A 57,377-nucleotide genomic window follows, 5' to 3' on the forward strand; every position below is an offset into this window, starting at 1 on the left:
GATCTTTGGGAACAAGCTGATCGAGCGTCACAATCTCGAGCGCTGTCTGGGCGGGGCCGGGCTTCTTCAACATAAAGACACTGAATCAAAAACCACAAGCAAATGCTACGGGTTTGTCAGCAGTCTGAGGCGCCGCACATGTGCGGCGCCTTTTGCATTTTTGCCGGACACCCTTTAACTAGACCGGATAACTCCATAATTTCTCTCGCCCGGAGATCTCACAACCTTGTCACGCCTGCGCCACATGACATCTGCTGAACGCTTCTGGCAGATTGCAGCTCTGGCCGTGGCGTTTCTGGTGGTCTTTCCATTGGTGTCCATCGGCTGGATCTCTTTTGGCGGTGCTGGTGAAGTTTGGGGCCACCTGATCAGTACCGTCCTGCCAAGAGCAGTGTCCACGACAGTCATACTGATGATCGGTGTGGGGGTGGTAACGGCGGTGCTTGGCATCGGCACAGCCTGGCTCACCACCATGTGCCGGTTTCCGGGGCAGCGGATGCTCGACTGGCTGTTGCTGGTTCCGCTTGCCGTACCGACCTACATCATCGCCTTCGCTTATGTGGAGGTGATGGACTACACAGGGCCAGTGCAAAGCACGATCCGCCAGATCTTCGGCTTTCACACATCGCGGGATTACTGGTTTCCTGAGATCCGGTCCCTTGGCGGCGCAATCTTTGTGATGAGCGTGGTCCTCTATCCTTACGTCTACCTGACGACACGGGCGAGCTTCCTGATCCAGTCGGCCTCCATTCTGGACGTATCGCGGACGCTGGGAGCTTCGCCCTATCGCGTGTTCTTCCGCGTTGCGCTGCCGCTGGCTAGGCCCGCGGTCGTTGTCGGCGTGTCACTGGCCTTGATGGAATGCCTGAATGACATCGGTGCGGTGACGTTTTTTGGTGTGAAGACCCTTACTTTCTCGGTCTATGAGACTTGGCTTAACCGGTCGAGTCTGACGGGCGCCGCCCAGCTTGCGATCGCCATGCTGATCATGGTGTTCGCACTGCTTTGGCTGGAGCGGTTCGGACGGCGGAAGCAGCGTTTCGACGCGGGACATGCCAAGCAGCGCCAGCCTGCCCGGTTCGACTTGACCGGCTGGCAAGCCGGCGGGGCGCTCGTGATTTGCCTGGTACCTATCTTCCTGGGCTTTGGAATTCCGGCCTTGCTTCTGGCCGACAGGGCAAGCCGCCGCCTTGGCGATATCCTGCAGGAACCGTTTCTTCTCTCAGTCTGGCATAGCCTCTCTCTGGCGACGGTCGCCAGCATCCTTACCGTAGTGATCAGTATCGCGCTGGCCTATGCCTTGCGGATCCGGAAGACCAAGCCTCTGGTGATGGGCGTACGCTTTGCGGCCGTCGGTTATGCCATTCCCGGCACCGTTCTCGCCGTCGGCATACTTGTGCCGCTCGCGGCGCTCGACAATCTGGTGGATGCGCAGATGAAGGCCTGGTTCGGCATCAGTACCGGGTTACTGCTGGTCGGCTCGGGTGTCGGGCTCGTCTATGCCTATATGGTCCGCTTTCTGGCTGTGGCCTACGGACAGGTGGAAGGCGGATTTGGCAAGATTTCCCCTCATCTCGACATGGCGGCCCGGACCCTTGGCCGCAACGCCTCCCAGACCCTTGGGCAGATCCATTTGCCTTTGCTGAGGCCTGTTCTTCTTTCTGCGCTGCTGCTGACGTTTGTAGACTGCATGAAGGAACTACCGGCAACGATCCTGCTCCGGCCCTTCAATTTCAATACGCTCGCCACAACCGTTTTCGAGGCGGCGTCCCGCGAGGCCTTTGAGGATGCGGCTCTGCCTGCGCTGACAATTCTGATCGTCGGCCTGCTGCCAGTCATCTATCTCGCCCGAACAAGTGCCAGTTCCTTCCGCAATGTTACCAGCACACGCGGCCGCAAGGCTTTGGTCTGAACCAGTCGATCTTCAAACGAAAACGGCCTCCCGTTGGGAGGCCGTCGTGTAAATATTGAAAAGGCGGTTAGACCAGCGTTGCTTCCGTGGAGGCCTTGACCTCCTCTTCGGTCACGCCCGGTGCCAGTTCCACCAGCTTCAGGCCGCCTTCGGCCACATCGAAAACACCCAGATTGGTGATGATGCGGTCAACGCATTTGACGCCGGTGAGCGGCAGGGAGCATTCCTTAAGGAGCTTCGAGTCGCCCGCCTTGGAGGTGTGGTCCATCAGAACGACCACACGCTTGACGCCAGCCACCAGATCCATGGCGCCGCCCATGCCCTTGACCATCTTGCCCGGGATCATCCAGTTGGCAAGATCGCCGTTTTCGGACACTTCCATCGCGCCCAGGATCGACAGGTCAATGTGGCCGCCGCGGATCATGCCGAAGCTGTCGGCAGAGGAGAAGTAGCTGGTGCGAGGCAGTTCTGTGATGGTCTGCTTGCCGGCGTTGATGAGATCGGCGTCGATTTCGTTTTCAGTTGGGAACGGTCCCATGCCGAGCATACCGTTTTCCGACTGAAGTGCCACGTCGACACCTTCCGGAATGTAGTTGGAAACCAGCGTCGGGATGCCGATGCCGAGGTTCACGTAGAAACCGTCTTCGAGTTCCTGAGCGGCCCGCTGGGCCATTTCGTCACGAGTCCAAGCCATGTGTCTGTCTCCGTTCTCAGGCCGCGCGGGTGGTGCGCTTTTCAATGCGCTTCTCGAAGGTGCCCAAAATGATGCGGTCCACGAAGATGCCGGGCGTGTGGATGTGGTCGGGATCCAGCTCACCGGTTTCAACGATCTCTTCCACTTCAACCAGGGTCGTCTTGCCCGCTGTGGCCATCATCGGATTGAAGTTGCGCGCAGTCTTCCGGTAGATCAGGTTGCCTTCTTTATCGGCCTTCCAGGCTTTCACCAGGGACACATCGGCCACAAGACCGGTTTCCATGATGTAGGTCTCGCCATTGAAATCCTTGTGCTCCTTGCCTTCCGCGATCAGCGTGCCAACGCCGGTCTTGGTGTAGAAGCCCGGAATGCCTGCACCGCCTGCCCGGATACGCTCTGCGAGCGTGCCCTGAGGGTTGAATTCCAGCTCGAGTTCGCCGTTGAGGTACTGGCGTTCGAAAGTGGCATTTTCGCCCACATAGGAAGAGACCATCTTCTTGATCTGGCGGGTCTGCAGCAGGAGGCCTAGTCCGAAATCATCAACGCCTGCGTTGTTGGAAATAGCGGTGATGTTGCCGGTGCCTGTGTCGCGCAGGGCCTTGATCAGGTTCTCCGGAATACCGCACAGGCCGAACCCGCCAGCCATTATGGTCATTCCGTCGAAAACCAGTCCGTCCAGCGCAGCGGCGGCGTCCGGATAAATCTTGTTCATGTTTTACTCCCAGAAGTCTCCCTGATGGCAGGCACTTGAGCGCGGTTTGTGCGCTGCGTCAAGAGCGTAGGGAGGTGAACGGACGTCTCTCAGTCCTCAGGTATCGTCCGCCACAGATTCCAGATGGCTTGCCGGAGCTGGCGGAGCTTCAGGAGGCTGCTGCCAATTTGTGTAAGGGGCAGATAGATGCGCTTCAAAGGCACTTCCTGCGGTCCGAACCGTTGTTTGTATCCCTGCATTCCAGTGCCAAAACTGAACTGCTTCAGACCATTTTCCTTCGCCCATTCTATCGCTTGGGCGAAGAGGACGACACCGGGCGACATTCTATGCCACTTTTCGCCGCCCATGCCGATGAGAACCCCGTTGATCATGTCCGGTGTGACAAAAGCCATGATCGCTGCAACGATTTCGGTCTCGGTTCTCAGGGACAGAAACACGGCATTCCGGTTTTCGTACTCAAGGTCGGCAATGTCCTGGTAGAAGCCGATGCGTCCTGGGAATTCCAGGGAGTTCGTCCTGCCCATGGCTTGAAAGCGCAGGCGCCTTTGTTCCCTGATGAAGGCAAGGACTTCAGCGCGTTCGTCCGCGGTTCGGGCCTCAGTGAAAGTTACCCCTTCCGCGGTGAGCTTTTTGCCCTTCTGGCGGACTTCCTTGAAAACAGGGCGCCGCCGCCAGACCTCTTGCTCGCCGTCTTCCGCCATGACGAGCATCAGCATGGTCTGATCATCTTCTGCGCAGTCCAGCCGGTAAAGCGGGTTGAGCTGAGGGCCCAGAACCGGAACGATGTTCTTGAAGGTGATAAGGTCGACGTTTGTCAGGCTGCCCTTGAAGCTGTGCCATAGCGCGTCCATCTCGGTGTCCGTGAGATCGGTTGCCCGGGCAATCACCGGCCCGCCCTGATCGGCAAGGCCGAGGTCCGGGAAAGACGCAACTTTGAGCGGGCCACGCCGCTGGATATGAATTGGAAGAAGCATGACCGTTTCACCGGTTCCAGCACGGCAGAACTCATGAACTTCTAAACGCTCGCCGCCTGATGTCAGCATGCGCCGCTGAAAAGCGTCCAGGAAACCTATCGTCTGAAACGGCGTAGCGGACGCCCCCCCGGAAAGAGAGCTCCAGAGAACTTCGAGCTGGGCTTTGTCCGGGAAAGGGTGGACACGGCACTCAAAGCCTGATGCGCCAGCGGTTTGACGAAGGGGAGCCCCGGTCTGATCTTGATGGGCTTCCTGAAGCTGCGAAATGGCCATAGAGGTCCTGGATCTGGTTGCGGTACAATCCAAAGATGCAGGTTACTTAGGCACGTCTCCACCTAATTTTCGCTTAAACTGCTCCAGCGTTCTCGTTATTTCTGACGTGGTTTCTTGCAGAAATACCGCTTCCGGTTAACCAGCAGCGCCAAAGGCGGCACGTTCGTCCCGCTCACGTTGCACTTGCTGACGTTTTGTCAAAATGGACGCGGCAATCACGCCCATCGTCACCAGAACGACCAGAATCGTGCAGACGGCATTGATTTCCGGTGTCACACCCAGACGCACCTGAGAGTAGATCTTCATGGGCAGTGTCGTCGCGCCGGGACCGGTGGTGAAGCTGGCGATGACAAGATCGTCCAGCGACAAGGTGAAGGCGAGCATCCACCCGGCGATGACCCCCGGCAGGATGATCGGCAGCGTGATCAGGAAGAAGGTGCGCGCAGGCGGGCAACCGAGATCTTCCGCCGCTTCCTCAATGCTCTTGTCAAAGCCAACTAGACGGGACTGCACCACTACAGCCACATAGCACATGGTGAACGTCGTATGGGCCAGGATGATGGTCCAGAAGCCTCGAGATTGATCCATGGCAACGAACAGCAGCAGCAGGGAAAGGCCCAGGATGACTTCCGGCATGACAAGCGGCGCGAAGATCATACCGGAGAAGAGCGAACGTCCCCAGAACCGGCCCGAACGGACCAGGACGAGCGCTGCCATCGTGCCCAGCACCGTGGCGATGGAGGCGGACAGGAAGGCAACCTTCAGCGTGATGATGGCAGCGTCGATGAGCTGCTGGTTTTTCATCAGCTCCACATACCACTTCGTGGAGAAGCCGCCCCAGACCGTCACAAGCCGGGATTCATTGAAGGAAAACACCACCAGAAGCAGGATCGGCAGATAGAGGAACGAAAAGCCGAGCACCAAAGAGGTGACATTGAACCAGGATGGACCGGACCTCATGCTTGTTTCTCCGCGGCTTTCTGTTGCTGGTTCTGGAACAGGACAATCGGGATCACAAGGATCATCAGCAGGATGACAGCGACCGCAGACGAGACCGGCCAGTCGCGGTTGGCAAAGAACTCCACCCAAAGGGTCTTGCCGATCATCAGTGTGTTCGATCCGCCCAAAAGGTCGGGAATGACGAACTCACCAACTGCCGGAATGAAGACGAGGAACGATCCTGCGATGACGCCCGGAATGGAGAGCGGCAGGGTGATATTCCAGAAGGCTTTCCAGGGCGGACAGCCGAGATCGGATGCAGCTTCGAGCAGGCTGACGTCCAGCTTTTCCAGGCTCGCATAAAGCGGAAGCACCAGGAACGGCAGATAGGAATAGACGATGCCGATATAGACCGCGAGATTGGTGTTCAGGATGATCAGAGGCTGGTCGATGATGCCGGTCCAGAGAAGGAACTGGTTCAGAAGACCTTCATTCTTCAGGATGCCGATCCAGGCGTAGACGCGGATCAGAAAGCTGGTCCAGAAGGGCAGGATGATCAGCATGAGCAGGGTCGGCCGCCAGGCCTTTGGTGCCCGTGCCATGCCGTAGGCGACCGGATAGCCCACCAGCAGCGTGATCAATGTGGAAATCGCGGCGATTTCGACGCTGGAAAGGTATGACTTCCAGTAGAGGTCATCTTGCGCCAGCCATTTATAATTGTCGAAGGAGAAGGTTGAAAACGCCTCCCTTATCCCGGCGAAGCCTTCCGAAAGGTCGAAGGTTGGCAGATAGGGAGGAATGGCGACGGCCACTTCCGAGAAGGAAATCTTGAAGACCATGAAGAACGGCGCAAGGAAGAAGACCGTCAGCCACAGAAAGGGCAGGGCGATCAGAAGCCAGCCTCCGGCTGACCTGCGCGGTTTGTCTTGTGTCCCGGTGCTCATGTTCTGCCCCGCTGCCTTTGCGCTTATGCCGTAAGGATGACGCCTGCGTCCCGCTCCCAGCTCAGAACGACCATGTCGTCCCAGGCGATGGGGCGTTCAACCAGCCGGGTGATATTCGCGACGGTTGCCCGGAGCGTGTCTTTTTCACCAACCCGGGAATGGAAAATCGAGATGTCGCCAAGATAGGCTATATCCCAGACCTCGGCCCCGACCCTGTTAACGGCATTGGTTCCCGGCGCCTCGCCATGTGCGATCCGGATCTTCTCCGGCCGCATCGCGTACCACACGGTATCGCCGACTGCCGCCGTCGTTTCCTGGATGGTGTCGATCCGGAAGTCTCCAGTCACGGCTTGCAGGAAAGTCCCGTGCGCGGACTTCTCTTCCACCTTTGCCTCAATCAGATTCACGTCGCCGATAAAGTCGGCAACGAACTTCGAATTCGGCGTCTCGTAGATTTCCGCAGGGGGTGCCATCTGAATGATCTTGCCCGCATCCATGACCGCGATACGGTCTGCCACCGTCATGGCTTCTTCCTGATCGTGGGTCACGATGAGGAAGGTCATTTTCAGTTCTTCCTGAAGGGTCATCAGCTCGAACTGGGTTTCTTCGCGCAACTTGCGGTCCAGCGCGCCAAGCGGCTCGTCGAGCAGCAAGACCTTCGGGCGTTTGGCAAGCGAGCGGGCCAGGGCAACGCGCTGACGCTGGCCGCCAGACAGCTGATGGGGCTTACGCTTTGCGAAAGGCTCCAGCTTCGTCAGCCTGAGCATTTCAGCGACGCGCTCGGCGATTTGCGTCTTGGCCATGCCGTCCTGTTTCAGGCCGAAGGCGATATTGGCTTCCACACTCATATGCGGAAACAGCGCATAGGACTGGAACATCATGTTGGTCGGGCGTTTGTAGGGAGGAACCCCAGCAAGATCCTGCCCGTCCAGGAAAATCTGGCCCTCGGTTGGCGTTTCGAAGCCGGCCAGCATGCGCATCATCGTGGTCTTGCCGCAGCCGGAACCGCCAAGAAGGGCGAAGAATTCCCGCTCGTAGATCTTCAGGCTGAGATTGTCGACTGCGGTGAAATCCCCGAACCGCTTGGTCACATTGCGAAATTCGATGAACGGCTTGGCTGCCGGATCATCCCAGGGTGAAAAAGCGCGCCTTACCGGGCCGATTGGTTTTTTCGCCAAGGTCCTGTCCCCATTTGTCCCCGTAACCAGAAAGGGCGGGTCCTTGAGGGGCCCGCCCGGTACCGGTTAGTTGCCGCTCTTGACTTCAGTCCAGACCCGGTTTTGAACCCGGGAGACCTTGGCGGGCTTTGTGCTCACCGTGTAGAGCTTCTTGACAGTTTCCTCGTCCGGGTAGATTGCCGGATCGTCAAGGACTTCCTTGTCGATGAACTCCTGGCTGGCCTTATTGCCGTTGGCGTAGAAGATGTAGTTGGAGGCCTTTGCGGCCACTTCCGGGCGCATGATGTAGTTCAGGAACTCATGCGCTTCTGCGACATGCGGCGCATCCGCCGGGATGGCCATGTTGTCGAACCACATCAGGGCGCCTTCCTTCGGGATCGTGTACTCCACGGTCACGCCATTGTTGGCTTCCGCAGCCCGGTCGCGGGCCTGCAGGATGTCGCCGGACCAGCCCACCGCCAGGCAGATGTCGCCATTCGCCAGAGCATTGATGTACTCAGACGAATGGAACTTGCGGACATAGGGGCGGATGGTCTTGAGCAGTGCGCCTGCCTTCTCGATGTCTTCTGCGCTGTTGGAATCCGGGTCGAGGCCAAGGTAGTTCAGGGCGGCAGGCACCATTTCTTCCGGAGTGTCGAGCATGAAGATGCCGCAGTCGGCAAGCTTGGCCGCATTTTCCGGCTTGAACACGAGATCCCAGCTGTTGAGCGGGGCATCGGCAATTGCCGCCTTCACCTTCTCGACGTTGTAGCCGATCCCGGTGGTACCCCACATATAGTTGATGGCGTATTCGTTACCCGGGTCATACTTCTGAAGGCGGGCTTCGATATCCTTCCACATGTTCGGGAGATTGGTTAGCTTCGACTTGTCCAGCTTCTGGAACACGCCAGCCTGGATCTGGCGGCCGAGAAATGTTCCGGTCGGGACAACGACGTCATAGCCGGTGCCGCCGGCCAGCAGCTTGGTTTCCAGCACTTCGTTGCTATCGAACACGTCATAGACGACCTTGATGCCCGTCTCCTTGGTAAAGTCGGTCAGGATCGAATCGTCGATGTAATCGGACCAGTTGTAGACGTTGACGACGCGGTCCTGCGCCAATGCCGAACCGGCCATCAGGCCAAGCACGGCAACCCCACTCAAAATGCGCTTGATCATCTTTTAACTCCACTCCAGAAGGAAGGACCAGTCAGTCTTCCATGGGACATTTTTACAGTGTTCTTCCAGCATCCGACAATGGTGCTGGTTTGGTTTTCCCGCCAGTCGGAAAACATGGCTTCCCAACATGTTCCGTCAAGCGGCGGCATTTTCTGCCTCAAAGGTAGGTCTGCCGCTCCAGGCTTGAAATTTCCCGGCCGAACTCGTTCAGTTCCTCTCGCTTGATCTCGGTGAGGACCTTATGCATCTCGCTGCCAACAGCCTCTTTCATCCGTTCGGATGCGGCAAAGGCATCGATAGCTTCGTCCATCCAGGGTGTCAGCTTCTTGTGACGGGCCTCATAGGCATTGCCAAGCACAGGCGGCGGCGGCGCCTTCTTGGCAAGCAGCCCTTCCAGCATGCCGGCCAGAACCCCGACCAGAACAAAATAAGGATTGGCATCCGCACCGGCGATGCGGTGCTCGATCCGGGCGGCTTCCGGCGAGCTGGCTGGAATCCGCAGGGCGACCGAGCGGTTGTCATATCCCCAGCAAATGGAAGTCGGGGCGTAGGACCCCGGTTGCATCCGGCGGAAGCCGTTGAAGGTGGAAGTGAAAAGCAGAAGGGCTTCCGGCATTGTGTCCAGCAGGCCCGCGATGGCATGACCGATGCGTTCTGATCCGCTGTCCGGATCAGCAAAGATGTTGCCGTTTTTGTCTTCCATCGACACATGTACATGCATGCCGTTGCCAGGCCACTCGACGAAGGGCTTGGCCATGAACGAAGCCTTGAGCTGATGCTTGCGCGCAACGCCCTGCACAAGACGGCGCAGCAGCACAGCGTCGTCCGCTGCCAGCAGTGGATCACGCCGATGGTGCAGGTTCAGTTCGAACTGGCCGGGAGCGGCTTCCGAAACGGCGGCATCCGCTGGAATACCTTGCAGGTCAGATGCCCGGCGCAAATCATCAACAACGGGCTGAAGCGCTTCCAGATCCGACAAAGCGTACATGTTCTGCCGGGCCGGTCCCAGATGCGTTGAGAACAACGGCTTGGGTTGACCGCCCCAATCGCCATCGGATTCTTCCAGCAAGTAGAATTCGAGCTCGAAGGCGCAGGTGGCGGTCAACCCATGCTCGGCCAGCTTATCGACCATGCGTTTGAGTACATGGCGCGGGTCGGCAAGGAAAGGATCGCCCTCCCTGTCATACATCGAAAGAAGCACCTGAGCGGTTTTCCGGTCTGTCCAGGGAACCAGCTTCAGGGTTTCCGGAATCGGCCAGCACACGCCGTCCTTGTCACCGGTCTCGATGTGCATCCCGGTGCTTTCGACTTCCCGGCCCCAGACATCAAGTCCGAAGAGCGAGAAGGGCAGGGCGACGCCCTGGCTGAAGACTTTGGGCGCGGCAGACCCTGGAAGCCATTTGCCGCGCAGAACACCATTCGTGTCAGGCAGCACGACCTCAACCGTATCCAGATCCGGGTGCTCCGCGAGGAACGCCTCGACGTCCTTCTTCCATCCTGGCTCGGCAGGATGCTCAAGGGTCATGTAAGGCAGTTCCACCATATTTCACCATGTTTTCAATGGAAGCAAACCGGTCTGACGGTCTGACTAGGAAGTTCTTGACAAAATGTGATCACGTTCCAAAAACTGTGTCAAGACGCAGATGTGGGCAAGAGCTCCTTGATTTGCTGGAAGAGGCGGCAGTTTGACAGCCCGGTCAGCAGGCGTGGAACCTGCTGTAATTTATAGGATGGAACGCGCGTGGAGCATGGAAAACCTGCCGGTATCGCTTCGCTGGTGTCCCCGCCCTCCCTTCTGTCACAGCGTGGCGGGATGCGGGAGCATGTCGATCAGGCCGTCCGCTCGGCGCTGCTGGCGGGTCGGTTCATTCCAGGCAAGGCGGTGACGCTGAGGGGGCTGGCCCAGGAGCTCGGCGTCAGTCCCATGCCTGTCCGTGAGGTCATTCAAAGGCTCGCGGCCGAGCATGCGCTTGTGGTTCTGTCCAATGGGCGTGTTCAGGTGCCGAAAATGACGGCAGCCCGTTTCGATGAGGTTCTCAAGGCGAGACTTCTTCTCGAACCTGAGCTTGCGGCGATGGCTCTTGAAAACAAGGCCGAGATCGACACCAAGGCCCTTGAAAAAATTGATCTTGAGATTGATGCCAGCCTGGGGACCGGGGATGCCGAGGGCTACATGATGCTGAATTATGCGTTTCATTTCCGGATCTACGAGGCATCCCGGTCAACTATCCTGCTGCCGCTCGTGGAAAGCCTCTGGCTGCAATTCGCTCCCTTCATGCGAACCGTCTACGGACGTGTGGGCACAGCTCATCTGGTCGATTGGCACAAAGAAGCAATCAAGGCGATCCGTGCGGGAAATGTAGAGAGCCTACGAGAGTCAATGGCCTCGGATATCCGCGAAGGGATGTGGCTGCTTGGCCGGTCCAGTTTCCCTCCCGAAGAGGATAAGCAGGACGCCTTTTAACAAAGGGTGGTTGACTTGGCGAAAATGTGATCACAAATTAGGGGCAAGGTGCAGGGCTGAGAAATCGGGGCATTGGTGCCGTGTGGTCAAAGTTCGGTATGTGGCTGCTGGAAACCTCGATTATGATGCTGCCGGTCCGGGATCAACGGACCTTGCACCAACCACCGGAGCCCACCTGTGAGCAACGACACATCCGAGACCGACACCAATTACAGCGAAGGACTTCGCGGCGTTGCCGACGTTGATGAAGCCCGTATCTGGCTGAACGAGCGCAACATTCAGGACATCGAATGCATTGTCCCTGACATTGCGGGCGTTGCGCGCGGCAAGATGATGCCAACGGGCAAATTCTTTTCCGGTCCTGTCATGACCATGCCCGCGTCGATCTTCGCCCAGACCATATCCGGCGACTATCCCGAAGATGACGACCGGTTCCAGCACAATCCGATCGATGGCGATCTGTATTTCCGTCCGGATTATAACACCTTGACCTCAGTTCCTTGGGAAACGGACCCTACCGCGCAGCTGATCCACGACGCTTACACCCGGGAGGGTGATCCGGTGGAAACGGCGCCGCGCAATGTGCTGAAGCGCATTCTGGGCCTGTACGAGGCAAAGGGTTGGGAACCTGTTGTCGCGCCCGAAATCGAGTTTTACCTGGTCAAACCCAACACGGACCCGGACTATCCTCTCGAGCCGCCGACGGGCCGCTCGGGCCGTCCGGAAGTCGGACGCCAGTCCTATTCCATCTCCGCGCTCAACGAGTTCGATGATCTGATCGACGATATCTATGACCTGTCCGAAAAGCAGGGTTTGGAAATCGACACGATGATCCACGAAGAGGGCGCGGCGCAGATGGAAATCAACCTGCGCCACGGCAACCCGCTTGCCCTGGCGGATCAGGTGTTCCTGTTCAAGCGCACGATCCGTGAGGCCGCTCTGCGTCACGATATGTATGCGACCTTCATGTCGAAGCCCATGTCGAACCAGCCGGGCTCAGCCATGCACATTCACCAGTCGGTGGTGGACAAGGAAACGGGCGCCAACATCTTTTCCGGCAAGGATGGGGAAGAAACCCCGGCATTCCTGTCTTTCATCGCGGGCCACCAGCAGTTCCTGCCATATGTGACCTGCATCATGGCGCCTTTCGTGAACTCCTACCGCCGGTTTGCCCCCAGTTCCGCTGCTCCGGTAAATGTCTACTGGGGCTACGACAACCGCACGGTCGGTCTGCGCGTTCCTTATTCAAGCCCGCAGGCACGGCGGCTCGAGAACCGGGTTCCGGGCTCGGATGCAAACCCTTATCTCGCCCTCGCAGCCTCTCTTGCCTGCGGCTATCTCGGCATGATCAAGGGGCTTCAGCCGGATGAGCCCCAGACAGGCGACTGCAGTGAAATGCAGAAGTCGCTGCCGCGCGGCTTGCAGGAGGCCGTTGCCTTGTTCGAGGAAAACGAAGACATCCGCGAAGTCTTCGGAAACAAGTTCGTCCAGACCTATCGGGCCATCAAGCAGGAAGAGTTCGAGACCTTCATGTCCGTGATCAGCCCCTGGGAACGGGAGTATCTGCTGCTTAACGTCTGACGCCGGACACCGGCGTCTTTCCATGCCATCGGAGAGTGTTTTCCAAAATGACCGCCGTATCCAATATCTATCCCACCGCTGCCTTGCAGGCTGTGGATGCTGCCCACCACATTCATCCCTTCACGGATACGAAGGAGCTGAATGCGGAAGGGACACGCATTATCACAAAGGCGGAGGGGGTCTGGCTTACGGATTCGGAAGGCCACCGCATTCTCGATGGCATGGCCGGGCTCTGGTGCGTGCAAGTCGGGCATGGCCGCTCGGAGATCGCCGATGCGGTGCACAAGCAGATGCTGGAGCTGTCCTACTACAACACCTTTTTCAAGACGTCGCATCCGCCGGTGATCGCATTGGCAGAGAAGATTGCCGAGATCGCGCCGGATCACATGAAGCGGGTGTTCTTCTGCTCATCCGGCTCGGAGGCAAACGATACGGTGTTCCGTATGGTGCGCCACTATTGGGACCAGATGGGCAAGCCGGACAAGAAGGTCATCATCGGCCGCTGGAACGGCTATCACGGCTCCACCCTGGCCGGGACCAGCCTCGGCGGCATGAAGGCCATGCATGAACAGGGCGATCTGCCGGTGCCGGGTGTTGACCACATCGACCAGCCCTACTGGTTCGGTGAGGGCGGGGACATGAGCCCGGATGAGTTTGGCATCCATATCGCCCGCCAGCTTGAACGCAAGATCGATGAGATCGGCGAAGACAAGGTTGCCGCTTTCATCGCCGAGCCGGTCCAGGGGGCTGGCGGCGTCATCATTCCGCCGGAGACCTATTGGCCGGAGATCAAACGGATCCTGTCGGAGCGCAACATTCTGTTCGTCGCCGATGAAGTGATCTGCGGGTTCGGCCGGCTGGGCAGCTGGTTCGGGTCAGACTATTACGGCCTGAAGCCCGACCTGATGCCGATCGCCAAGGGTCTGACCTCCGGCTACCTGCCAATGGGCGGTGTGCTGGTTTCCGACCGTGTGGTGGAAGGCCTGATCGACAAGGGCGGAGAATTCTATCACGGCTACACCTATTCCGGTCACCCTGCCTGTGCGGCGGCAGCCCTCGCCAACCTGGAAATCATCCAGCGGGAGAAGCTGGTCGAGCGGGTAAGGGATGACATCGGCCCCTATCTCCAGAGCCGCTGGACGGTGCTGGGCGAGCATCCGCTCGTCGGTGAGGCCCGCATGGTGGGGCTGGTGGGGGCGCTGGAACTGGTGCCTGAGAAAGGCAACCGGAAGAAGGCCTTTGCGGATACCGGAACCGTCGGCACCATCTGCCGGGACATCTCGTTTCAGAACGGCCTGATCATGCGCGCGGTGCGCGACAGCATGATTATCTCTCCGCCTCTGGTGCTTTCCCATGAGGAAGCCGATCTGCTCGTCGCCACGGCCCGCAAGACGCTGGACGACACCTACGCCGAGCTGAAGCGCCAGGGCAAAGTCTGAGGCTTCATCCCAAAACAGAAAACCCGGAAGAGCGATCTTCCGGGTTTTTTGTGACCTCTTTCGACTGACTTACTCCGCCAGCACCCGCTGGGATGGGAAACGGATTTCGACGAGGGTGCCTTGATCCGGTGTCGAGTCGATCCGGAAGGACGCCCGGTTCGCCTCAACTAGCGCCTTGGTCAGGGGCAGGCCCAGTCCGGTGCCGCCGCCGTAACGGGCAGTATGCACCTGGCGGAAGGGTTCAAGAGCTGCGGACAGGTCTTGCGGGCTCATGCCGGTTCCCGTGTCGCGCACGCGCAGGATCACTTCGCCCGTGTCTTCCAGCGCGCTGGAAATGATCACCTGACCGCCGGACTTGTTGAACTTGATCGCGTTGGACAGGAGATTGAGCATGATCTGGCGCAGGGAGCGCTGATCGACCACGATGCTCGGCACACTGTCCGGCAGGCTGGCGCGGATGATCACCCGCTCCCGGTTCGCTTGCGGCTGCATCAGGGCCACGCATTCGCTCATCACCTCATTGGGAGAGACGGCGGAAAAGCGCAGGTCCATCTTGCCGGCTTCGATCTTCGACAGGTCGAGCAGGTCATTGACCAGGCTCATGATATGCGAGCCTGAGGTGCGGATATCCTTCAGATATTCCTTGTAGCGGTCGTTGCCGATGGTGCCGAACCGCTCCTCGATCATGACTTCGGAAAAACCGATGATCGCATTCAAAGGCGTGCGGATTTCATGGCTGATCTTTGCCAGGAAGTCGGACTTCTGCGAGCTGGCGTTCTCCGCCTGCCGCTTTGCATGGGTCAGCTCTTCTTCGGCGGTCTTCCACTGGGTGATGTCACGCAACACCGCGCAGAACTTCGGATCTCCGCCATTGCCGGAGATCCGGCCGACGGTCATGAACAGCGGGATCAGTCCGCCGGAAGAAACTCGTCCAAGCACTTCGCGGCCATCGTTCAAAATGCTGGCAACTCCGTTGCGCATCAATCCGTCGAGATAGTCAGCCGCGGAGCGGTGGCTTTCAGGGGCGAGGAACTCGGTCAGGGGCGCCCCCTCCATATCCACCCGGTTGGCGGAAAACAGCGCTTCTGCTGATCTATTGACCTTGGTGATCGTACCGTGGCGGTCCAGCACAAGGACCCCATCGGTTGCCGTTTCCAGGATCGTGTCCAGTTCCGCAACCTGATCCTGCGCCTTCTTCAGAGCAGTGGCATCTACCGGAGCCGCCGCTGGAGCAGCTGGAACAGGACGCTCAGTGATGGAGATCATGAGGCCGCTGCCGCCGTTCCACGGAACGGAATGCATGCGCGCGTCAACGGCTCTCAGACCGCCACCGGCAAGCCGGACCTTCAGCGTGTCGTCAACGGTGCCTTCCATGCCCTCCGCGTCCGGGAAGCTGTCGTCATCTTCGACAAACACGGCTTCTAGCCCGCCAGCATCCGCAAGCGCTCCAAGCGATTTGTAGCCAAGCATCGCGAGCAGGGTGTCATTGGCATAGAGAACGTCCCGGTCACGGGCAATGGCGATGCCGATCGGCAGCCGGTCCAGCAGCCGCGGATCAATCGGGCCGGCCTGAGGCGGCGCATTGAAGCGGGCGAGTTCCTGTTCCAGCGCCAGATCCTGCTCCTCATCGTCATTCCGGCCTTCCTCCATGTCGCCTTCGAGACGGGCCCCAAGGGCTTCGGCAATCTTGCGGAAGGCGGCGCGTTCCGGGCGGGACAGGCGGGACGTGTCGACAGGCACCACCTGCGGGCGCCGTCCAATCAGATGGATGACCTTGGATGTGCCGTCTTCGGCATCAGGTGTTTCGGTGGCTGAATCCGGCTGAGCGTCAGCCTGCAAAGGCGTTGCTTCCGGCTCGTCTGGGCCGTCCTTCAACGTTTCAGAGTTCTCTTCCGGTGCGTCCGCCTTCCGCGCATCATTGTCATGGCGAAGGTTGTCGTTGCCGGTTTGAGTCTCTGCTTTTGCCAGGGACGGCATTGCCTGATCGGTCTCCGTGCCTGCATCCCTTGCGTCTGCCGGAGACGGGTCCTGTTCGGCAGAAACCTTCTCCACGGGCTGGGCAGGAGGCGTTAGCGGCAGGCTTTCCTGCGGTTTGCGGCCATAGTTCTTGGCCAGCGTGCGGACAGCTGTTTCGATCTCTGCAGGATGGAGGGGGGCAGAGCCGCTGATACCAGCAGGTTCCTGGTCCCTCTCCGGAACAGGGGGAGCGCTGGTGGCCGCCTTTTCCGGAGTGGCGTTGGCGGGTTGCGCCGGGTCCTTAGGCTGCATTCCGGCGGATGGCGCAGCCTCGTCGCGCGGGAAGAGGTCCTGTTCGCGGCCCGGTTCGGCAGGCGTGGCTGGCCGGGAGCTCTTCAGAGACAGGCCGTTCAAAAGGGCCGCTGCGCTGGCACCAATCAACGTGCCGCCCGCAAGCGGCTGTTTGGGCTGGGGTGTCAGGTCAGGCTGCACGAAAGGCTTGGGTTCCGGCTCAGCCTCAACAATTGCTTCCGCTTCAGGTTCGGCCGTCTCCGCTGCCTGCTCGTCCTGCGCACTTTCGTCCTCACCGGTTTCAAAAGCAGCGTCCTGCTCGGCTTCTGTCAGCTCGACAGCCTGTTCCGGTTCTTCGGCGACGGTTTCAATAGGCTCGGGCTGGTCTTCCAACTCCTCTTCTTCCGGTAACGCAGTCGTCAACTCGGAAGAGTGCACCTCTGGCTCAAAGGTGCCTTCAGCTTCGGCAGGAGGCGCAGTCTCTTCGACATCATCTGCAACAGCCTCAGAAACCTCCGGCTCCGGCATGGTTTCGATCAGCAGCTCGGCAACGTCCTCGATAGTGGGAAGGGGCTCCTGAAATGCGGATGTTCCCGTTTGCTTTTCCGGCTCTTGGGGCTCGACAACTGTCTCTGGCTCGGCTGTTGCCTCAGGAGCGGGTGCTGAAACGGCATGCAGATCCTCGTCCACCTCTCCCGGCACGGTGTCTCTGTCAGCGGTTCCTTCGCTCACGGTTGGAACGTCCGCTTCCGGGGTCGCTGCCGGTTCAACGAGGTTGGCGCTCCCGGTTTCTGCCGGGGCTTCCTCAAACGGGGTCTCCGGGGTCTTAAGCAAGGGCAGGGCAGCTGCCGCGGCTACCTCAGCAGTGGGGGCATCTGTCTCCGCAAGAGCTTCCGGTTGAAGGGCGGCAGCCGTCTCATCCACGTGCAGGTTGCTGCTTTTAGCCGCCTCAGCGATCAGAGGGGGCAGCGGTGCGAGCGGGTCTTCGACCGCATCAGCGGTGCGGCACACGCCAAAGCCGCGATAGCCTTCAAATTGCCGCTCCCGGTCGAAGGCGGGCAGGGCGGCCATGTCGACGGGAACGCGCAGGGTTCTGCCGGTTACCGGCCAGTCGACGGTCTTGCCGCTCCAGGTGTCCCGGCGGTCGAGTGACCGGGCGATCGATCCGGTTACATCCAGGTCGAATGTCTTGGAAACTTCTGCCCAGGTCTTGCCGACGATATCCGAGGCATCGGGGCCGAGCGTGTCGATGAATTCGTCAGATATAAAGGTGAAGCGCTGATCGATGTCCATCTTCCAGGCAAAGCGGACCGGCCGCCTGCGGGCAACGAACCGGAAACCGTCCGCAGCCTCTTCCGGCTGTTCCTGCTGCGGCTGGTCATCGGCGTCATTTGTTTCAAAGCCCGTCTGCTCTTTCTGAGGGGCTAACGCCTGGGCCGCGTCTTCCTCAATAGCCTCAGTCTCAGACGTTGGATCAGAGACGGCCTCTGCAGAGGGGCCGGGAGCGGAATCTACATCTGCTTCGTCCAGATCTTCCGCCCGCGCCCATTTTCTCCCGGTGTCTTCTTTGCTCAATGAGGCAGAGAGAGGGGCAATCGCCTCTTCAGGAGCAAGCTCCGCAAGCGCGGCGGTTCCAACCTCGTCTACTGTCAGGATCTGGGGTCTGGTTTCCAGAGCGCTTGGATCTTCAACGTCCGTACCGGTCTCGGGCTCGTCCAATTGCAGTGCGTCATCGGTCAGAAGAACGAGACGGGAAGCATCTCCGATCAGGACGACCGTGCTTTCGTGAAGGGTGCCATCCACCTCAAGCGGTCCGGATAGGATGCGCTGGCCGTCCGGAAGGTCCAGAAATTCGGGTGTTCCCGCCAGATCCCCGCGCCGCTCAGTAACGGCTCCGGCCGCGTCCTGAAGAACGGCTGTCCGGCCATGCCCAGCCAGAAGGGCGGCAAAGGCCGGAAGCGCGGCTTCGGTCAAGGCAAGGCCTTTGTCCGTGCAGATAACCAGCGCGGCATCATGCCCGTTGTCCAGCTGAAGCCGCTGGCACTGGCAGGTGAGCAGAAGCACACGGAGACCCCGGTAAAAGCGCAGACGGTCGATGCTGGGCTTGTCGGTAGAGCCGGAGGTCGCGATGCGCGCGATGTGCGGACGGGCAGGGGAGCGGGCCAAGCCATCCAGCCGCGCCAGGCTGGCCACCTCGCGAACGGAAAAAAAGGCTGCGCCCGCGGCGTTGGTCCAGAGAATGCGAGACCCGTCAGCGGACCAGACCCAGGCTGCACGCCGGTCCCCCGCGAGCTCCGCCAGAACCGGAAGAGCACTGAGTTCCATGAAGGTTTGCAACTGGTTGTCCAAGTTTCAACTCCACAGGGTCTTGCGGCATGAGATCAGGTGCCGGACTGGCGTACCGGTTGGGCGCCGGGGTGTCCGGTTGGCCGTCATGGTAAACCCAATGTTAATACCGCCAATCCCATTGAGCGTCCATTCAAAGAGCCTTTCCTAGGCCTCCGGCATGAAGGCGTGGTTAATTGTGCCAGTTGGATTTGCTGTCATCCGCAAGTTCGTGATACGAAATTTTGGCATGGCCGCGGTGCGAAGACGCCGGGGTCAAACCTTGGCGCGAGCTTGGAGGAGCAGAATCCATGGCAGCCGACAAGAATGGTTTTGAAATTCCTGATCAAATGCGCGATTTCGCGGAGAAAAGCGTGGATCAGGCCCGCAAGGCATTCGATGACTTCATGAACATGACCCAGAAAGCGGTTGCCAATGTCGAAGACACGGCATCCGTGGTTCAGACCGGCACGTCCGGAGTGAACAAGAAGGCCCTGAACTTTGCCGAGGAGCATGTCGACGCAGCTTTCAAGTTCGCCCAGCAGGTGGTCCGGGCCAAGGACGTGGAAGAAATGATGAAGCTGCAGCAGGACTACATGCGTCGCCAGATGGAAGCCTTGGGTGAGCAAGCCCGGGATCTGGGGAACACAGCAAGCAAGGCTGCTCAGGATGCAGCAAAGTCCGTCAAGAGCTGAGGCCGGTTCTTTCGTGACACAGGTTTGCGGCGGGCTGGAAATCCGCCGCACCTCAATTTGCAACATATCCGTTGTGTCTGAGCTGTTTTATTTCCAGCTTTAGAACGCATCCGGGCGCTTCCGTTTCCCAAGCATAATTGCCAATCGTCTCTGGCAAAAGGTGCTGGGTCTCAGGTCTTCCCTTGCGTGAATTTTATTGTGCAGTGCAAAATAATATTGCAATGCAGCACGTATTGCCTTATATAGACAGTGCGGATGACGAAATGGCCTGCCCAGACACATTGATGGCGGACCAGTTGGAACATGATGATCGCATCCGAACCAGTTTAGGAGCAAAGATCATGACTGACGCAACGACCACTGCAAAGCCGGCCCCGAAGGCCCGTACGACCAAAGCCAAGACCGGCGCCGCTGGTTTCCCGGACTTCGAAGCATTTGCGATGCCGAAGATGGAAGTCCCGGCTGCTTTCCGCGAAGTCGCGGAAAAGAGCATCGAGCAGGCTCGTGACGCCTATGCAAAGGTGAAGACCGCTGCTGAAGACGCGACCGACCTGATCGAAGACACTTTCGAAACCTCCCGTCAGGGCGCCGTCGAGTTCAACCACAAGGCCGTTGACGCTGCCAAGGCGAACACCGACGCCACCTTCTCCTTCATCAAGGACATGATGACCGTGAAGTCCCTGGCTGAAGCCATTGAACTGCAGTCCACCTTTGCCCGCCAGCAGTTCGACGCTCTGTCGACCCAGGCAAAGGACATGCAGGAATTCGCGACCAAGCTGAGCACGGAAGTTTCCGCGCCGGTTAAGGAAGCAATGGAACGTTCCTTCAAGGACCTGAAGGCTGCCTAAGCCCTTATTCCAGTGAAGAATTTAGAAGGCGAGCCGGTCCCACCGGCTCGCCTTCTTGCTTTTTAGTTTGTATTTTTGTGATAATGACTTAGAGTTGTAGATGTTAATATTTTCTTACGGTTTTTACTGCGCGGCTGGTTCTGAAGTTCCATTTGTTTCGCGCGGGGTGATTATTACTTTGGGAGGTCGGAATGTTTGCTCGGATCTGGTGCAAATTTTTATTAATATGCTTGGGGCTGGTGTTCGTGTGCGCGGCAGCCAAGGCCGATGGGAATTTTGGAGGGACATTCACAATTCTCATCCGTCACGGTGCTGTCGAGAAGACGCGAACGGTGAAGCCTGTCGGGAATGGGCTTGAGTTCTCCAACTATCCGATAACGCACGCAGCAGAAACCGCTGTCCGTAACGCGATGGTTAAGTTGGCCCATTGTGTTAAGGAGATTGATGTCTTTTATCTTGAGGCGACGAGTGCAGAGTACTCTCCGCGCTTTAAGCAGACGGCGGAAAAAATCCGTGATGGATTGATTAACCCGCAGGGGCTGAAGAGAAGGTGTGGTTCTGCGCCGGTGGTAAGGCTATACAAATACAAAGTAAAAAGTCCCAGAAATATTGACGAGTCTGAGATTTCGGCTCTTCTGAAAAATATCTCAGAGGCTGAAGTGAAGAATACAATATGGGTTCTATCTGGAGACGCTTTGAACAAGCTCTACGGCCAGATACCGAGCTTCGGGCCTGAAGTGAACGCGTCTTTGGCGCCAAACAAAACAGATCCTTCTTATAGATGTCCATTGTACAGAAAATATTGGATGCGGACCCGCAACTTATCGGGCGATTGGTCGGGCGAAGTCAAACCGGTCACATATAATTGTGATGCAAAGAATGCATCTTGCCCTTTGAGCTGTACTCCGCCGCGCAAACGAAGTTTGGGGTGTTTTCCGGCAGAGCCCTGCACGGAGTATGACACACCTAACGTCGCTGTTGCCAACGCGGGTACGCTGACCGGCAGGGGGTGTCAAGTAAACGCCGACTGCAGGAACGGCACCTGCGCTCGCCTGACAGGAGAAGCTGGAGCTTCACTCGTTTGCTGCCCATCGGGAAACCGTGCTCTTTTTGCTGGGCGTTGGTACTGCACAAGCATGCCTAAGGGGGCGACATGCCACTCCGACGCCCAATGTAGTAGTGGAAACTGCGTTGGAAACGCCGGAGGGTTTAGGCGTGGAAAGTGCGATTGATTTTCGCGCTTGTGGACAGTTGGAAAGAGCGCTAAAAGCCCTCTTGCAAGCGGCGGCGGTCACGATTATGGTTCGCGCCACGTTGACCCGGAAGGTTGTTCCGGATCGAAAGATACGCAGACGTAGCTCAGTTGGTTAGAGCGTCGGATTGTGGCTCCGAAGGTCGGTGGTTCGAATCCACTCGTCTGTACCATCTCCCCACACAAGATTGAATTTCTCACGAACCCGGAACTTCACCGGTGGACACTAGCTTGCGTTGGGCCAGTTCCTTGACCTTGGCGCTGTCCAATTTGGACGGCGTGCCGTCTGGCCGATAGAGCTGCTTGAAGGTGAAAGCCTTCGGTGAGGGGCCGTGGTCGCCCAGATGCTCGTGCCGCTCGACGGCTTCCCGCCAATCCGGGCGGTGATCTGCTTCCACCCACCACAGTGCATAGCCCGGCCATTCGACGGCCGGGAGGTTCCATTCGCGTCCACGCTTATATGCCGCGCCATGCCGCCCGTGATAGGTCACGGCTGCCAGAGCTTCCGGGCTTGTCCAGAGCGACAGGGTCGAGGGAGCCCAGCCGTCGCCATTATCCCGCCAGAACTTTGGAAACACCTGTGCTCCCCAACTGCCGGGCCCTTCGTCGCTGTCATAGCCTGATCTGGCAATGAACCCTTCCGCAGCTTCCAGTTCCGCAAGCACGCTGGGTTCGATATCGAAGAAGTCTTTCAGCGCGGGAGAGTCCGCCCGGTCAACGAACTGGCCGAATGTGTAGACTGCGAGACGATACGCGGTCAAAAGACCGTCTTCCAGATTGTCGACATATATGTTCCTTGCCTTTAAAATTGTATGCAATTAGACCTCTGGGGAAGCCTTTGCAGACGTAAGGTAGTCTCTCCAATCTGCACCTGTAAATTTTCGAGGCGCATGCTGCGGAAATTAGAGAAATCCTGTTGCGCGTCTGCGACAGAGAGCCTTCCAGGCAAAAGGCGGGTAACCGGGGTAAAGATATGGAAGACATCAGCATCGCATCCTTCGTCCTTCTGGCTGTCGCATTGCTTGCGACCGGCGTGATCGCGGGGGTTACAGCGGGCCTTCTCGGCGTAGGCGGCGGCATCGTCATCGTGCCCGTGCTCTATTACATTTTTCCGCTCGTCGGCATTCAGGACAGTGTGCTGATGCATCTGGCCGTTGGCACATCGCTGGCGACCATCATTGCCACCGGAGCCTCTTCAGCCCGGGCGCATTACAAGCGTGGCAGCATCGACATGGATCTGCTCAAGCGCTGGCTTGTGCCGATTGCCGTGGGTGTGATCGGAGGGTCTGCTTTGGCAGGGAACCTTAGCGGCGGCATGCTGACGCTGATCTTCGGCGTCGTGGCGCTGCTGGTCGCGGCCAACATGGTTCTGCGCAAGGAAGGGTCCGGCATTGCCGATCAGCTGCCCGGTTCGCCTTTACGTGAGGCTCTGGGCTTTATCATCGGTGGTGTGTCGGTGATGATGGGCATTGGCGGCGGCACGCTGGGCGTGCCGATCCTGACGCTGTTCTCCTTTCCGATCCGCAAGGCCGTCGGCACGGCGGCGGCCATCGGTCTCATCATCGCGATTCCCGGTACCCTGATGTCGATCTGGTACGGTTACGGCAATCCAGATCTGCCGCCGTTCTCTCTAGGCTATGTGAACCTGGTCGGCTTCTTCCTGATCATTCCGGCAAGTGTCTACTCGGCCCCGCTGGGAGCAAAGCTTGCCCATACCATTCCTCCGGAGAAGCTCCGCCTGGTCTTTGCCGTCTTCCTGGCTTTCACCGGCGCGCGGATGATCTACAAGGTTCTGATGTGAACCTGACCTTCGCCTGCCTGTCCTATCAGACGGGCGAATGAACTCATCAGCAGTTTTGATTGGTTGCGGGTCGCCCTTTGGGTCAATGTTGCTGACTATTCTATAGCGCTGTCTTCGAGCGGCTGGTCCTGCCAGCCCTTTCGCTCGAGGGGTTGCGACCTGCTGAAAGTCGGACATGCAACGTTCCCAACCCGTCACCTTGACCATGGCTGGCTGCCTGCGCGGGGCTTCCCTTTGTCTGCCGGGGCTGCCGGGAGTGATTGTGTTCGGCATGGTTTTCGGCACCGTGGCCGCCCAAAAGGGGCTGACGCTGCTGGAAACAGCACTGATCAACTCGGTTGTTTTCGCCGGGGCCTCACAGTTCGTCGCCATGGAGGTTTATTCCGATCCGGTGACCTGGGGCATTTTGATCGCGATGGCCGGTGTCACGACCGCTGTCAACATGCGCATGCTTCTGATCGGCGCCAGCCTGCGCCCCTGGCTCGGACAGGTTCCCGCCGGGCTCACCTATCCATCCCTGTTTTTCCTGACCGACCTCAACTGGCTTCTAGCCCTGCGGGAATACGACAAGGGCGAGCGGGACTGGGGTCTTTATCTCGGCAGCGGCGTGTTCTTATGGATCGTCTGGTCCCTTGCGATGCTGCCGGGATATTTCTTCGGCAGTCTCGTCAGTGACCCGAAGGTCTGGGGTCTGGACGTTGTCATGCCGGCCTTCTTCATCGCCTTGATCATGCCGCTATGGAAAGGGCGCCGCCAGACTGTCAGTTGGGGCGTCGCCGGGCTTGTTGCTCTGGCTACGTGGTATCTGTTCGGCGGCTACTGGAGTATTCTGACCGGCGGCCTCGCCGGGGCGCTGGCAGGGGCCTATCTCGATGACTGATGGTCTTTTCAGTGCGGATCCGATGTTCGTGACTGCGGTGCTGATCATGGCAGCGGTCACCTATGCCATGCGTGCGGGCGGCTATTGGGTCATGGGGCGCGTGCCGCTGACCCCGCGTGTGCGCCGGGCACTTGAGTCCCTGCCGGGCGCCATCATCATTTCCACGATCCTGCCCATGGCCCTGCAGGGCGGGCTTGCCATGAGCGCCGGGATTGTGATGTCCGGCGCGATGATGGCCCTTTTCAAGAAGGATACGCTGGCGGTCGCCGCGGCGGTGCTGGCAGTGGCGGCTCTTCGTCACTTCGGCGTCTGAGAGGAGAGAGCCTGCTCCGCAAGGGCCCTGGTTTGTTCCGGAGTGCCCGAAGCGTCGATGCGGATCCATCCGCCAAGATCGCCGATGTCATAGGTCTTTTGCTTGTCGATGACCTCAGGCGTTGCGTCAGAGGCATCGCCTTTGCGCTGGGAAACCCTGTCCTTCAGGATGTGGTCCCCGGCTTCCAGCCACAGACCGGTGAATTTGGCTTCGCAGGCTGCGGCGATGGATTGCAGCTTTTCCCGTTCTGCCGGCTTGGAGAGGACCGCGTCGAAGATGACCGAATGACCGCTGGCAAGAAGGGTGCGGGCACGGTGATCCAGGGCGCTGTAAACCGCGTCGGAAGCCTCTTGCGTGTAGGCCTCTGCTGGAGCCTTTTCGGTCTCTTCAAGGCCGAAGCGGGCCTTGCGCTCCACATCGGTTCTCAGGATCCGTGCTCCCGGCGCCCTGCCGAGTTCTGGCGCAAGGCCATAGGCAAGGCGGCTCTTCCCGGTTCCTGAAAGACCGCCGATCCCGAGGAGCTCGGGCATGTCCGGATCCAGAAATGCCAGAGCATGGGCGAAATAGCTCCGGGCATCTGCCTGCTGACTTTCCCGCAAGGCGTCATCTTGCTGGTTCGCTGCCGCGCTTGCGGCAATCTTCGCCCGGATGGCCGCCCGCATGGAGAGATAAAAGGGCAGGGCAGCGAGACCTTCAGGCAGGTTAGGGCCGTCCAGGTCAGCACTGCGCGCCTGATCGAGGTAGCGGTTGAAGATCCGGTTGGCCGCCGCCTTCTGGTTCCGGGTACATAGATCCATCAGCAGGAAGGCGAGATCATAAAGAACATCTGTTGTCGCGATGGCATCTGAAAACTCGATGGCATCAAACAGAACCGGCTTCTTGCCAATCAGGGCAATGTTGCGGGCGTGGGCATCTCCGTGGCAAAGCCGTACCAGTCCGGCGGCTCCACGCTTGAGGATCAGATCTCCGGCCCGCTCCAGCCAGTTTCGGGATATTGCCGTGAGCCGGCTGGCCTGCGCTGGGGGAAACAGCTCCGGATGTTCAGCCCAGGCAGCTTCATTCTGTTCTGTGTAGCTTTGAAGCTCAGCCAGGAAGCTGGATGCCTTTTCGCTGAGAACGGGGGCGCTCTTGTGTGCCTCCACCATCATCCGGGCCAACTTATCGCAAAGGTCCTGGCTTAGCGGAGCTGCGGACGCCAAAAGGTCAAGCTGCTGGCTGTCATCAAAACGGTTCATGACCACCGTCCACTCCTCCGGTGCGCCTGTTCCGTTCAGAGCCAGCCTTCCGGAGGTCTCCCGGGTTATGGGCATGGCCTCAAGATAGATATCCGGGGCATAGCGGCTGTTGTAGGAAATCTCCCGCTTGCAGGCCTCTTCTCTCAGCGCCAGTGTTGAATAGTCCAGAAAGGGAAACTTGACCGCGCGCTTGACCTTGTAGGCCCGGGTTCCACCCAGAAAGACGGCATTGGCGTGCGTGTCGATCCGCAGGGGGGCGCCGGCAGCTTCAGTAAGCGAGCCGAGGAAGGCAAAGACTTCATCTTGTCCTGAGGGTCCAGTCATCTGCCTTGCTCCGCGATTGAGGACTGCGCTGCTGCTTCATTGTGATGGCGCATCTTGGCAGATCCTTGATCCTGCTCAAGGATGGGCCATGTGGATATGACAATCTAAGATCATAGACCCCTAGGAGGAACGCATATGAGTGACCATCCGGCATTGAAGAAGATCAGGTTGAACCTGGCGCGCACAAAGGAGTTCCCGAACGGCTCTGCCCAGCATGGATATGAGTTTACCGCTCCGCTGGACGATACGGGTCACATTGACGCCACGGCCTGGAAGAAGGAGCGGGATCATTGCCGGGTCCGCAGGTTCTGGGCAGGGGAAGAGGAAGATATCGGCCATCTGGTTCATCGTCCGGGCGGTTCCTGGGCCTTCCGCTATGACATCGATGGCGACGAGGACGACGAGGCGGGCTACCGTTTCGGAGCTCATCCCTTTGAGCCCGGCGAATATGTCTCCATCAAGGACGAAGACGGTGAGATGCACACCTTTCAGGTCGTTACAGTTCAGCCTGTCTGAGCCCTGACAGCAACACACTTCTTTCCAGTGAGGAATGATGTCATTGCCAAAAGCCTTGCCCGCGTTGTGCCTTGGCTGATGCGTGCGAGGCGGGAACTGCGCTATAGATCTCATGGGCGTCTTAAATGCGCCGCAGGCTTCATGAATGCAGGGAATGGACATGGCGCAGAAATCAGGTGGCCAGCTTTTGGTCGATGCACTGGAAACCCATGGTGCGGACCGTGTCTTCTGTGTGCCCGGCGAAAGCTATCTCGCCGTTCTGGACGCGCTTTATGATGCCTCCATCGCTGTGACCGTCTGCCGTCAGGAAGGTGGAGCGGCGATGATGGCCGATGCCTATGGCAAGCTGACCGGCAAGCCGGGCATCTGCATGGTGACCCGCGGTCCGGGTGCGACCAATGCCGCCGCAGGCGTTCACGTCGCCATGCAGGACTCCACGCCGATGATCCTGTTCATCGGCCAGATCGAACGCGGCATGCGTGAGCGCGAGGCTTTCCAGGAAGTTGACTATCGTCAGATGTTCGGCGGCATGACGAAATGGGTCGCCGAGATCGACCATGCTCATCGTGTGCCGGAGTTCATCTCCCGTGCCTATCACGTGGCAACCTCCGGTCGTCCGGGTCCTGTCGTTCTGGCGCTACCGGAAGACATGCTGGTCGAGATGGCGGATGTGGCTCAACCCGATCCCTGGCGGCAGGTGGAAACCCATCCGGGCCTGACCGTGATGGCGGATCTGCAGAAGCGCCTCTGGGCCGCAGAACGTCCGATTGCCATTCTGGGCGGCAGCCGCTGGACGGCGGATGCGGTCGCCGGCTTCACCCGCTTTGCCGAGCGGTTCGACCTGCCAGTCGCCTGTTCTTTCCGCCGCCAGATGCTGTTCGACAATCTGCACCCCAATTACGCTGGGGATGTCGGCATCGGCATCAACCCGAAGCTTTCCGAGCGGATCAAGGCGTCAGACCTGATCCTGCTGGTCGGCGGCCGCCTGTCGGAGATGCCGAGCCAGTCCTATACACTGCTTGATATTCCTCAGCCGTCGCAGCCCTTCGTGCATGTGCATCCGGATGCGGAAGAGCTGGGCCGGGTCTACCGACCTTCTCTTGCGATCCATGCAAGCCCCGCTGCCTTCTGCAAGGCTGCGGAAGGTTTGCAGCCGCCGGTGGAGCTGAAGAACGCTGGTGACGCCAAGGCCGCCCATGACGATTATCTGGCCTGGTCTGGTGCCCGTCCGCAGACGGCAGGCAGTCTCCAGATGTCGGGCGTGATGGAATGGATTGAAACCCACTGCGCGGATGACACCATCTTCACCAATGGCGCCGGCAACTATGCGACCTGGCTGCACCGCTTCCACCGGTTCCGCAAGTTCGGCACCCAGGCTGCACCTACCTCCGGGTCCATGGGCTATGGCCTGCCGGGTGCTGTTGCGGCCAAACTGACCTTTCCGGACCGGGATGTGGTCTGCTTTGCTGGCGATGGCTGTCTGCAGATGACCATGCAGGAATTCGGTACGGCCTGCCAGGAGGGCGCATCGATCATCGTGCTGGCCATCGACAACGGCATGTACGGCACGATCCGCATGCACCAGGAGCGCGAGTATCCAGGCCGTCCCTCCGCGACCAAGCTGGTCAATCCGGACTTTGCGGCCTTGGCACGGGCCTATGGTGCTTTCGCCGAGACGGTCACGGCGACGGAAGAGTTCGGTCCTGCCTTCGAGCGGGCCAAAGCCTCAGGCCTGCCTGCGCTGCTGCATCTGAAGCTGGATCCCGAAGCCATCACTCCGGCCCGGTCCCTGACCCAGATCCGCACGGAAGCAGAAGCCAAGCGCTGAGTAATATCAGACGCGAGCTAAAGACTTGAACCCCGGCAGGTATGCGACTCGCCGGGGTTCTTCTTTCAAGTCTGTGTCAGTTCGCAGGCAGTTCGGTTGAGACCGGCAAGGTGACGTGGGCGATGCCAGGGTCATCCGGAGAGGTCGTAACATGGAACCCGAGGGCCTGGCAGACCGACAGCATGCTGGTGTTCTCCTTCAGCACCTCGCCGTGAATGGTTTCGATCCCATCGGCTTTGGCATAACGGATGATGTGTTTCATCAACGCCCAGCCCAGGCCGATGCCTTTTAGATCGGAGCGGACGATCACCGCATATTCCCCTGACTTGTGGTCCGGATCTGAATGCAGCCGGACAACACCCAGAAGCTTGCCGGTGTCCGGATCGATCGCTGCAAAGGCCATGGAGCGGGCGTAATCGAGCTGGGTCAACTGAGCCAGGAAGCGGTGGTTGAAATCCTTGACCGGCGCGAAGAAGCGCAGCCTAAGGTCTTCCGGTGTCACGGACTGGAAGAAGGCGCGGAACAGACCTTCGTCCTCCGGCCGCACGGGCCGGACCGGAATGCTTTGACCGTCCTTGATGGTCAAGGTGCCCTCCCATTCCTTGGGATAGGGGCTGATCGCAAGCCGTGAGGTTCCGCTGCGGCCGGGATGGTGGGCTGGCACACCCAAAGTCATCCTCGTGTCGAGGGCGATCATACCGTCCTCCCGCAGGACCAGCGGATTGATGTCGAGTTCGCGGATTTCCGGCAGGTCGCTTGCGATCTGGGAAAGCTTCACCAGCGCGAGCGCCAGGGCTGCCCGGTCGAGAGCAGGGCGGCTGCTGGTGCCGTCGATCAGCCGGGCGATCCGCGTCCGTCCGATCAGGGCGTCGGCCAGATGCAGGTTCAACGGCGGCAGCTCGACGGCAATATCGACCAGCTCTTCAACCGCCGTCCCGCCTTGCCCGAAGACAAGCGCCGGACCGAAGACGGGGGTCTCCGCAAGACCGGCATAAAGTTCAAGCCCATGCCTGTCTTCCAGCATGGGCTGTACGGCAACACCGGTGATCCGGGCTTGCGGATAGGTCTTGGCGGTCTGATCCAGAAGCTCCTGGGCTGCTGCCTTCACCGCTTCCGGTGTTTCCAGCCCGAACCGCAAGCCGCCGACACGGGACTTGAAAGGAAGGTCTGGCGAAATGAGCTTCACGACGCAGCGCGTGGACCTGGTGAAAAAGCTGCGGGAGGCAAGTCCGGCCTCAGCCGCCGTTGGGCAGAGGCGCGTTTCCAGAACCGGCACCTGATAGGCGGTCAGAATGTCGGTTGCCTCTTCCGGTGTCAGGCTGGTGCGGCCTTCAGCCATGGCTGTTTCGATGATGCTCCTGGCCGTGCCTGCGTCTGGCGTGAACTCCTCTGGCAGGCTTGGCGGCAAGGCCATCAGGAAGTCGCGTGCTTCTGCATCTTGTGCCAGATAAGAAACAGCCCTGGCTGCCTGTGCGGGGCTGGCAAAGCAGGGGACCTTGGCGGCATCCAGCGTGGCTTGCGCGTCAAGATCCGCACCGGCGAGACAGGCAACAATGGCTTTGCGCCGTCCTGTCCGCCGCTTGTCCTCCTTTGCCGCCGTGGCAATGGCTTGCGCCAATGCAGAAAGGGGAGTGAAGGCCGTTGGGGCCTGCACGGCAAGCACCCCATTGGTTGCCGTGTCTTTCAGCAAGATGCCTATGGCGTGTTGAAGGGTTTCTGGCGGCAGGCTCTCCCGCAGAATGACCGGACCGGTATAGGCCGGGTCGTCATGATAGCGCTGCGGGATCTGCTGGTGCAGCATCGGCGCCAACTGGTCCATGGTTTCAGGTGAAAGGCGGGCGTTGGCCACACCGCTCTCCCGCAAGCGTTCTGTCGCTAGGCTGGCAAGGCTTCGGCTGTTGGAAAGAAGCGCGATCGACTTGAGGTCCTGCGCACGCACCCGTGACAGGGTTTCGACGGCCTCGAACATGGCATCGAGATCTGCGACCCGCAGCATGCCGGACCGGCGGAAGGCTGCATCATAGACGAGATCCGTCGTTGCAAGGCGGCCAGCGTGGGTCTGGTAGGAGATGCCGCTTGGTGCTGCCCTGTGTCCGGAACGGATGACCACGACAGGTTTGCTGCGGGCGGCAGCTCTGGCGGCGGACAGGAATTTCCTGGGGCTGGAAATGGCCTCCAGGTGGATGACAATGGCCCGCGTCCGGTAGTCCCGCGCGAAATAGTCGATGAGGTCGCCCACATCCACGTCCATGCGCGCGCCAAGAGAGACGACGCCGGAAAACCCGGTCTGGTGCGCTGCTGCCCAGGACAAGGTCGCATTCATCACCGCGCCGGAGCGGGCGAAAAAGGCGATATCGCCCGCAGCCGGAAGATCGGCGCTGAGGAGCGGGGAAAGGCCGAGATGAGGGAGAGCAAAGCCGAGACTGCCAGGGCCGATTAGGCGGATGCACTTCTCCCGGCTGGCGGTCAGGCATCGGTCAAGCAGGTCCTGAGGCCAGTTTTCAAAGCCCGAAGACAGGATGAGGATGGCCCGTGTGCCTTTTCCGGCAAGTTTGGAAATGACGTCAGGCGTGTCTTCCGCTGCGCCGAGCCAGATCGCGAGATCTGCTGCGCCTTCGGCGGTCTGCTCCAGACCTTGGACATGTCCGCCATCCGGAGCCGGAAACCCATCCAGATTCACAAGCGTTAGGGGAAGTTTCTGCTTTTGACCCTTCAGCCGCTCAGCGAGGCTGTCAAGCAGGTTCTGGGGATGCCGGCTCGGCCCTATCAGCGCCAGAGAGGAGGGAGCAAAGAAGCCATCAAGATTGCGGATCGTCATGGGGTCACCTTGGGCGAAAATGCGGTCTTGCCTGGCCTTGGTTCCTCCCGTGGCATCTGGCTAGCGTTCTATATTTTCCGGCCAGACGGTATTCGTCTGGCCGGGATACTTCATACTGCAGGTGCTGGTGGCACCTAGTGTGCCATCAGCACCGGAACAGTCATGCTGGCGAGAATTTCACGAGTTGCGCCACCGAACAGGAATTCGCGCATACGGCTGTGCCCGTAACCGCCCATGACGACCAGATCAATGCCATGATCAGAGACATAGTTCAGCAGCGTGTCGGCAACGCCGGCCTGCGGATTGGTGACCACGTCGATGGTCACGTCCAGACCATGCCGTGCCAGATAGGTGGCGATCTCGGCACCTGGCTGGCCGCCACCGCGCGCTTTCTTTTCTATCAGAAGGACTGTGATCTTCTCGGCACTGGAGAGCATCGGCAGGGCGGCATGGACCGCGCGGGTTGCCGTGGAGCTGCCATCCCAGCCGATCAGCACATGCTTCGGGGCGCCGGCCGGAGCACCGATATAGGGCACGAGCAGAACCGGCACGCCGCTTTCAAACAGGATTGTCTCGATCAGGAGATCGCGCATGGGTTCCGGGGAGTCCGGATTCGCCTGGCTGACAGCAACCATATCCGTTGTGCGGCAATGCTGCAGCACGCTTTCCAGCGGTCCACCGGTCAAAAGATCGGCCACGCGGCTTTCCGAGTTGATGCCGGCGCGCCGGGCCAGTTCGTCGAAAACGCCACGGGCATCCTTGGCGGCCGCAACAGCCTGCTCATGGGCTGCCTGCAGATAGTCGACCGGCATGGGCGCTGCGGCAAAAGCAGGAACCACAGGCTCGAACGCCATGGCCAGACCTGTCACATGCGCATCACTGCGTCCAGCCAGATCCAAGGCGTAGTTTGCCGCAGGCTGCGCTCCCGCAAGATCAATAATCGTGAGAATGTCTTTCAACGCCATGTCGGCCTCCTAGGGATAGGCGGAGCCGGACGGATGTCTGGCACCGCCGCTGAATGAACTCTATTCGCAGGCGCCTCCGCCAGCCTTGACAGGAATCAAATGCGCAAAGCGTGTATCCGTCAATATGTACACGCAAGAATACACTGCCGCAGCCCGCATCACATTGCCTTCAGCGCCTCGCGGGCGATAATGAGCCGCTGAATTTCGGATGTGCCTTCGTAGATCGTGGTGATACGGGCGTCCCGGGCATAGCGTTCCAGCGGGAAGTCCTTGATATATCCGGCCCCACCATGAAGCTGGAGCGCAGTGTAAGTGGCCTTTTGAGCGGCTTCCGAGGCAAAGAGTTTGGCCATGGAAGCTTCCTTGGCGAAGGGCTTTCCCGCATCTTTCAGCCATGCAGCCTGAAGGATCAGCAGCTTTGCTGCTTCCAGTTCGGTTTCCCGGTCGGCGATCATCCATTGCAGGCCCTGCATGGTGGAGAGGGGCTGGCCGAATTGCTGGCGCTCCTTAATATAGGCCTTGCCTGCGGCCATCGCGGCCTTGGCAATGCCAAGCGCGAGAGAGGCTACGCCAATCCGTCCACCTGCCAGTTCACCAACCGCGATGCGGAAGCCATCATTCTCCTTGCCGAGTAGCGCCGACGCCGGGATCCGGCAATCCTGAAACAGGACTTCGTTTGTCGCCGAACCGGTCTGTCCCATCTTCTTTTCTGCCTTGCCGATCACGAGACCCGGCGTTCCGGCCTCCACGAGAAAACAGGAAATGCCCCTGCCCTTCGGTGCGGAGGGATCCGTGACCGCCCAGACGACGAACACTCCGGCGTAATCCCCGGAGGTTATATAGAGTTTGGAACCGTTCAGGACATAGCCGCCGCCGTCTTTGACTGCCCGGGTCTTCATGGAGGAGGGGTCTGAGCCTGCGGAGGATTCCGTCAGACAAAAGCCGCCGGCAGGATAAGTGCCGTCAGTCAGCTTCGGCAGATAGGCTGCCTTTTGCTCTTCAGTCCCCACCGCCTGAATGACTTCACCTACCATATTGGTGACGGAAACCGTGACGGCAGTGGAGGCACAATGGCCCGCAAGAGCCTCGACGGCGAGGGCAAAGCTGACGGTGCCTGCTTCCGTGCCGCCGTAATCCGCCGAAACATTGAGACCCATGAACCCGTTTTCGGCCAATTCCTTCAGATTTGCCAGAAGGTCAGCCCGCCTTTCCCCCCTGTCCAAGGCTTCGGCCACCGGTGCCAGTTTCTCTGCGCCAAAGCGGCTGGCGGTGTCGGCAATCATCTGCTGCTCGTCCGTCAGGCTGAAATTCATCTTGTCTCGCTCCCATGAAATTTTGCGGTAACGTAGTTGCGGCTTCCGGCGTTTGTCCATGACCTTTTCCGGCCCCGGAGACGCCGCCGGTCCTTCAATCCGGAACATCGCACCTCCGCTGCGGAAAGGAAGGGCCAGCCTGCACCAAGGTCGAATAAGAACAATGGCCACAATGTTTTGCGGTTCGTGATGTTGCGGGCTAAGGTAGCCTCTTCGGGCAATTCTTCGTCCGGTTATTGAACGGTTCCGCGGAAGGGAGCGCGGAACCGGATTTCACCGGTGGTCACAGGCGGGCGCAGAGCGTCCCTGACAGGCTGCCAGTCTTTGCGAGCCGAATATCTGGGAGGATATGCATGCTCAAAGTCACGAAATTTACGACTGCACTGACCGCCACCGCTTTGGGGCTGCTGTTTGCATCCGAAGCATTCGCCGCGGACGTGACCTGGAATGTTTCACTTTGGGGTAAGCGCCGTGCGTTTACCGAAAATGTCGAGAAGCTTGCCGAGGAAGTCGCGGCAAAAACCAATGGCCGTTTCGAGATCAAGATGGCCTACGGCGAGTCCCTGTCCAAGGCAAAGGAAAACCTCGACGGAATCTCTTTCAACGCATTTGAAATGGCACAGATCTGCGCCTCTTACCATGCTGACAAAAATCCAACCCTGACGGTGCTGGAGCTGCCTTTCCTGGGTGTGAAGGACCTGGAAATGGAAACCAAGGTCAGCATGGCGCTCTACGAGCATCCGGCAGTGAAGAAGGACCTTGCCCGCTGGGATGCGATGGCTCTAATGCCGACGCCGATGCCCCAGTATAATTTTGTAGGCAACGGCGATGTGCCCAAGACCACCAAGGATTTCGAGGGCATGCGCGTGCGCGCACTTGGCGGAATCGGTGAGCTGATGTCTGCGGTTGGTGCCGTACCCACGACGGTGACCGCCTCTGAAACCTATCAGGCTATGGAATCGGGCACCGTGCGCGCTGCGTCTTTTGCTCCGCACGCTCATCTTTCGTTCAAGACGGTGGAAGTTGGCACCTGGTGGACCAAGAACATGAATCCGGGAACGGTCCAGTGTCCGGTCGTTGTCAGCATCTCCGCCTACAATGCCCTGCCGGACGAGTTCAAGACGGCTTTGAACGAAGCGGTCGCTCCTGCGCTTGAGCACTACATCGCCACCTACGACAAGGTCTACGAAAAGTGGTGGCCGGAGCTGGAAGCCCGCAAGATCCAGCAGATCGAGTTCACGGACGAGGATCTGGCGGAACTGCGCACCAAGGCCGCCCCGATCTGGAAAAAGTGGGTATCGGACATGGATGCCAAGGGCATTCCCGGTCAAGAACTGCTCGATCTGGCCACCAGCACCATTGGCAACTGAGGGGTTGGCCGTCCGGCCCTCTTTCCCTTTCCTGCCTTGTCCTTCCTCCGGCGCGTTTCGCGCCGGAGGCCATCTTTTGTGAGACCGATCCATGAGAGTTGATGACCGCCCGGTCGTGACCTCCGAAGCGCCACGCTACCGGATGTTCGACGGCGTCCTCGCAACAGTCGAAGACGTGTTCAACCTGATTGCCGCTTCCAGCATTTTGATCCTGATGCTGATGGCAGTCGCGCAGATCTTCCTGCGCACCCTTTTCAACAGTCCTATTCCGGGTTTCATCGATATCACCGAGCAGGCCATGGCGGTTTTCACCTTCATGGGCATTGCCTATTGCCAGCGGGTCGGCGGTCACATCCGCATGGAGATCGTGCTTGGAGCCTTGCGCGGCCGGACCCTTTGGATTGCCGAGTTCCTTGGGGTTCTCGTTGTTCTCATCGTGATCCTCGCGCTCGTCTTCGGTTCCTGGTTCCACTTCATGCGGGCCTGGCAACTGGGGGATTCCACGATCGATATTGGTCTTGCCACCTGGCCCTCCAAACTGCTGGTGCCGGTCGCCATGACGCTTCTTTGCCTGCGCCTCCTGGTGCAGCTCTACGGGTATGCCCGCCTGATCGCAGATCCATCCCGCGTTCCGGTTGCTGTACCGGTCGTCCTGAATGTTGAAGAAGAAGCCCGCCGCGAAATCGAGGAAGCCCTCGGCGACGGCACGGACGAGGAGGCACGGCAATGACCCCGTTTGAAGTTGGGCTGCTGATGACCGGCGTTCTGCTGGTTCTGGTTATCATCGGTGTTCGTGTCGCATTTGCCGCCGCATTTGTCGGTGTCGTCGGCCTGATCATCATCTTCACCATGAAGCAGGGCTTTGAGCGCGGCTTCATGACGGCCATCCAGATGGCCGGAACAATCCCGCATTCCAAATCCGTGACCTATTCCCTGTCGGTCCTGCCGACCTTCATTCTGATTGGCTTCCTCGCCTTCTATGCCGGATTGACCAAACAGCTGTTCGAAGCTTCGAAACGCTGGCTGGGCTGGCTGCCGGGCGGCATGGCCGTTGGAACCGTCTTCGCGACCGCAGGCTTTGCGGCCGTCTCTGGGGCCTCGGTGGCAACAGCTGCGGTGTTTGCACGCGTCGCCATTCCGGAAATGCTGGCGGTCGGCTATTCCAAGCGGCTTGCTGCAGCGGTCGTTGCTGCGGGTGGCACATTGGCCTCGCTCATTCCGCCAAGCGCGATCCTGGTGATCTACGCCATTCTGGTGGAGCAGTCGGTCGGCAAGCTGCTGATCGCAGGCTTTGTGCCCGGCATCTACTCTGCGGTGATCTACATTCTGATCATCGTCGGCATGTCGGCCTGGAAGGGCGATGCCCCGGCGATCAAGGGCTTCACCTGGGGCCAGCGGTTCGCATCCTTGCCCGGAACCTTGCCGATCCTGGCTGTGGTGGCCATTATTTTCGGCTCTCTCTATTACGGCATCGCGACGCCGACAGAGGCCGGAGCGCTGGGCGCTTTCGTGGTGCTGATAACCGCTATCGTCAAAGGCATGCGGCTCAAGCAGCTGGGGCAGGCTCTGCATGAAACGGCCAAGCTTGCGGTCATGATCTTCACCCTCATCTGGGGTGTTCTGGTCTATGTCCGCTTCCTCGGCTTTGCCGGTCTGCCGGATGCCTTCCGCGATTTCATCGTCGCACTGCCCCATGATCCGATGCTGACCATGGTCCTGATCCTGTGTGCCTATGCTGTGCTGGGCATGTTCATCGATGCCATCGGCATGCTGGTTCTGACCTTGCCGGTGGTCTATCCGGCGGTCATGGCGTTGAACGGCGGGGAAGGGGTTTCTGCTGCCGACAGTGCTTTCGGCATGTCCGGCGAGGCCTGCTCCATCTGGTTCGGCATTCTGGTGGTGAAGATGGCGGAGCTCTGTCTGATCACCCCGCCCATCGGCCTCAACTGTTTCGTGGTCTCGGGCGTGCGTCCGGACATCCCGGTGCAGGAGGTGTTCCGGGGCTGCGTGCCGTTCTTCGTCGCAGACGTGATCACCATCGCGGGGCTGCTCGCCTTCCCCTCGATCATCACCTGGCTGCCATCACTGATGTAGCGGTCCTTTGGACATGCAAAAAAATGGCCGCGCGGGGCTCTGTGCGGCCATTTTGATGAACGTTCAACCGCCGAAGCGGTTGGGACCGTCCGTTCCCCTGAAACTGGCGTTTGCAAAAAGAAACCATATGCCGACGAACGGAATGAAATAGGTCAGACATCATAACCCGGATTTGTCGCGGTCGTGAAAACGTCTGATTTCGAACGATGCCCTTATCAATCCTGCAATGACCGCAGTGGTGACGAGCAGGTAGTATCCTGCGGGTGAAAGGACGGGTGTCTCCGGCTGGATCCGGGACGCGGAAGAGGTGTAGGTGTCGATGCCAAGGAGAGAGAGGATTGCCCAGATCGTGACACCGCATACTGTGGTGGCAAGCCAGTAGTTCAATCGTCCTATCCGGCCTTCGAAGCTAAAGAAGACATTGAAGAGCGATGTTGCGGCGTTGACCACCGCATGCGGTTCAGCCTCAAAATCCTCAGAGCGTCGAGGTTCCAGGTAGGCGTCATACACAACGTCCGGCTCCGCTCGTCTTGCGGGCATGCGGGGCACGGCGTTTTTTGGGGCTCCGAGCTTGCCGAAGGGTTTCTTTGGTGGCGGCATGGTGCTTGACCGGGTCTGTCAGGAACGTGTCTTAGAAACCTTAGACCGCCCGGATTTAAGCAAACGTAATGGGAAAGCGGTAATTCCGGTCTTAGAACAGGCTTCCCTGAGATGCAGTGCCACTGCTTTTCGGAATGGCTGTCTTCTTTGTCTTTGCCGGTGTGGCCTTGGGCGGTGTCTTCGGAGGCAAGCTGCCTTCACCGCCTGCCACCGCATCGACCACACCATCGGCAAGCTCAATAGACAAAGCCGCGCCCGGAGCGACGCTCGCGGCGGAGCGGATGGGCTGGCCGGCTTCATCACGCACTAGAGCGTAGCCACGTGAAAGCACATCTTTGTAGGAGAGGGACTTCAGCAGCTTCTCCAGCCCGTCTAGCCGGTCGCGTTGTTTAGAGAGACGGGCCGCATAAGCCCGGTCCAGCCGCCCGGTAAATGTGGTCAGCCGTTCCGTTCCCAGATGGATCTGCTGGCTCAGACGGGCAGGGGACAGGCGGCCGGTCAGGGCTGCATAGGCCTGGCGCTTCTGGCCGAGGGCGACACCAAGAGCCCGCTGCTGGCGGTCGCCGAGACCTGTCAGCTTGTCTCCCGCATTGGCGAGGCCGCGGGTCAGCAGCAACGGCGATAAGCGGGCGCTGGCGTTTTGATAATTGCTGCGGTGGCTGCGGGTGTTTACCGTCAGCGCGTGTTCCAGCCGGGCTGCGGCATGGTCGAAGCGCTGGCGGGGCAAGGCGAGCAGCTCCTGCGGGCCAGGCAGGGCAGCTCCTGCGGCGCGAAGTTCGGTTCGCCGCGTGGAGATTAGGCGGATCAGACCGGACGAAAGGCGCCGCGACAGGTCGTCCACCATGGACATGAGATCGGCTTTGACCGGGACAGCGATTTCGGCAGCGCCCGTCGGTGTCGGCGCCCGCACATCGGCGGCAAGGTCGATCAGGGTCCAGTCGGTTTCGTGGCCGACTGCAGAAATGAGCGGAATCTCACTTGCTGCTGCGGCGCGGACGACAACTTCCTCGTTGAAGCCCCAAAGGTCCTCGATGCTGCCGCCGCCCCGGGCGACGATCAGAAGGTCCGGGCGCGGAATGGCACCGCCTGCCGGCAGTGCGTTAAAGCCGCGGATGCCGTTGGCGACTTCCGCCGCGCAGGTCTCGCCCTGCACCCGCACCGGCCAGACCAGCACGTGCAGCGGGAAACGGTCGGAAATCCGGTGCAGAATGTCCCGGATGACGGCACCGGTCGGCGAGGTGATCACGCCGATCACACGTGGCATGCCGGGCAGAAGCTGCTTGCGCTCCGGCGCGAACAGGCCTTCGGCCCCCAGCTTGCGCTTGCGCTCTTCCAGTAGCGCCATCAGGGCGCCCGCTCCGGCAGGCTCGATGGACTCGATGACCATCTGATATTTGGACTGGCCGGGGAACGTGGTGATCTTGCCCGTAGCGATCACTTCCAGACCCTGTTCCGGCTGGATCTTCAACCGGCTGGCGTTGCCCTTCCAGATCACGCCGCTCAGGACAGAGCGGTCATCCTTGAGATCCAGATAGATGTGCCCGGAGCCCGGACGGGAGATCCGGCCCAGTTCCCCGCGCACCCGCACATAGCCGAACGTGTCTTCCATGGTCTTCTTGATGGAGAACGAAATCTCCGAGACGGAAAACTCCGGGGCATTGGTCGGGGTGCTGGTCGCGGTGTCAGTCAATTGAGTGATTCCTTATTCGCGGTCCAAGGTGGCGTCAGCTGGGTGGAGGGTCAAGCGGGTGGGGGCTCCAGGAAAAGCCTTGGACGGCTTCATGTCCTCCAGGGGCATTGAAATTTGCAGGCCGCCCGTCCTAATTATGGTCACATGACCCGATATGATTACCGAATGCAGCGTCTTTTTCTCCGTCACATCCTGGCCGATGGCGCTTCCGTCGAAGCGGATCGCGGTCAGGCAAATTACCTCCTGAATGTTCTGCGCTTGTCGGATGGTGATGAAATCCTGGTCTTCAACGGCAGCGATGGCGAATGGGTGGCCCGCATACGCGCCACGGGCCGCAAGGCGTGCCATCTGGACTTGGTCAAGCAGGTCCGGCCTCAGGTGCCGCTGACAGACATCCAGTATCTTTTTGCCCCGCTCAAGCACGCCCGTCTCGACTATGTCGTGCAGAAGGCGGTGGAGATGGGGGTAGGGGCGATCCGCCCTGTGTTCACCCAGCATACCCAGACCTCCAGGGTTAATGTGGAGCGCATGGAGGCCAACGTTATCGAGGCCGCTGAGCAGTGCGGCGTCATTGCCGTTCCGCCCGTTCTGGAGCCAATGTCCCTCAAGGATCTTCTGGCCGGGTGGGCAACAGCGGAACCAAGCCGACAGCTGCTCTTTTGCGACGAGGGCGAGGAAAGCCAGAACCCGCTGGCGGTGCTTGCGGCACTCGCCGAGAGAGGCTGCAAGCAGCTGGCGGTCTTGATCGGACCGGAGGGCGGTTTTTCGGAAGAAGAGCGGGTCTTGCTGCGCTCGCTGCCCTTCGTGCTACCGATTCCGCTGGGACCGCGTATATTGAGGGCGGACACGGCAGCGGTCGCAGCCTTTGCAGTCATTCAGGCAACCGTGGGCGACTGGTGCTGACGGGTTTTGGGGAGCAGCATGGCTCAGGACGTTCTTCCGCCGGACAGGAGCCAGCCAGCTGCCGCAGGGCTTGACGGTGGCGCTCCCGTTCGCCGCCATTTCCGCCTGCGGCTTCCCGTCGGCGTCGCCCTTGGGCTTGTGTTCTCTCTGATGATGATTGTCATCTGCGGCGTAATCATCGGTTATATGTCGACTTCCGACAGGCGTATTGCAGGCCGGCTTCTGGATGACGGCGCAACAGCCACGCTGAAAGTCAACCGTGCCGTGTTGGACCGGTTTTTTGCCGTTCAGGAGACCGCGCTGCAAGCGGCTGCTCTGGACCTGAAAAGGAACCTGTCCGTAGCGGCAAATGCGATCTCAAACCGTTACGGCAGCCTCTTTCCGCAAGGAACGAGGTTGAGCGTTCGTGAGGCCGGTTCTCCTGCAGTGCCGGTATCCCCTGCCCTGACGGGGATACGGTTCGTCCGGGACGCGGCGGCTGAGGACACGATGCTGGAGCTGGCCTATGGCTTCGAGCGCGGTAAGGAGCTGGTTTCCCTTTACCCCTTGCGGATCGTCGACGGCCTGCTCGGGCAGATGAAATGGGAGGGGCGGCAGCAGCCTTTCCTGCTCGAGGGGCGTGACAAGGTCATATCCATCAGCGGCTGGAAGCGGCCGGTTTCGCAGGCCGGTCCAGCTTCACCTTTACCAAGCCTCTCCGACCTCGGGGATCATCCTCTTCGTGCGATCTGGCAGGAGAATGCTGATGCGCATACCATGGGCGGCAACGTCACGGGCCGCGTCTTTCCCTCCTCAGGTGGAATGTATACCGCCATTTTGGCTGACATCACCGATGGCCCCGCCGCAGGGTGGACGCTGGGAACGCTTTACCAGGCCAAGGATTTTGGTGCGGCTCTCGATCAGAGCCGCATTGTCCTATATGCCGCCGTCATTGCCCTCTGCATCGGAGCGTTTCTGTCCTTCCTTCTCGGCCGCCTGCTGGGCCGGCCATTGACGCGCCTTGCGGAAGCTTCCGCACGGGTCCGAGGACTCGATTTTGACGGAATCGCACAGCTCCCGCCCTCGCGTTTGACAGAGCTGGACAACGTAAACGCAGCGTTCAACGGTACGGTCAGTGCACTCAATGCCTTTGCGCGCTATGTGCCACGGCAACTTGTGAAGCGCTTGATTGAACAGGGGATGACCGATCCGCGTCAGATCGAAACCCGTGAGATGACTGTCGTCTTTACTGACATCGCAGGTTTTACGACCATGGCTTCGCGCCTGAGTGCGGAGGAAACAGCCGGATTCCTGACCGGGTACTTCGAACTTGTCTCCGATGCCATTTCCGCCGAGGACGGGACCATTGACAAGTATATCGGCGACGGGGTGATGGCCTTCTGGGGCGCGCCGGTTGATCAGCCTAACCACCGGGAGCTGGCGGTTGCGTTCGTTCGCAAACTCGCAGAGCGGCTGGATGAGGAGGCCGACAAGCGGATCCGGGTCAGAGTCGGCATTCACACCGGACAGGTCGTCGTCGGGAATATCGGCTCGATCAGCCGCGTGAATTACACCGTTATCGGGGACGTCGTGAACGTTGCTGCCAGACTGCAGGAATATGGCAAGTCCGTCGATCCGGACGCCCGTCTCATAGCCTTGGCAAGCGAGGAGACGATGGCAGGTGTTGAGCGCGGGGAGGGGGAAAACCTGGTCGGAAGAATTTCCTTGCGGGGACGTGAACAAGAGACCTCAGTGTTCAGAATCGTGTGACCGGAAGTTTATGACGGAGGTCTGTATTGCATTCCGGACTTCTTAGTCCTAAATGCGACGAGCTTGAATTGTTTCGGCTTTAGGCGGAGCAATTTGGAGCCGCATTCGTGCGTCCGATATTCATTTATGCGTCTGCGCGTGACCTGCCCGCCGGGTGACTTTCGCGTCGTACGAGAATTGGGAATTCCATATGGCCCGCGATACCGTGGACACGACTCCAATTGAAACCGTTGCTGGCCTGGCGGCAGTCCTTGAAGAGGGATGCAAGCCGAAGGAGTCCTACCGGATCGGCACAGAGCACGAGAAATTCGGCTTCCACTTGTCCGATTATTCCCCCGTTGCCTATGACGGCCCCAACGGTATTGAGGCTGTTTTGAAGGGCATGGAAGGCCTGCTCGGCTGGGAGCCGATCGAGGACAATGGCAAAATCATCGGCCTGGCCGATACCATTGGCGGCGGCGCGATTTCCATTGAGCCGGGCGGACAGTTCGAGCTGTCCGGCGCCCCGTTGGAAACCCTGCACCAGACCTGCCGCGAGACCAATGCGCATCTGGCGCAGGTTCGTGAGATCGCTGACCCGCTCGGCATCGGCTTCCTTGGCGTCGGCATGACGCCGACCTGGCGCCGCGAGGACATGCCGGTCATGCCGAAGTCCCGCTACGAGATCATGACCCGCTACATGCCCAAGGTGGGCACCATGGGTCTCGACATGATGTACCGGACCTCAACCATTCAGGTGAACCTGGACTTCTCGTCCGAGGCCGACATGGTCAAGAAGATGCGCGTTGGCCTGGCCTTGCAGCCGGTTGCAACGGCCATATTCGCCAACTCGCCGTTCACCGACGGCAAGGTCAATGGCCTGAAGTCGTACCGCGCGCACATCTGGACCGACACGGACCGGAACCGCACCGGTGACCTTCCCTTTGCCTTTGAGGACGGTTTCGGTTTCGAGGCCTATGTGGAATGGGCGCTCGATGTGCCGATGTATTTCGTCAAGCGCGGCGATACCTATTTCGACGTCACTGACACCACGTTCCGCCAGTTCATGAACGGTGCCCTTGAAGGACGTGTCCCCGATGCCCGTCCGACCCTTGGTGACTGGAACAACCACCTCGGGACTCTCTTCCCCGATGTGCGCCTTAAGAAATACATTGAGATGCGCGGTGCCGACGGTGGCCCCTGGCGCCGGATCTGTGCGCTGCCGGCCTTCTGGGTTGGTCTCCTTTATGATGAAGGTGTTCTGGACGAAGCCTGGCAGCTGGTGCGCGACTGGACTCAGGAAGAGCGTGCCGCCCTGCGCGCCGGCGTTCCCAAGGATGCCCTGCAGACGCCGTTCCGCTCCGGTACGGTCCTGGACATCGCCCGCGAGGCGACAGCTCTTTCCCGCAAGGGTCTGCAGCGCCGTGGCCATATGAGCGATGGTGGTCTCGACGAGACGGTGCATCTGGCGCCGATCGAGGAAGGCCTTGCTGCCGGCATGTGTCCGGCAGACGTTCTGCTCAACCGCTACAACGGCAGCTGGGGCGGTGATCTGAACCAGATCTACAGGGACTACGCCTACTAGATTTGCGCCCTGAAGCTGGCCAAATCAGACTTGCCCGGTGTCTTTTCCGGGCAAGTTGCATCCTCCATTTGACGAGATGCTCCGTAAAGCGGATCATGCTTGCGAGACCATGCGTTAAGAGGCTGCACCCATGACAGAAAATCCCGGATCCGCATTCCCGCTCGATCTGGCCGCTATTGCGCGAGACATGCAGCAGCGGTTCGGGTGGAGCGAGGGAGATCTGGGCGAGGCCATGCGGCAGCTGATGCCGGCAGCCATGAGCGGCCTGAAGAACTTCGGCCCCTTTGTCCCCTCAGTGCAGCCCTTCTTAAGCAGCTGGCCGGTAGCAGGAGCTGCCAACCCGTTCTCGCCGCCTCAGTTCTCCACCGAGAGTTCCGATCACCTTCTGCCCTTTTTCGGCCCGAAGTTCGTGCGCGATGCGGTGTCCGATCAGATTGCGCAGGTCACCGGCCTGCAGCGTGAGGCGATCGCTGAAATGATGCCTGTGGCCGCAACGCTGGCGATGGGGCAGGTCGCCCGGCCCTATCTGCAGGGAGAGGCCCGTGAGCTTCTGGATGCGTTTCTGCGCGGCTACGCCCGCGGGCGGCCCAAGCCGGTTCCGGGCCCCGCCGATTACATCCAGGGCTACACTCAGGCCATGCAGAGCTTCTGGTCCGGTTTCCTGAAACCGTTTGAACGGCAGGAAACGCTTTCCGAAGAGCCGGAGGCGGATGAACCGGAAGAAGAGGAAATCGTTCTGCAGAATGCTGGGGAATCTGAGGCCGCACAGTCCGGTACTGACGAGCCGGAAGAGCAGGGCGAGTTCGGAGCTATGGTCTCGGACTGGATGACTGCGGGCCGGGACTTCCAGTCCAGCCAGTTCAAGGCCTTTGACAGCTTCTTCGAAAAGGCCATCAAGGACATGACGGCCGGCCGTTCCTGATCAGGAATAAAAATTGGCCCGCCGGGGGCAGCGGGCCAAGTTGGTCAGCGGGGTCTCGCCGACAGGGTAAGGTGTGCCTGAAAGGCAAATCGATTTAAAAAGCGCTCTCGCAGCCCTTTCAGGCTGCCAGATGCCCTTCCTTGGCTGGGCGCTGCCCGCCTGCGGAACGGGGCGCTTCATAGGCCAGAAGAACGGCGCTTTGCGGGCGTGTCACGGTGCTCAGATGCCGTATGCTCGCTGCCTGGCTCAGAACCACGGATGGATCGGACGAGAGAGGCTGCCGCAAGGCGGATCGAACCTCGCTCCGTGTCAGGCCGATGTCCATCAGCTGCTCATCCGTCAAATGAGACAGGCGGTTCACCTGGCGGCGGTTCTTGAGGAGTTTGAACACGCGTGCAAACACGGCCCAAGCGGTGGCGGTCTGGCTTTTGGTTGCTGGCGTTGTCATTTTCTTTGCTCCTCAAGACGGCGGAGGGAGAGAGCCGTCGTGTTCTTGGCGGTCGTGGGAAGAAGCAATCGCTGGGAACGCGCGGACCATGTCCGATCACTCTGCATTAATCCAACGAATGTTTTTTATGTGACCAATCGGTTTTAGTTATGTCTTTGCGGTTACAGTCGAATGCGGGGCAGGAACTGGCGGAAATGCGGGGACCGGCATTTGACATGCCATGTCCGGGCTTCCGGTCTGTTCCTGCCATCCGCTCCTGTTCACGCGCCAGACCGGGCAAATGTGGCTGGTGCGGACGGGCGTTTGCTGTTGCCTCGGCGCTCGCTTCTGGCCTCCTGCAGGCAGTGGCTCGAATCGAGCAGCACCGGCTGTGAGAGAGCGGAAACGATATCGGTCCGGCACAGGCCGATGTCGCGGAGTTCGTGGTCGCTCCAGTGGGCAAGCTGGCGGACGGCCCGCCGGTTGCGCTGGACTTCGATAAGGCGGCTGACCTGCGCAGTCACGCGCAGCAGCCAGTTAGACTGTCTGGTCATCGCTGGTGCTCCGGGCGTGGTCCTTGTGGAGGGAACATCGCCAGTTTGGTTTGGAGGGTTGGGAACGGGATGACTATGCACATGCAAAGAATGATTTCACAAACGAATGTTTTTAATGATATTCATATGAAACTTTGATGAGAGGCTTCCGCCATGCTTGATCTCGACCAGCTTCGTACATTCGTGGCCATTGCCGAATGCGGCAGTTTTACCCGTGCTGCTGAAACCGTGCACAAGACCCAGTCCGCTGTGTCCATGCAGATGCGCCGGCTTGAGGAACGGATCGGCCGTCCGATCTTTGTGCGCGATGGGCGCATGTCGCGTTTGACGGAGAATGGCGAGCGCCTGCTGCATTACGCCCGCCGTCTGGTGCAGCTGAATGATGAAACGCTGGCGGCTTTCGACGAAAGCGAAGTCTCCGGCTTTGTCCGTCTTGGAACACCTGACGACTATGCAGACCGGTTCCTGCCGGAAATTCTGGCCCGCTTCTCCCGCTCCAACCCCAAGGCGGAAGTCAACGTGGTCTGCGCCCCAACCCCCAATCTGTTTGACCTGGTGGCAGAGGGGGAACTTGACGTTGCCATCGTCACCCACGTCCAGAAAAAGGGGCGCAAAGGGGCCGATGTCATCCGGCGGGAGCCGTTGCTCTGGGTCGCTTCTGCCCGCCATGCAGTTGAAAACGAGAGCCCTTTGCCGCTCGCTTTGGGGCGTCCGGACTGCGACTGGCGCCGCGCGGCGCAAGCCGCATTGGCCGCGGGCAATCGCGAAAGCCGGCTGCTTTATTCCAGCTGGAACTCCACGGCAGTCGGGGCCGCCGTACTGGCGGGGCTTGCGGTGTCCGTGCTGCCTGAATCGGCTCTCCGGTCGGGCATGCGGGTGCTTTGCGAAGCCGATGGCTTCCCGAAACTTCCCGATTGCGAAATCGGGGTTCTGAGATCCTGGCGCCAGAACACCCGCGTGACCGAGGCCCTTGTCGAGCACATCATCTCTTCTCTCGACAACCTGTCTGTGCCACAGGCTGCCGAGTAAGGAGCATTACGCCAGTTACGCGGAAACGCGGAAATCCTGCCGGATCACTCCGGCCGCGGCGGCTTCTTCTTCGTGGTGCGCTTCCTTCCAGGGTTCTTTCAAAGCGGCCTGATACCAGTCCTGCATGGTTGGCAACGCGAGGATGCGATCCACATAGGCGGATGAGGCGGCAGACAGCGCCGGGCTGTAGGTTTGGGCCCGGAACGCGACCGGCGCGAAGAAGGCGTCTGCGGCGGTAAAGGCGGCTCCGGCCAGGAAGGGACCGCCGAAGCGCGACAGGCCTTCGCTCCAGATCTGGTCGATCCGCGCCCAGTCCCAGAGCAAAGCAGGTGTCCAGTCCTTTACATCGATGCGCAAAGCGCAGTTCATCGGACAGAGATTGCGAAGCTCGGAGAAGCCGGAGTGCATTTCGGCAGCCGTACAGCGGGCAAAGATCCGGGCTTCCTTGTCTTCCGGCCAGACGCCGGGAAAGCGGTCGGCGAGATATTCCACGATGGCGAGCGAGTCCCAGACCTTGATGCCATCGGCTTCAAGCATGGGCACCCTGCTATTGGGAGAGAGAGCCTTTAGCTCGTCCCAGGTATCGCCATGAAAGGAATAGAGCTTTTCCTCGAATGCAATACCAAGATGCTGCATGAGAACCCAGGGCCGCAGGGACCAGGAGGAATAGTTCTTGTTAGCGATGTGAAGGCGCATGGTTTTGTTCCAGGACTAGGAGAGAGGTCAGGACTTGCTGCGGAGCATAAGAACGTTACCGGCAATCACGCAGACGAGACCGGCAAGTGCTGCGGCGTTCCAGTGATAGTCTTCAAAGATGGTCGAGACGGACAGGGCGATTACCGGGAAGATGACGGTGGCATAACCGGCGCGTGCGGATCCGATGCGGCCGAGAAGGGTCAGATAGGAGCCGAAGGCGATGACCGAAGCGACGATGGCCAGGTAGACCAGGCTGCCGATATAGGCCGGGGTCATCTCAACCGCAAAGCTGCTGCCGCGCAGGGCGGTGAAGCACCCCAGGAAAAACGCGCCATAGAGCATGCCCCAGGTGGTGGCAGCGGTAACCGAGATGCCGGCGCGCTGTGTGGAGGCCGAGACCATGTTGCCCAGGCAGAAGGACAGCGTGCCGATAGAGCAAAACAGCAGGCCGAGCAGAGCTTCGCCGCCCACATCCGTCTTGGCAATCTGCGGCTCGAACATCAGCGCGATGCCGCTGAATCCGATGAGGCCGGCAAGGAGGCTGCGTGTGCCGGGACGCTGTCCGAAGATGAGGAACCCGAGGAACAGGTTCAGCACGGATGCCAGTGAAAACACCACGGCCAGAAGGCCGGAAGGCAGTAGGCTCGCGCCGAAATAGAAAAGCGTGAAGTTGGTTGAAAAGAGCAGGGCGCCCAGGGCTGCAAACCGGAGGTGGGTGCGCAGCGGATAGGCGAGCCTTTCCTGACGGAACAGGCTCCAGCCGACCATGATCAGGGCGGCCAGGACAAAGCGCCAGAACACGGAGACTTCCGGTGCCACGGTGCCCACCTGTCCGCGGATTGCGATCCAGCTGAAGCCCCAAGCAAAGACCGTCATGCCATAGAGACCGTAATCGCGGGCAGAAAGGCCGCCGCTGGGCGCGCGACCGGCAGTAAGGGCAAGGCTCATCTGGGTATCCGTTGCATTGAGACTGCGGCGGATCCTGCGCTCCGCAATTGTTCAAAGCCAATGATAGTTTGTGAAGTATCGATCAGGATTGCTGAAGTGCGCGGGCAGCCGAAGAGTGCCAGCTTGGCTCGTAGCCGCTGGCAAGGGCCAAGACGGTGGCACGAGGGGTGAGGACCTGACGGGTAATGTCACCTGTTTCAGCTAGAGCTACGTCAGTCCCTTCATATCCATCCGGTGTCCAGAGCAGCCAGTGACCGGAGTGTTTCGCATGCGGTTTCCCATGGATCATCGCAACAACGCCGTCCGGCAGGGTGTTTTCCCGGGCCAAGGTTGTTTTCTGCTTCTTTCCGTCGAGCCTGTCCTCATGCAGAAGGCTATCCATTTCGCCGGCAGTCGCCTTGCAGGAGAAGCCGTTTCCCTTTGAAAAGGCTGCCTGATACAGCAAGGCGTCCGCGCGGCGGCACTCGAAACAGGGCCGGTGACCTGCTGCAAGAGCGGTGACCTCATCCAGGAAAAACAGCTCCGTATAGCCCTCTCCCATCACGGTTCGATGCCGGTTCTTGAATTCAAGCGTACAGCAGATCCAGCGTCTTGAGACATGGGTCTTCCGGGTCAGCCTTTTGGTCTGGGGATCATGCATCCTGCCGCCGCGATTGCCCATGAACAGACCGCGTTGCGCGATGGCGGCGATCTCTCCCGTCGGGAGCACCCGGTTTTGAAGCGGCTGTCTCATGTTGACTTAGCTCGGCTGGGAAGCTGGAATGAAAGAAAAAGGCCGGGCGCTTCCACCCGGCCTTTTGATCCTAAAGCACCAGGTTGTGCCGTCCGACTTTATTGATGTCGGTCTCGCCGCAAAGACCCATGGTGATGTCCAGTTCCTTGCGGATGATCTCTAGGGCGGTGGTGACGCCGGGGCGGCCCATGGCGCCGAGACCATAGATGTAAGAGCGGCCAATGTAGGTGCCCTTCGCTCCCATGGCCATGGCCTTGAACACGTCCTGGCCAGAGCGGATGCCGCCGTCCATATGGACCTCGATCTTGTCTCCAACCGCGTCGACGATCTCTTTCAGAACATCATAGGAAGCCTGCGCTCCGTCCAGCTGGCGGCCGCCGTGGTTGGACACGATGATGGCGTCGGCACCGATCTCCGCCGCTATCTTTGCATCCTCGACATCGTTGATGCCCTTCAGGATGAGCTTGCGGTTCCAGTGCTTCTTGACCCATTCCACGGAGGACCAGTCGAGAGTCGGATCGAACTGGCTTGCGGTCCACTCGGCAAGCGAGGCCATGTTCTCTACGCCCTTCACATGGCCGTGGATGTTGCCGAACTGGCGGCGCTTGGTCTGAAGCATGTTCCAGCACCAGCGGGGTTTCAGCGCCAGGTCCAGCAGCACCGGAAGGGTTGGCTTGGGGGGCGTGGAAAGGCCGTTCTTGATGTCGCGGTGACGTTGCCCAAGCACCTGCAGATCAAGGGTCAGGCAGAGGGCCGAGCAATTGGCGTTGTGCGCCCGTTGCATCAGGGATTCGGAAAAGCCCCGGTCACGCATGACGTAAAGCTGGAACCAGAAAGGCTTGCTTGTGTGTTCCGTCACATCCTCGATCGAGCAGACCGACATGGTGGTCAGCGTGTAGGGGACGCCGAATTTTTCGGCCGCCTGGGCCGCGAGGATTTCGCCGTCCGCGTGCTGCATGCCCGTCAGGCCAACCGGGGACAGGGCGACGGGCATCGTGACCGGCTCGCCGATCATCGTGGTGGCGAGGCTCCGGTTGTTGATGTTCACGGCAACGCGCTGGCGCAGCTTCTGGCGCTTAAAGGCGGCTTCGTTGTCGCGGTAGGTTTCCTGGGTCCAGGATCCGGTGTCGGCATATTCATAAAACATTTTCGGAACACGCCGCCGGGCGAGGGCCTGCAGATCGGCGATGGAAGTGATCGGAGCCATGGTGTGTCCTTTGAGGCTGACGAGACGGGGTGAAGATCAGGATGAGCCGCGCGAGCGGCGTTTCAGGCTGGCAGGTGAAGGCGAAGCTGCGCGCTGAATGCGGCGCAGATCCGCGAGGGACTGCCGCGAGGCGTTCTGTTCTGCGGCGGCGAGCGCCGCCTGCACATAGTCGATGTGTTTGCGGGACGCTTCGCTTGCGCCGTCCGCATCGCCTTCGAGAATGCAGCGGGCGATTTCCTTGTGCTGGGCCAGAAGGTCGGTGCGGGCTCCGGCGGGATCGTAGAGGCGCTGGCGGTTGAGGACGACCCCATTGGCCAGGAGCCTGTAGCAGGAGCGCAAGGCATGCAGCAGGATGAGATTGTGCGCTGCCTCACTGACGGTCTGGTGAAACTCGATGTCGAGTTCGGCTTCCAGATCGTGGTCCCCCGCCTCATAGGCGGCATCCATGCGCGCCAGAATGCCGTTGAGACTGGCCCGGTCGGCCTCCGTCGCCCGGTTGGCGGCATGTTTTGCAGCGGTCGCCTCGATGTCCTTACGGAATTCCAGATAGTCGGAGGTGGCCGAGGGATGGCGCTCGATCAGGCCGATCAGAGGTTCGGAAAAAATAGGGCCGATCACATCGGCGATGAAGGTCCCGCCGCCCTGCCGTGAGGCGACCAGTCCCCGGTCTTCCATATCTTTCAACGCATCACGCAGAACGGGTCTGGACACGTCGAGATCCTGGGCAAGATCGCGTTCGGCAGGAAGGCGGTCACCCGGGCGAAGAACGCCATTCAACACCAGCTCTTCAAGCTGCTGCACGACAGCGTCTGCCGTTCTGTGGTGATCGATTTTCCTGAACATGATTTCAGATCTGTTGCCGCGTGGGACCAAGGGGCTGCCTTACTGAGCGACTAAACATGAGAGTGCAAAATTGGTCAATAAATTTGTCCAATTTTGAATCTGCGATTTTTGTCAAAATGCAGCAAATCGCGCGCAAAGTTGGTGATGACAAGCGGGGGCTCTTGTGTTCAGCCTTACGTAACGGACGGCAATTGTTCACGGTGGGCGATGAGCCAACAGGTGAAATCGGAGGGGGATTGTATGGGGCTGGGGGAGCAGAGCTCAGGGGGGCACTTTCCGTCGTTTGACTGCCACGACTTGCGCGAGGCGGCTCTAGGTGAAGTGCATGCCCGGCCCTTCCGGCCGATCAAGGGCGCAAATACGGTTTTGCATTATGCGTTCATCTCCAATGCAGAGGAAGCGGCCGCCGATCACGCCTGGTTCTGTGATTTCTGCTCCGCGCAGGGGGCGCCCGGGCCGGGAGTGTCGGCGCGCTATCACACGCTTTCGATCAGTTGCGGCGTGTTGAGCTGGGAACGGCACACGGAATTCGTTACCTACACTTGGGAAGGCCCTGCGGGAAAGGAGCCTTTCGCGGCCCTTCCGGTGTCTCATCCTTTCGGCTCGGCTTTCCGGGCTCCGGGGGCCATGCTGGTGGCGACGCGGCTCGATCTCTTTCCATCCGAGGCAGGCGGCGACTGGCGGCGGCATTATGATCCAGCCAGCCTGACTGCATTTCAAGTTGAGGGGCGCAGCGCTCTTGCCGCAACGGATTTCCGTCCGGATGGCAACGGTATGACCCGTATCCTGGTTTTGAACGAGGGGATGAGCCCTGTGCAGGCAGGCGCTGCGGTCCAGCGTCTGCTGGAGGTCGAAACCTACAGGATGCTTGCGATGCTGGGTCTGTTCGAGGCGAACCGCCAGCAGCCAGAGGTCAGCCGGATCGAGCGCGAACTGGTCCAGCTTACCAACCGGATGCGCGACAGCGCCGGGCTCGACGACAACAAGTCTTTGCTGGATCAGCTCTCCCGCCTGGCCAGTTCTCTGGAAGCGGGAGCTGCCGAAAGCGCCTATCGCTTTGGCGCGAGCCGGGCCTATTACGACATTGTACTGGCCCGGCTGAACGCGCTGGACGAGCAGTCCGTGCCCGGTGATCTCAGCATGTCCGCGTTCCTCAGCCGCCGGCTGGCTCCGGCGATGCGCACCTGTCATTCGGTCGAAGACCGGCAGGCGAATCTTTCGCGAAAGCTTGCCCGGGCATCCACCTTGCTTCGAACCCGGGTGGACGTGGATCTGGAACAGCAGAACCGCAGCCTGCTGGAATCCATGAACCGCCGCGCCCGCCTGCAGCTGCGCCTGCAGCAGACAGTCGAAGGCCTGTCGGTGGCTGCGGTCAGTTATTATGTGGTTGGGCTGATTTCCTATCTGATCAAGGCTGCCAAGGAAGCAGGCGTGCACATGCCCAATCCCGCCGTGGCAACGGGCCTGGCCGTTCCGGCCGTCGTTCTGCTGATGTGGTACACGGTCCGGCGCATCCGCAAGCATCATGCCGAAGAAGACGAGGCGGGTTAGAAAGACAGTCAGACAAAAGGCCCGGCGCAATGCCGGGCCTGAGGTTGATGACAAACCTCCCAACTCGTCATCCCGGACGCAGCGAAGCGGAGATCCGGGACCGGTGAGTCGAGGTAGTTCGGTATGCAACTCTCTGAGACCGATAGTCTTTTGGCTCACCGGTCCCGGCTCGCGCTCCGCTTGGCCGGGATGACTATCTCAGCTTTTGTACCTTTGTCAGCAGTCTGAGGCCCGCCGATTGGCGGGCCTTCATGCTTCTTAAGATCTGTTCGCGTTTGCCCGCTTACTGAGCCTTGCCGTCGGCGCCGAAGGTCTTGAGGTAAGCAATCACGTTCTCGCGATCGTCTTCCTTCTTCAGACCGGCAAAAGCCATCTTGGTCTTGGGGACCATGTCCTTTGGATTGGCAAGGTAGAGGTCGAGCTCTTCCTCGGTCCAGACGTGGCCTTCGTCACCCTTTGCCTTCATGGCAGGAGAGTACTTGTAGTCGGCCAGAGACGCCGTGGTGCGGCCAACGATGCCGTTCAGTTCCGGGCCGACCTTGTTCTTCGCGCCTTCGCCGACTGCATGGCAAGCGGCGCACTTCTTGAAGACCTTTTCGCCTTTGGCCGCATCGCCATCAGCAAAGGCGTGTGTGGTCAGGGCCAGAACGGCACCAGCGACCATCATCATACGCTTCATGTAATTCTCCCTCGTGTCTCGTCCGGAGCACAGATCAGCCGATCCTTTCTCCATCAGAATGCTATTGAGTAGCAGGTCGTTGCCTCTGACTAAACAGGAACCTTTGTCGCAGTTTGAAGAGGCGCAGGAGGAATGGCCGGTTCGCCGTCTGCGCCGGGCGGCTGCAGCCATTGCTCCAGACCTTGGTCCCAGGACGGCGAAGGGCCATAGAGCTGGGCAAGATAATCGATGAAGACGCGGACCTTGGCAGGCAGGAACCTGCGGCTTGGATAGACCGCGTGGAGACCCACGTCCTTGGAGGCACGGTAGGCCGGAAGCACCACACGCAGCTTGCCTTCACGAAGCTCCGGGCCAATGTCCCAGGTAGAGCGCAGGGCAATGCCGACGCCCGCCAGCAGGCATTCGCGCACGACTTCAGATGAATTGGTCCGGATCGGCGAGTTGGTCCGCACGGTCTCCAGCCCATCCGGGCCGGCCAGCCGCCACGGGTCCTGGTTGTGTGCGGCAAGGCAAATGTGGTTTGCGGCCAGATCCTCGATGCTCTCCGGTTCGCCATGGCGCTCCAGATAGGAAGGTGCAGCGCAGAGCAGCCGGTGGATCGGGGCGAGCTTACGGGCAACCAGACTGGAATCGGACAGCTCCGCGATCCGGATCGCCACGTCATAGCCTTCCGCGACGATGTCCACGAACCCGTCATCAAGGTCCAGGTTGAGGGACAGATCTGGGTTCACTTCCAGGAATTTTCCAAGATGGGGCGCGATATGCAGCCGGCCGAAGGAGGTCGGGGCGGCGACCTTGAGCGTGCCACGTGCCTGCGCCGAGCCGCGCGAGACGAAAGCTTCCGCTTCCTCGACCGAGGCGAGGATGGCAATCACCCGCTCATAGAACCCCTGGCCCGATTCCGTCAGGGCGATCTGCCGGGTGGTGCGCTGAAGCAGCCGTGTGCCGAGCTTGTCCTCCAGCCGCCGGATGCGTTTGGAGACAACGGCGGGGGAGAGGTTCATCTCCCTGCCAGCTGCAGACATGCTGCCTGCACTGACCACGCGGGCGAAGATTTCCATGTCAGTGAGGTTGCTCATTTTCAACGATCCGGAAAACGTTCTATGGCTGAAGCGGCATATCGCAGACCGCTGTTTTTTGTCAGAATGACATTCGGGCCAAATCAGCGTCAGGTTGATTTGCTCTGTTCCGGCAATAATGCAACACATTTATGCCGTGGAGGAAAGGGAGAGAAGAATGGTCGCCATCGCGATGCCAAAGCCGGACAGTTCGGTGATGGGCCGCAGGGACGAGATCGTTGCGGCCTTGCGGGCCATTGTACCCGGCGAAGGCGTGATAAGCGACGAGACGGGAATGCGCCCCTACGAGACGGACGCCCTGACGGCCTACCGGCAGATGCCCTTGATCGTGGTACTGCCGGAAACGGTGGATCAGGTCTCCCGCGTGCTGCGCTATTGCCATGAAAACGGTGTGAAGGTTGTTCCACGCGGGGCGGGAACCTCGCTCTCCGGTGGTGCTTTGCCGCTGGCTGATGGGGTGCTCCTGTCGATGATGAAGTTCAACCGGGTTCTGGACATCGACTTTCCGAACCGGGCCGTCGTTGTGCAGCCGGGCGTTACCAATCTCGGCATCACACGGGCGGTGGAGCATGAAGGCTTCTACTACGCTCCAGACCCTTCCTCCCAGATTGCCTGCTCGATCGGCGGAAATATTGCGGAAAATTCCGGCGGTGTGCACAGCCTCAAATACGGCCTGACGACCAACAACGTACTCGGCCTCGAGATGGTGCTGATCACCGGTGAGGTGATCCGGCTTGGCGGCAAGCATCTCGACAGTGAGGGTTATGATCTTCTGGGTCTCATGACCGGCTCGGAAGGGCTTCTCGCTGTGGTTACCGAGGTGACCGTCCGCATCCTGCAAAGGCCCGAGACGGCCCGCGCGCTGCTTGTTGGCTTCCCGTCCAGTGAGGATGGCGGGCGCTGCGTGGCAGAGATCATCGCAAGGGGCATCATTCCGGGCGGACTGGAAATGATGGACAAACCCGCGATCCACGCGGCAGAGGCTTTCGTCAATGCCGGTTATCCGCTGGATGTCGAGGCGCTTTTGATCGTCGAGCTGGACGGGCCGGAAGCGGAAGTGGACTACCTGATCGAACGGGTGGAGAGCATCGCCCGGAAGAACAATGCCAGCGACTTGCGCATTTCCACGAGTGAGGAAGAGCGCATGACCTTCTGGGCTGGGCGGAAGGCAGCCTTCCCTGCGGTCGGGCGTATCTCTCCGGACTATCTCTGCATGGATGGCACAATCCCGCGTAAGGAACTGCCGAAGGTCCTCGCCCGCATGCGGGAACTGTCCGAGAAGCATGGGCTGGGCGTTGCCAACGTGTTTCATGCAGGCGACGGCAATCTCCATCCGCTGATCCTTTATGATGCCAACAAGCCGGGAGAGCTGGAGGCGGCCGAAGCCTTTGGTGCGGACATCCTGCGCCTTTGCGTGGAAGTGGGTGGTGTGTTGACAGGGGAGCATGGAGTCGGCATCGAAAAGCGCGACCTGATGACGGACATGTTCACGGAAGACGACCTGAAGCAGCAGCAGAGGGTCAAATGCGCCTTTGACGAAAAGCACCTGCTCAATCCGGGCAAGGTCTTTCCCGTTCTTCACCGCTGCGCCGAGCTTGGCCGCATGCATGTGCACAAGGGCAAGCTGCCGTTTCCGGATATTCCGCGGTTTTAGGATCTCAGATGGAAGCTACATTCAAGCCGCGCGATACGCGCGAAACATGCGACGTGGTGCGCTGGGCCGCCGCTGAAGAACAGCCGCTGGAGGTTCTGGGCACAGGCTCCAAGCGGACACTGGGCAGGCCGGTACAGACCGCTCATGTGCTGGATCTGTCAGAGCTTTCCGGCATCGTGAACTATGAGCCGGAAGAGCTTATCCTGACGGTTCAGGCCGGAACGCCTGTGGCCGATGTCGAGGCGATTGTGTCTGCCAGCGGCCAGGAACTGGCCTTTGAGCCGATGGATTACGGTTCGCTGCTGGGCCGTAAAGCCGGGTCGGGCACCATTGGCGGCATGCTGGCGGCCAACCTGTCCGGTCCCCGGCGGATCAAGGCGGGGGCGGCCCGTGATCAGGTGCTCGGACTGGAGGCTGTGTCCGGCCGCGGCGAGGTGTTCAACTCCGGTGGCAAGGTGGTGAAGAACGTCACGGGCTATGACCTGCCGCGCGCCTTGTGCGGATCCTGGGGGACCTTGTCTGTTGCAACCACCGTCACGCTCAAGGTGACCCCGGCTGCGGAGACTTCCACCTCTCTCGTGCTGTCCGGTCTGACGGAAGCGCAGGCGGTAGAGGCCATGTGTCTGGCCATGGGGTCTTCAGCAGAGGTCTCGGGCGCAGCTCATCTCCCGTCCGGCTTTAACGGTCATGGGGCAGAAACGGTTTTGCGGTTGGAAGGTTTCCAGGCCTCCGTCGACTATCGCTTCGAGGCGCTGGCCAGGCTTTTGAAAGGCTTTGGAGCTGTTCATAGGCTTAGCCCCGAGACCTCCCGCCATCTTTGGCTTTCCGTGCGGGACTGTCTGCCGCTGGCGGAGGGAGCGGAGCCTGTCTGGCGGATTTCGGTGGCCCCGAGCTCCGGTGCAAACCTTCTCGCCAGCCTCAGGCACCTGTTCGGTCTGGAGGCCTATCTGGACTGGAGCGGTGGTCTGGTCTGGCTGAAGTCTCTGGACGGCCAGCCTTATGATGTCGAGATCCGTAATGCGATCGCCGATTGCGGCGGTGGCCACGCCACCCTTGTCCGTGCAGATGCGGCAACCCGAATGGCCGTCCCGGTGTTCCAGCCACAGCCCGATGCCTTGGCCGCGCTCGCCCGCCGCCTCAAGGCCCAGTTCGACCCGCATGGGATTCTGAACCCGGGCCGGATGGTGCCGGCAGTGTGAGGTCAGGACGACCTTCAGCCAATCGAAAAAAGGCCCCCGCATGTGCCGGGGCCTTTTGTGTCTTCTCAGCCTTTGACGCGGAAACCGGTCACGGGGCCTTCTTCAGGGTGGAGTTGCACTTCACCGGGATGGTGAAGGGAGCACCGGAGCGCTGGCTTGTGGTGTTCTTGAGGGTGATCTTGCCGCTTTTCGCATCCTTCTTGCGGGCTGCGACTGCGTCCAGTTCGAAATAGGCGGCGGCATCCATGCTCCAGCTCTTCG

Annotated in this window: 48 protein-coding genes and 1 tRNA gene (1 of these 49 running past the window's edge); 23 read left to right on the plus strand and 26 right to left on the minus strand. The window is 59.9% G+C overall.

The window, feature by feature from the left end:
* Positions 1–226: 226 nt before the first annotated feature.
* Positions 227–1,912: an ABC transporter permease gene (locus IG616_RS15175; protein ID WP_343072380.1), complete on the plus strand. Its 1,686-nt coding sequence runs from the start codon at positions 227–229 to the stop codon at positions 1,910–1,912.
* 67 nt (positions 1,913–1,979) lie between these two features.
* On the opposite strand, the gene IG616_RS15180 is transcribed toward IG616_RS15175, so the two are convergent.
* From IG616_RS15180 to IG616_RS15215, 8 genes are all read right to left on the minus strand, one after another.
* The gene (locus IG616_RS15180) at positions 1,980–2,606 is read right to left on the minus strand and encodes a CoA transferase subunit B (protein ID WP_192149015.1); all 627 of its coding nucleotides are present in this window, start codon (positions 2,604–2,606) and stop codon (positions 1,980–1,982) included.
* A gap of 16 nt (positions 2,607–2,622) precedes the next feature.
* Entirely contained in the window at positions 2,623–3,318 is a 696-nt protein-coding gene (locus IG616_RS15185; RefSeq protein ID WP_192149016.1) for a CoA transferase subunit A, read from the minus strand.
* An 89-nt stretch (positions 3,319–3,407) separates the two neighbouring features.
* Positions 3,408–4,292: a GNAT family N-acetyltransferase gene (locus tag IG616_RS15190; protein ID WP_192149017.1), complete on the minus strand. Its 885-nt coding sequence runs from the start codon at positions 4,290–4,292 to the stop codon at positions 3,408–3,410.
* Between the two features lie 408 nt (positions 4,293–4,700).
* Entirely contained in the window at positions 4,701–5,525 is an 825-nt protein-coding gene (locus IG616_RS15195; RefSeq protein WP_192149018.1) for an ABC transporter permease, read from the minus strand.
* Positions 5,522–6,448 carry an ABC transporter permease subunit gene (locus IG616_RS15200; RefSeq protein ID WP_192149019.1) on the minus strand — a complete coding sequence of 309 codons (927 nt, stop codon included), beginning with the start codon at positions 6,446–6,448 and terminating at the stop codon, positions 5,522–5,524. The genes IG616_RS15195 and IG616_RS15200 overlap by 4 nt, the downstream gene beginning before the upstream one ends.
* A 23-nt stretch (positions 6,449–6,471) precedes the next feature.
* Complete coding sequence (locus IG616_RS15205; protein WP_192149020.1) at positions 6,472–7,626, minus strand: ABC transporter ATP-binding protein; 1,155 nt, start codon at positions 7,624–7,626, stop codon at positions 6,472–6,474.
* A 66-nt stretch (positions 7,627–7,692) separates the two neighbouring features.
* Positions 7,693–8,781: a polyamine ABC transporter substrate-binding protein gene (locus IG616_RS15210; protein WP_192149021.1), complete on the minus strand. Its 1,089-nt coding sequence runs from the start codon at positions 8,779–8,781 to the stop codon at positions 7,693–7,695.
* Between the two features lie 157 nt (positions 8,782–8,938).
* Complete coding sequence (locus tag IG616_RS15215; RefSeq protein ID WP_209007573.1) at positions 8,939–10,306, minus strand: glutamine synthetase family protein; 1,368 nt, start codon at positions 10,304–10,306, stop codon at positions 8,939–8,941.
* Between the two features lie 216 nt (positions 10,307–10,522).
* Between IG616_RS15215 and IG616_RS15220 the strand changes: the two genes are divergently transcribed.
* From IG616_RS15220 to IG616_RS15230, 3 genes are all read left to right on the plus strand, one after another.
* Positions 10,523–11,245, plus strand: coding sequence for a GntR family transcriptional regulator (locus tag IG616_RS15220; RefSeq protein WP_209007575.1), 723 nt, complete (start codon positions 10,523–10,525; stop codon positions 11,243–11,245).
* 177 nt (positions 11,246–11,422) lie between these two features.
* Positions 11,423–12,826: a type I glutamate--ammonia ligase gene (locus IG616_RS15225; protein ID WP_192149023.1), complete on the plus strand. Its 1,404-nt coding sequence runs from the start codon at positions 11,423–11,425 to the stop codon at positions 12,824–12,826.
* 47 nt (positions 12,827–12,873) lie between these two features.
* The gene (locus tag IG616_RS15230; protein ID WP_192149024.1) at positions 12,874–14,265 is read left to right on the plus strand and encodes an aspartate aminotransferase family protein; all 1,392 of its coding nucleotides are present in this window, start codon (positions 12,874–12,876) and stop codon (positions 14,263–14,265) included.
* A 69-nt stretch (positions 14,266–14,334) separates the two neighbouring features.
* Here IG616_RS15230 and IG616_RS15235 read toward each other — a convergent pair whose 3' ends face one another.
* Entirely contained in the window at positions 14,335–18,837 is a 4,503-nt protein-coding gene (locus tag IG616_RS15235) for an ATP-binding protein (protein WP_192149025.1), read from the minus strand.
* 311 nt (positions 18,838–19,148) lie between these two features.
* On the opposite strand from IG616_RS15235, the gene IG616_RS15240 reads away from it, so the two are divergent.
* From IG616_RS15240 to IG616_RS15250, 3 genes are all read left to right on the plus strand, one after another.
* Entirely contained in the window at positions 19,149–19,532 is a 384-nt protein-coding gene (locus IG616_RS15240; RefSeq protein WP_192149026.1) for a phasin, read from the plus strand.
* Between the two features lie 341 nt (positions 19,533–19,873).
* Complete coding sequence (locus tag IG616_RS15245) at positions 19,874–20,380, plus strand: phasin (RefSeq protein WP_192149027.1); 507 nt, start codon at positions 19,874–19,876, stop codon at positions 20,378–20,380.
* Positions 20,381–21,728: 1,348 nt separating this feature from the next.
* A tRNA-His gene (locus IG616_RS15250) sits at positions 21,729–21,805 on the plus strand.
* A gap of 24 nt (positions 21,806–21,829) precedes the next feature.
* Here IG616_RS15250 and IG616_RS15255 read toward each other — a convergent pair.
* Positions 21,830–22,393, minus strand: coding sequence for a DUF3291 domain-containing protein (locus IG616_RS15255; protein WP_192149028.1), 564 nt, complete (start codon positions 22,391–22,393; stop codon positions 21,830–21,832).
* 212 nt (positions 22,394–22,605) lie between these two features.
* Here IG616_RS15255 and IG616_RS15260 point away from each other — a divergent pair, with 212 nt between their 5' ends.
* From IG616_RS15260 to IG616_RS15270, 3 genes are all read left to right on the plus strand, one after another.
* On the plus strand, positions 22,606–23,433 hold the full coding sequence (locus IG616_RS15260; protein WP_192149029.1) for a sulfite exporter TauE/SafE family protein: 828 nt from the start codon (positions 22,606–22,608) through the stop codon (positions 23,431–23,433).
* A 175-nt stretch (positions 23,434–23,608) separates the two neighbouring features.
* Complete coding sequence (locus tag IG616_RS15265) at positions 23,609–24,313, plus strand: AzlC family ABC transporter permease (protein WP_192149030.1); 705 nt, start codon at positions 23,609–23,611, stop codon at positions 24,311–24,313.
* Positions 24,306–24,626: an AzlD family protein gene (locus IG616_RS15270; RefSeq protein ID WP_192149031.1), complete on the plus strand. Its 321-nt coding sequence runs from the start codon at positions 24,306–24,308 to the stop codon at positions 24,624–24,626. The genes IG616_RS15265 and IG616_RS15270 overlap by 8 nt, the downstream gene beginning before the upstream one ends.
* Here IG616_RS15270 and IG616_RS15275 read toward each other — a convergent pair.
* Entirely contained in the window at positions 24,611–26,185 is a 1,575-nt protein-coding gene (locus IG616_RS15275; RefSeq protein WP_192149032.1) for a bifunctional aminoglycoside phosphotransferase/ATP-binding protein, read from the minus strand. The genes IG616_RS15270 and IG616_RS15275 overlap by 16 nt on opposite strands.
* Before the next feature lie 135 nt (positions 26,186–26,320).
* Between IG616_RS15275 and IG616_RS15280 the strand changes: the two genes are divergently transcribed.
* The gene (locus tag IG616_RS15280; protein ID WP_192149033.1) at positions 26,321–26,701 is read left to right on the plus strand and encodes a hypothetical protein; all 381 of its coding nucleotides are present in this window, start codon (positions 26,321–26,323) and stop codon (positions 26,699–26,701) included.
* Between the two features lie 160 nt (positions 26,702–26,861).
* Positions 26,862–28,529 carry a thiamine pyrophosphate-binding protein gene (locus IG616_RS15285; protein WP_192149034.1) on the plus strand — a complete coding sequence of 556 codons (1,668 nt, stop codon included), beginning with the start codon at positions 26,862–26,864 and terminating at the stop codon, positions 28,527–28,529.
* Between the two features lie 76 nt (positions 28,530–28,605).
* Here IG616_RS15285 and IG616_RS15290 read toward each other — a convergent pair whose 3' ends face one another.
* From IG616_RS15290 to IG616_RS15300, 3 genes are all read right to left on the minus strand, one after another.
* Positions 28,606–31,347 (minus strand): bifunctional acetate--CoA ligase family protein/GNAT family N-acetyltransferase, encoded by a 2,742-nt coding sequence (locus IG616_RS15290; protein ID WP_192149035.1) that lies wholly within the window; start codon positions 31,345–31,347, stop codon positions 28,606–28,608.
* Between the two features lie 134 nt (positions 31,348–31,481).
* Complete coding sequence (locus IG616_RS15295; RefSeq protein WP_192149036.1) at positions 31,482–32,312, minus strand: universal stress protein; 831 nt, start codon at positions 32,310–32,312, stop codon at positions 31,482–31,484.
* 158 nt (positions 32,313–32,470) lie between these two features.
* On the minus strand, positions 32,471–33,625 hold the full coding sequence (locus IG616_RS15300; RefSeq protein ID WP_192149037.1) for an acyl-CoA dehydrogenase family protein: 1,155 nt from the start codon (positions 33,623–33,625) through the stop codon (positions 32,471–32,473).
* Between the two features lie 353 nt (positions 33,626–33,978).
* Between IG616_RS15300 and IG616_RS15305 the strand changes: the two genes are divergently transcribed.
* The 3 genes from IG616_RS15305 to IG616_RS15315 all read left to right on the plus strand — a co-directional run bounded on the left by IG616_RS15305 (position 33,979) and on the right by IG616_RS15315 (position 37,089).
* Positions 33,979–34,995, plus strand: coding sequence for a C4-dicarboxylate TRAP transporter substrate-binding protein (locus IG616_RS15305; RefSeq protein WP_192149038.1), 1,017 nt, complete (start codon positions 33,979–33,981; stop codon positions 34,993–34,995).
* A gap of 91 nt (positions 34,996–35,086) precedes the next feature.
* Positions 35,087–35,725, plus strand: coding sequence for a TRAP transporter small permease subunit (locus IG616_RS15310; protein WP_192149039.1), 639 nt, complete (start codon positions 35,087–35,089; stop codon positions 35,723–35,725).
* A complete protein-coding gene (locus tag IG616_RS15315) occupies positions 35,722–37,089 on the plus strand; it encodes a TRAP transporter large permease (RefSeq protein WP_192149040.1) in 1,368 nt (455 codons plus the stop codon). The genes IG616_RS15310 and IG616_RS15315 overlap by 4 nt, the downstream gene beginning before the upstream one ends.
* A gap of 159 nt (positions 37,090–37,248) precedes the next feature.
* On the opposite strand, the gene IG616_RS15320 is transcribed toward IG616_RS15315, so the two are convergent.
* Both IG616_RS15320 and xseA read right to left on the minus strand, forming a co-directional pair.
* Entirely contained in the window at positions 37,249–37,599 is a 351-nt protein-coding gene (locus IG616_RS15320; RefSeq protein WP_192149041.1) for a DUF805 domain-containing protein, read from the minus strand.
* Positions 37,600–37,780: 181 nt separating this feature from the next.
* Positions 37,781–39,379: an exodeoxyribonuclease VII large subunit gene (gene xseA / locus IG616_RS15325; protein WP_209007577.1), complete on the minus strand. Its 1,599-nt coding sequence runs from the start codon at positions 39,377–39,379 to the stop codon at positions 37,781–37,783.
* Positions 39,380–39,544: 165 nt separating this feature from the next.
* On the opposite strand from xseA, the gene IG616_RS15330 reads away from it, so the two are divergent.
* The 4 genes from IG616_RS15330 to IG616_RS15345 all read left to right on the plus strand — a co-directional run bounded on the left by IG616_RS15330 (position 39,545) and on the right by IG616_RS15345 (position 44,517).
* The gene (locus tag IG616_RS15330) at positions 39,545–40,282 is read left to right on the plus strand and encodes a 16S rRNA (uracil(1498)-N(3))-methyltransferase (RefSeq protein ID WP_246476261.1); all 738 of its coding nucleotides are present in this window, start codon (positions 39,545–39,547) and stop codon (positions 40,280–40,282) included.
* A gap of 18 nt (positions 40,283–40,300) precedes the next feature.
* Positions 40,301–42,031 carry an adenylate/guanylate cyclase domain-containing protein gene (locus IG616_RS15335; RefSeq protein WP_209007579.1) on the plus strand — a complete coding sequence of 577 codons (1,731 nt, stop codon included), beginning with the start codon at positions 40,301–40,303 and terminating at the stop codon, positions 42,029–42,031.
* 190 nt (positions 42,032–42,221) lie between these two features.
* A complete protein-coding gene (locus IG616_RS15340) occupies positions 42,222–43,595 on the plus strand; it encodes a glutamate--cysteine ligase (protein ID WP_192149043.1) in 1,374 nt (457 codons plus the stop codon).
* A gap of 130 nt (positions 43,596–43,725) precedes the next feature.
* A complete protein-coding gene (locus IG616_RS15345; protein WP_192149044.1) occupies positions 43,726–44,517 on the plus strand; it encodes a DUF937 domain-containing protein in 792 nt (263 codons plus the stop codon).
* Between the two features lie 118 nt (positions 44,518–44,635).
* Here IG616_RS15345 and IG616_RS15350 read toward each other — a convergent pair whose 3' ends face one another.
* Positions 44,636–44,965, minus strand: coding sequence for a DUF1127 domain-containing protein (locus IG616_RS15350; RefSeq protein WP_192149045.1), 330 nt, complete (start codon positions 44,963–44,965; stop codon positions 44,636–44,638).
* A 260-nt stretch (positions 44,966–45,225) separates the two neighbouring features.
* Positions 45,226–45,498: a DUF1127 domain-containing protein gene (locus IG616_RS15355; protein WP_192149046.1), complete on the minus strand. Its 273-nt coding sequence runs from the start codon at positions 45,496–45,498 to the stop codon at positions 45,226–45,228.
* A gap of 153 nt (positions 45,499–45,651) precedes the next feature.
* Here IG616_RS15355 and IG616_RS15360 point away from each other — a divergent pair, with 153 nt between their 5' ends.
* Positions 45,652–46,527, plus strand: coding sequence for a LysR substrate-binding domain-containing protein (locus IG616_RS15360; RefSeq protein ID WP_192149047.1), 876 nt, complete (start codon positions 45,652–45,654; stop codon positions 46,525–46,527).
* Positions 46,528–46,542: 15 nt separating this feature from the next.
* Here IG616_RS15360 and IG616_RS15365 read toward each other — a convergent pair whose 3' ends face one another.
* The 5 genes from IG616_RS15365 to IG616_RS15385 all read right to left on the minus strand — a co-directional run bounded on the left by IG616_RS15365 (position 46,543) and on the right by IG616_RS15385 (position 50,954).
* Positions 46,543–47,223, minus strand: coding sequence for a glutathione S-transferase (locus IG616_RS15365; RefSeq protein WP_192149048.1), 681 nt, complete (start codon positions 47,221–47,223; stop codon positions 46,543–46,545).
* 27 nt (positions 47,224–47,250) lie between these two features.
* Positions 47,251–48,171: a DMT family transporter gene (locus IG616_RS15370; RefSeq protein ID WP_192149049.1), complete on the minus strand. Its 921-nt coding sequence runs from the start codon at positions 48,169–48,171 to the stop codon at positions 47,251–47,253.
* An 82-nt stretch (positions 48,172–48,253) separates the two neighbouring features.
* The gene (locus tag IG616_RS15375) at positions 48,254–48,904 is read right to left on the minus strand and encodes a hypothetical protein (protein WP_192149050.1); all 651 of its coding nucleotides are present in this window, start codon (positions 48,902–48,904) and stop codon (positions 48,254–48,256) included.
* Between the two features lie 70 nt (positions 48,905–48,974).
* Positions 48,975–50,111, minus strand: coding sequence for an alpha-hydroxy acid oxidase (locus tag IG616_RS15380; protein ID WP_192149051.1), 1,137 nt, complete (start codon positions 50,109–50,111; stop codon positions 48,975–48,977).
* Between the two features lie 36 nt (positions 50,112–50,147).
* Positions 50,148–50,954, minus strand: a complete 807-nt coding sequence (locus tag IG616_RS15385) for a FadR/GntR family transcriptional regulator (RefSeq protein WP_192149052.1) — start codon at positions 50,952–50,954, stop codon at positions 50,148–50,150.
* Positions 50,955–51,194: 240 nt separating this feature from the next.
* Between IG616_RS15385 and IG616_RS15390 the strand changes: the two genes are divergently transcribed.
* Positions 51,195–52,505 carry a DUF3422 family protein gene (locus IG616_RS15390; RefSeq protein ID WP_192149053.1) on the plus strand — a complete coding sequence of 437 codons (1,311 nt, stop codon included), beginning with the start codon at positions 51,195–51,197 and terminating at the stop codon, positions 52,503–52,505.
* Between the two features lie 283 nt (positions 52,506–52,788).
* Here IG616_RS15390 and IG616_RS15395 read toward each other — a convergent pair whose 3' ends face one another.
* Positions 52,789–53,184: a c-type cytochrome gene (locus tag IG616_RS15395; RefSeq protein WP_192149054.1), complete on the minus strand. Its 396-nt coding sequence runs from the start codon at positions 53,182–53,184 to the stop codon at positions 52,789–52,791.
* Between the two features lie 89 nt (positions 53,185–53,273).
* Positions 53,274–54,263 carry a LysR family transcriptional regulator gene (locus IG616_RS15400; RefSeq protein ID WP_192149055.1) on the minus strand — a complete coding sequence of 330 codons (990 nt, stop codon included), beginning with the start codon at positions 54,261–54,263 and terminating at the stop codon, positions 53,274–53,276.
* Positions 54,264–54,420: 157 nt separating this feature from the next.
* Here IG616_RS15400 and IG616_RS15405 point away from each other — a divergent pair, with 157 nt between their 5' ends.
* Positions 54,421–55,917 carry an FAD-linked oxidase C-terminal domain-containing protein gene (locus tag IG616_RS15405; RefSeq protein ID WP_192149056.1) on the plus strand — a complete coding sequence of 499 codons (1,497 nt, stop codon included), beginning with the start codon at positions 54,421–54,423 and terminating at the stop codon, positions 55,915–55,917.
* A gap of 8 nt (positions 55,918–55,925) precedes the next feature.
* The gene (gene glcE, locus IG616_RS15410) at positions 55,926–57,116 is read left to right on the plus strand and encodes a glycolate oxidase subunit GlcE (RefSeq protein WP_192149057.1); all 1,191 of its coding nucleotides are present in this window, start codon (positions 55,926–55,928) and stop codon (positions 57,114–57,116) included.
* 88 nt (positions 57,117–57,204) lie between these two features.
* On the opposite strand, the gene IG616_RS15415 is transcribed toward glcE, so the two are convergent.
* On the minus strand, positions 57,205–57,377 hold the final stretch of the coding sequence (locus IG616_RS15415; protein ID WP_192149058.1) for a hypothetical protein. It continues 463 nt past the right edge of the window; the window shows 173 of its 636 coding nt (coding positions 464–636); its start codon lies beyond the right edge, outside the window; it ends in the stop codon at positions 57,205–57,207.

It is taken from the genome of Roseibium litorale (assembly GCF_014842915.1).
Taxonomy (GTDB): domain Bacteria; phylum Pseudomonadota; class Alphaproteobacteria; order Rhizobiales; family Stappiaceae; genus Roseibium; species Roseibium litorale.

What these genes read in the sequence shown, in the direction of transcription:
- IG616_RS15370 (WP_192149049.1), bottom strand. Translation starts at nt 48,171, where the DNA reads ATGAGCCTTGCCCTTACTGCCGGTCGCGCGCCCAGCGGCGGCCTTTCT.
- IG616_RS15270 (WP_192149031.1), top strand. Translation starts at nt 24,306, where the DNA reads ATGACTGATGGTCTTTTCAGTGCGGATCCGATGTTCGTGACTGCGGTG.
- IG616_RS15260 (WP_192149029.1), top strand. Translation starts at nt 22,606, where the DNA reads ATGGAAGACATCAGCATCGCATCCTTCGTCCTTCTGGCTGTCGCATTG.
- IG616_RS15265 (WP_192149030.1), top strand. Translation starts at nt 23,609, where the DNA reads ATGCAACGTTCCCAACCCGTCACCTTGACCATGGCTGGCTGCCTGCGC.
- IG616_RS15385 (WP_192149052.1), bottom strand. Translation starts at nt 50,954, where the DNA reads ATGTTCAGGAAAATCGATCACCACAGAACGGCAGACGCTGTCGTGCAG.
- IG616_RS15380 (WP_192149051.1), bottom strand. Translation starts at nt 50,111, where the DNA reads ATGGCTCCGATCACTTCCATCGCCGATCTGCAGGCCCTCGCCCGGCGG.
- IG616_RS15195 (WP_192149018.1), bottom strand. Translation starts at nt 5,525, where the DNA reads ATGAGGTCCGGTCCATCCTGGTTCAATGTCACCTCTTTGGTGCTCGGC.
- IG616_RS15305 (WP_192149038.1), top strand. Translation starts at nt 33,979, where the DNA reads ATGCTCAAAGTCACGAAATTTACGACTGCACTGACCGCCACCGCTTTG.
- IG616_RS15395 (WP_192149054.1), bottom strand. Translation starts at nt 53,184, where the DNA reads ATGAAGCGTATGATGATGGTCGCTGGTGCCGTTCTGGCCCTGACCACA.
- IG616_RS15405 (WP_192149056.1), top strand. Translation starts at nt 54,421, where the DNA reads ATGGTCGCCATCGCGATGCCAAAGCCGGACAGTTCGGTGATGGGCCGC.
- IG616_RS15400 (WP_192149055.1), bottom strand. Translation starts at nt 54,263, where the DNA reads ATGAGCAACCTCACTGACATGGAAATCTTCGCCCGCGTGGTCAGTGCA.
- IG616_RS15230 (WP_192149024.1), top strand. Translation starts at nt 12,874, where the DNA reads ATGACCGCCGTATCCAATATCTATCCCACCGCTGCCTTGCAGGCTGTG.
- IG616_RS15345 (WP_192149044.1), top strand. Translation starts at nt 43,726, where the DNA reads ATGACAGAAAATCCCGGATCCGCATTCCCGCTCGATCTGGCCGCTATT.
- IG616_RS15290 (WP_192149035.1), bottom strand. Translation starts at nt 31,347, where the DNA reads ATGACGATCCGCAATCTTGATGGCTTCTTTGCTCCCTCCTCTCTGGCG.
- IG616_RS15280 (WP_192149033.1), top strand. Translation starts at nt 26,321, where the DNA reads ATGAGTGACCATCCGGCATTGAAGAAGATCAGGTTGAACCTGGCGCGC.
- IG616_RS15190 (WP_192149017.1), bottom strand. Translation starts at nt 4,292, where the DNA reads ATGCTTCTTCCAATTCATATCCAGCGGCGTGGCCCGCTCAAAGTTGCG.
- IG616_RS15315 (WP_192149040.1), top strand. Translation starts at nt 35,722, where the DNA reads ATGACCCCGTTTGAAGTTGGGCTGCTGATGACCGGCGTTCTGCTGGTT.
- IG616_RS15240 (WP_192149026.1), top strand. Translation starts at nt 19,149, where the DNA reads ATGGCAGCCGACAAGAATGGTTTTGAAATTCCTGATCAAATGCGCGAT.
- IG616_RS15350 (WP_192149045.1), bottom strand. Translation starts at nt 44,965, where the DNA reads ATGACAACGCCAGCAACCAAAAGCCAGACCGCCACCGCTTGGGCCGTG.
- IG616_RS15310 (WP_192149039.1), top strand. Translation starts at nt 35,087, where the DNA reads ATGAGAGTTGATGACCGCCCGGTCGTGACCTCCGAAGCGCCACGCTAC.
- IG616_RS15185 (WP_192149016.1), bottom strand. Translation starts at nt 3,318, where the DNA reads ATGAACAAGATTTATCCGGACGCCGCCGCTGCGCTGGACGGACTGGTT.
- IG616_RS15200 (WP_192149019.1), bottom strand. Translation starts at nt 6,448, where the DNA reads ATGAGCACCGGGACACAAGACAAACCGCGCAGGTCAGCCGGAGGCTGG.
- IG616_RS15375 (WP_192149050.1), bottom strand. Translation starts at nt 48,904, where the DNA reads ATGAGACAGCCGCTTCAAAACCGGGTGCTCCCGACGGGAGAGATCGCC.
- IG616_RS15365 (WP_192149048.1), bottom strand. Translation starts at nt 47,223, where the DNA reads ATGCGCCTTCACATCGCTAACAAGAACTATTCCTCCTGGTCCCTGCGG.
- IG616_RS15330 (WP_246476261.1), top strand. Translation starts at nt 39,545, where the DNA reads ATGCAGCGTCTTTTTCTCCGTCACATCCTGGCCGATGGCGCTTCCGTC.
- IG616_RS15210 (WP_192149021.1), bottom strand. Translation starts at nt 8,781, where the DNA reads ATGATCAAGCGCATTTTGAGTGGGGTTGCCGTGCTTGGCCTGATGGCC.
- IG616_RS15285 (WP_192149034.1), top strand. Translation starts at nt 26,862, where the DNA reads ATGGCGCAGAAATCAGGTGGCCAGCTTTTGGTCGATGCACTGGAAACC.
- IG616_RS15275 (WP_192149032.1), bottom strand. Translation starts at nt 26,185, where the DNA reads ATGACTGGACCCTCAGGACAAGATGAAGTCTTTGCCTTCCTCGGCTCG.
- IG616_RS15245 (WP_192149027.1), top strand. Translation starts at nt 19,874, where the DNA reads ATGACTGACGCAACGACCACTGCAAAGCCGGCCCCGAAGGCCCGTACG.
- IG616_RS15295 (WP_192149036.1), bottom strand. Translation starts at nt 32,312, where the DNA reads ATGGCGTTGAAAGACATTCTCACGATTATTGATCTTGCGGGAGCGCAG.
- IG616_RS15355 (WP_192149046.1), bottom strand. Translation starts at nt 45,498, where the DNA reads ATGACCAGACAGTCTAACTGGCTGCTGCGCGTGACTGCGCAGGTCAGC.
- IG616_RS15180 (WP_192149015.1), bottom strand. Translation starts at nt 2,606, where the DNA reads ATGGCTTGGACTCGTGACGAAATGGCCCAGCGGGCCGCTCAGGAACTC.
- IG616_RS15340 (WP_192149043.1), top strand. Translation starts at nt 42,222, where the DNA reads ATGGCCCGCGATACCGTGGACACGACTCCAATTGAAACCGTTGCTGGC.
- IG616_RS15390 (WP_192149053.1), top strand. Translation starts at nt 51,195, where the DNA reads ATGGGGCTGGGGGAGCAGAGCTCAGGGGGGCACTTTCCGTCGTTTGAC.
- IG616_RS15360 (WP_192149047.1), top strand. Translation starts at nt 45,652, where the DNA reads ATGCTTGATCTCGACCAGCTTCGTACATTCGTGGCCATTGCCGAATGC.
- IG616_RS15335 (WP_209007579.1), top strand. Translation starts at nt 40,301, where the DNA reads ATGGCTCAGGACGTTCTTCCGCCGGACAGGAGCCAGCCAGCTGCCGCA.
- IG616_RS15300 (WP_192149037.1), bottom strand. Translation starts at nt 33,625, where the DNA reads ATGAATTTCAGCCTGACGGACGAGCAGCAGATGATTGCCGACACCGCC.
- IG616_RS15215 (WP_209007573.1), bottom strand. Translation starts at nt 10,306, where the DNA reads ATGACCCTTGAGCATCCTGCCGAGCCAGGATGGAAGAAGGACGTCGAG.
- glcE (WP_192149057.1), top strand. Translation starts at nt 55,926, where the DNA reads ATGGAAGCTACATTCAAGCCGCGCGATACGCGCGAAACATGCGACGTG.
- IG616_RS15235 (WP_192149025.1), bottom strand. Translation starts at nt 18,837, where the DNA reads ATGGAACTCAGTGCTCTTCCGGTTCTGGCGGAGCTCGCGGGGGACCGG.